The following is a 56,200-nucleotide window of genomic DNA, read 5'->3' as shown; positions in this document are numbered from 1 at the left end:
GCGTCGACGAAGCGCGCAACGATTCGCTCTACGAGCTGGAAGTCGCCTTCAAGCAGATTCCGCAGCCGGGGGGCCATGTGCCGCCGTGGCTGGTCGACCGCATCCTGCGCAACCTGCTGATCGACGTCACCGGCAACACGCACCGCGCCGAGTTCTGCATCGACAAGCTCTACTCGCCGGACGGCCCGACCGGTCGCCTCGGCCTGCTCGAACTGCGCGCCTTCGAGATGCCGCCGCACGCCCGCATGTCGCTGGCCCAGCAACTGCTGCTGCGCGCCCTGATCGCCCGCTTCTGGGAAGAACCCTACGAGCCGGCCCGCCTGGCGCGCTGGGGCACCGAACTGCACGACCGCTTCATGCTGCCCTTCTACGCCGAGCAGGATTTCCGCGACGTCATGGAAGAGATGGCGGCGGCCGGCTATCCGTTCAAGATCGAATGGTTCGCCCCGCACTTCGAATTCCGCTTCCCGAAATATGGCGATTTTGCCGTCAAGGGCATCGAGTTCGAGCTGCGCCATGCACTCGAGCCGTGGCATGTCATGGGCGAGGAAGGTGGCGCCGGCACGACGGTGCGCTACGTCGATTCCTCGGTCGAACGCGTCCAGGTCAAGGTGCGCGGCATGGCGCCGGACCGCTACGTCCTGACCTGCAACGGCGTTCCCGTGCCGCTGCAGAACACCGGCACCAACGGCGAGTTCGTCGCCGGCGTGCGCTACCGCGCCTGGCAGCCGGCCTCCTGCCTGCACCCGACCATCGGCGTCCATGCGCCGCTGGTCTTCGACCTCGTCGATACCTGGATGCAGCGCTCGCTGGGCGGTTGCCAGTACCACGTGGCGCACCCGGGCGGCCGCAACTTCGAGACTTTCCCGGTCAATGCCTTCGAGGCCGAGAGCCGCCGCCTGGCGCGCTTCTTCCGCTTCGGCCACACGCCGGGCAAGATGACAGTCGGGCTCCCCGAGCTCAGCGCCGAGCATCCGTTTACGCTAGACTTGCGGCGTTATTAACCGCTGATCATGCCGGCGCGGCCTCCGGGCCGCGCCACGCGCGGGCCGGCTGCGGCCCGTCCGTTTTCCCTTTCCAGGCTTTATGGCCCGTACCCTCCTCGCGATCTATCCACAAAGCGCCCGCCGTTATGACGAGATGTTGACGGATGAGGGCGCGGTGCGAGCGCACTGGCGCCAGTTCTTCATCCACCTCGATTCGGTGGCGCCCGAGGAAATGCACCAGCGGCTCGATTTCGTCGACCGGCGCATCCAGGAAAACGGCGTCACCTACAACGTCTATGCCGATCCCAACGGGTCGGACCGGCCGTGGGCGCTGGACCCGCTGCCGCTGATCATCTCGGCCGAGGAGTGGGCGCGGATTTCGGCGGCGGTCGCCCAGCGCGCCACGCTGTTCAACGCCATCCTGGCCGACCTCTACGGTGAGCAGAAGCTGCTCGCCGAGGGTCTGTTGCCGCCGGCGCTGGTCTATGGCCAGCATGGCTACCTGTGGCCCTGCCAGGGCATCAAGCCGCCGGGCGGCATCTGGCTGCATCAGTACGCGGTCGACCTGGCGCGCTCCCCGGACGGTCGCTGGTGGGTCATCGCCGACCGCACGCAGGCGCCGTCCGGCGCCGGCTACGCGCTGGAGAACCGGCTGATCGTCTCGCGCGTCTTCCCGGAAATGTTCCGCGACCTGCATGTGCAGCATCTCGCCGATTTCTTCCGCGACGAGCTGGACGGCCTGTCGGCGCTGGCGCCGGTCGACGGCGACGAGCAGCCGCACATCGTCCTGCTGACGCCGGGGCCGTACAACGAAACCTATTTCGAACACGCCTACCTGGCCCGCTACCTCGGCTTTCCGCTGGTCGAGGGGCAGGACCTGACGGTGCGCGGCGACACCCTTTACCTCAAGACCCTGCGCGGTCTCCAGCGCGTACACGTGGTGCTGCGCCGCCAGGACGACGACTATTGCGACCCGCTCGAGCTGCGCGGCGATTCGGCACTCGGCATTCCCGGCCTGCTCAACGTGGCACGCGCCGGCCGCGTGGTCATCGCCAACGCGCTGGGCAGCGGGTTGCTCGCCTCCGGCGCCCTGATGGGCTTCCTGCCCGCCATCTGCCGCAAGCTGCTCGGCGAGGAACTGGCGATGCCGTCGGTCGGTACCTGGTGGTGCGGCGAGAAGCCGGCGCTCGAATACGTGCGCGAGAACTTCGACGATCTCGTCATCAAGCCGGCCTACCCGACGCAGCGTATGGATCCGGTGTTCGGCAACGAACTGAAGGGCGACGCGCGGGAAGAAATGTTGCGGCGCATCGAGGCGCGGCCGCACGCCTACGTGGCGCAGGAAATGATCAACCTCTCGCAGGGGCCGACCTGGAGCCGTTCGCACGAGCGCCGCCTGCTGGCGCGGCCGGTCGGCCTGCGCGCCTACGCGGTGATTTCGCCGGAGGGCTATTCGGTGATGCCGGGCGGCCTGGCGCGCGTGGCTACCGGCGCCAATGCGCGCATCATCTCGATGCAGCGCGGCGGCTCGTCGAAGGATGCCTGGGTGCTGACCGACGGCCCGGTCAGCGAATTCACCATGCTCAAACCCTCGGTCGGCGTCCGCGACCTGGTGCGCGCCGGCGCCAACCTGACGTCGCGCGTCGTCGAGAACCTGTTCTGGCTCGGCCGTTATTCGGAGCGCTTCGACGACAGTGCGCGCATGCTGCGCGTCGCCCTGAGCCGCGTCGTCGAGGCCGGCGGGGCCAAGACGCCCGCCGTCGAGTCGGCGATGGAACTGGCGCTGCATCTCGGCATCCTGCCCAAGCCCGAGGAAGATTCGCCGGTGACCGAAGGCAGCGAGCACGTCCTTCTCGAAGCGATCTACGACCCCGAGCAGCCGGGCAGCCTGGCCGGCGCCATCCGCAGCCTGATGTGGTCGGCGACGCACGTGCGCGAGCGCCTGTCGCTCGATCACTGGCATTCGCTGAACCGCCTGCAGCGCGAACTGCAGGCGGCGCTGAAGACGCACCCGACGCTGACCGAGGCGATCGCCTTCCTCGACCGCGTGCTCGGCGTCTCGTCGTCGCTGACCGGCTTCGCGATGGACAACATGACGCGCGACGATGGCTGGCGCTTCCTGGTCATCGGCCGCCGCCTCGAACGCCTCTCCTTCCTCGCCAACGCCATCGCCAACTTCCTGCGCATGCCGTCGACGCGCGGGCCGGGCAGCCTCGAATGGCTGCTCGAACTGACCGATTCGATTATCACCTACCGTTCGCGTTACTCGCGCCTGCCCGAACTGCTGCCGGTGCTCGACCTGCTCGTCTTCGACGACAGCAACCCGCACGGCGTGATCTTCCAGGCCGGCGTGCTGGCCCGTTACCTCGATCGCATGGCGCGCGAACTCGACGAGTACAGCGAGAGCAGCCTGCCGGACGTCCTCGCCCGCCTGCGCGCCTTCGACCTCGAACCCTTCGAACACCTGCAGTTCAGCCAGTGCCGCGTCTGCTCGCCGTGCGACGAGCTGGCGAACCTCCTGCGCGAGCTCGACATCGCGGCGATGCAGCTGGCCGACTGGCTGGGAATGCGCTACTTCACCCACGTCGGCGACGTCAGCCGGCAAACCATGGCGCTGTGAACATGGACAACCGGCCGGTCCGCTACCAGGTGCTGCACGAAACGCTGTACGACTACGGCAGCCCGGTGTCGCTGTCGCAGCAGCAGCTGCACCTGTCGCCGCGCATCCTCGCCTGGCAGCAGATCGAGGAACAGCACATCGACATCGCGCCGCCGCCCAGCTGGCGCCGCGACGGCCAGGATTCGTTCGGCAACCCGGTGACCTGGATCGCCTTCCATACGCCGCACGACACGCTGCGCATCAGTTCGGCGATGACCGTCGCCGTCACCCCGCACCTGCCGACCTGCCTGGAAACCTCGCTGCCATGGGAGGTCGTGCGCGACCGCCTGGCCTACGACGCCTCGGCGCCGCGCCCCGAGGACCTCGATGCGGCGCGCTACCTGTTCGAGAGTGCGCACGTCCGCATCAAGCACGAACTGGCGCTCTACGCCGCCGACTGCTTCCCGCCCGGCACGCCGGTGCTGGTCGGCGCGCAGGCGCTGATGGCGAAGATTTTCCGGGAATTCAAATTCGACCCCGAGGCGACGACCGTCTCGACGCCGGTCATGGAAGTGCTGGAAAAGAAGCGCGGTGTCTGCCAGGACTTCGCCCACCTGATGATCGCCTGCCTGCGCGCCCTCGGCCTCGCCGCGCGCTACGTCAGCGGCTACCTGCTGACCCGGCCGCCGCCGGGCAAGCCGCGCCTGATCGGCGCCGACGCCTCGCATGCCTGGGTCTCGGTCTATGCGCCGGGCTTCGCCAACGACTGGGTGGATTTCGATCCGACCAACAACCTGCTGCCCAATACCGAGCACATCACCGTCGCAATCGGCCGCGATTTCGGCGACATCTCGCCGCTGCGCGGGATCATTCTCGGCGGCGGCGGTGCCGAGCCGGAGGTCGCGGTCACCGTGACGCCGCTCGACGAGGAAATGCCGCTGGTGGCGACGGTGCCCGGGCTGGTGGCGACGGCCCCGGAAAGCCTCGCATCCGCCAGCGACGAACCGGAAGCCATCGCGCCCGAACTCGCGCCCGAACTCGCGCCGGAAATTGCGCCGGAAATTGCGCCGGAAATTGCGCCGGAAATTGCGCCGCCGCAAGACGGCGAGCCGCCAGCCGTGCCGCCCGAGCTGTCCGGCGTGGCGCCGCAGGCGGGTTCCCTCGCCGCCTGATGGCCTTCGTCGCCATCGTCGGCGGCGGGCCGGCCGGCCTGATCGCGGCCGAACGGCTGGCTGCGGTCGACGGCCTGGAAGTGGCCGTTTTCGACGCCATGCCGTCGCTAGGCCGCAAGTTCCTGATGGCCGGCAAGGGCGGCATGAACATCACCCATAGCGAGCCAGCGGCCGAATTCGTCACCCGCTACGGCGCCCGCCAGTGTGAAATCGCGCCCCTGCTCGAACGCTTCGGCCCGCAGCAGTTGCGCGACTGGTGCCAGGGCCTCGGCATCGCCACCTTCGTCGGCACCTCGGGCCGCGTCTTTCCTTCCGAAATGAAGGCGGCGCCGCTGCTGCGCGCCTGGCTGCACCGCCTGCGCCAGCAGGGAGTGCATTTCCATGTCCGCCACCGCTGGTTCGGCTGGGCGGCTGACGGCGCGTTGCGTTTCGCCACGCCGGCCGGCGAGAAGCGGTTGCGGGCCGACGCGGTGGTCTTGGCGCTGGGCGGCGGCAGCTGGGCGAAACTCGGTTCGGACGGCGCCTGGGTGCCGCTGCTCGCCGCCCGCGGCATTCCTGTGGCGCCGCTGCGGCCGGCCAACTGCGGTTTCGACGTGGCGTGGAGCGCGCATTTCAGCGAGCGCTTCGCCGGGCAGCCGGTCAAGCCGGTGGTCGCATCGGTGGCCGGGCGCCGCCAGCAGGGCGAATTCAACATCACCGCCGGCGGCATCGAGGGCGGCCTGGTCTATGCGCTGTCGGCGCCCCTGCGCGACCTGCTGGAGACGACGGGCCGCGCCATGCTCCATCTCGATCTCGCGCCGGGCAAGGCGCTGGCGCGCCTGAGCGCCGATCTGGCGCGGCCGCGCGGGCGTGACTCGCTGGCCAACCACCTGCGGCGGCGGGCCGGCATCGAGGGCGTCAAGGCAGGGTTGCTGCGCGAATTGCTGCCTGCCGAGACGTTGACCGCACCCGACGCCCTGGCCGCGGCAATCAAGCACCTGCCCCTGCCGGTGATGGCCGCACGGCCCCTCGACGAGGCGATCAGCACGGCCGGCGGCGTCAGTTTCGCGGCGCTCGACGCCCACCTGATGCTGCGCGACCTGCCGGGCGTCTTCTGCGCCGGCGAAATGCTCGACTGGGAAGCGCCGACCGGCGGCTACCTGCTGACTGCCTGTTTTTCCAGCGGCCATGCCGCCGGCGACGGCGCCCGCGCCTGGCTGGCCGGTCGCGCCTGCTGACCCGCCGGACTCAGTCCGGGCGCACCGTGCCCATGATGCGGTGATAGATGGCGAAGCGCCTTTTGTCGATTTTTCCGGCGTCGACCGCAGCCAGCAGCGCGCAGTCCGGCTCGCGGTCGTGGCGGCAGTCGCGGAAGCGGCATTGCCCGAGGTAGGGGCGGAATTCGCGGAAGGCGTATTCGATTTCCTGGCGATCGAGATGGCCGAGGCCGAATTCCTGCAGGCCGGGCGAGTCGATCAGCTGGCTGTCGGCGTCGAGGTGGTAGAGCGTGGCGTGCGTCGTCGTGTGCTTGCCGGAATCGAGCGCCGACGAAATCTCGCGCGTCTTGGCCCGCGCTTCCGGCACCAGCGCATTGACCAGCGTCGACTTGCCCATGCCGGACTGGCCGACCAGCACGCTGGTATGGCCGTGCAGGTGGGGGCGCAGGTCTTCGGCGTGGTCGCGGGCGGAAAGTTCGACGATGCGGTAGCCGAGGCCGGAAAAGGCCGCCAGCTGCGCGCGGGCGGCCGCCACGCGGTCGGCGAGGTCGCACTTGTTGAGGACAATCAGCGATTCGATTTCCTCGCTCTCGGCGGCGAGCAGGGCACGCGTCACCAGTTCGTCGGAAAACCCCGGTTCGGTGGCGACGACGATGACGACCTGGTCGACGTTGGCGGCGATCAGCTTCTGGCGGATCTCGTTCGAGCGGTACAACAGGCTGGTGCGCGGCTGGATCGCCTCGATGACGCCCTGGTCGTCAGAGGTGCGCTGGAGGTCGACGCGGTCGCCGCAGGCTACCTCGCTTTTCTTGCCGCGCGGGAAGCAGGGCAGCAGGGTGCCGTCGGCGAGTTCGACCACGTACTGCCGGCCGTGGGCGGCGACGACGCGGCCCTGCATCAGCCTGCGGCCGCCTGCAGCCGGGCGATGCGCACGGCGGCCGGCGGGTGGGAATCGTAGAACAGCGAGTGCAGCGGGTCGGGGGTCAGGGTCGCGGCGTTGTCTTCATAGAGCTTGACGAGGGCGCGCACGAGGTCGTCGGCGGCGGCATTCTTGGTGGCGTAGGTATCGGCCTCGAACTCGTTGCGCCGCGACAGGTAGCTGCCCAGCGGCTTGAGCGGGAAGGTGAAGACCGGGACGACGAGGAAGAAGAGGATCAGCGCCAGCGCCGTGCCCTGCGCCGGCACGCCGAGGCCGGCGTAGAACCACGGCGCGTCGATCAGCTGGCCGAGCAGCCAGAGGAAGCCGAGGGCACCGGCGAACATCAGCGCGATGCGCTGGACGACGTGGTGATGGCGGAAGTGCCCGAGCTCGTGGGCCAGCACGGCCTCGATCTCGCCGGGGGCGAGGCGCGTGAGCAGGGTGTCGAAGAAGACGATGCGCTTGTTGTTGCCGAAGCCGGTGAAGTAGGCATTGCCATGGCTCGAACGCTTCGAGCCGTCCATCACGAAGAGGCCGCTGGAGCGGAAGCCGCAGCGCGCGAGCAGGGCCTCGATGCGGGCCTTCATCTCGCCCTCGGCGAGCGGCGAGAACTTGTTGAACAGGGGCGCGATCCAGGTCGGGTAGACGAACAGGGCGAGCAGGTTGAAGGCGCACCAGAACAGCCAGACGTAGAACCACCAGAACTCGCCCATGGCGCCCATCAGCCAGAGCACGGCGAGGATGACCGGGGCGCCGATGGCGACGCCGAGCAGCGTGTGCTTGACGAGGTCGGCGCAGAACAGGCCGAAGGTCATGCGGTTGAAGCCGTAGCGGGCCTCGACGACGAACTGGCGGTAGAGCGCGAAGGGCAGGTCGATGACGGCGGAAATGGCCATCACGCTGAAGATCAGCGCCAGCCCGTAGGGCAGACCGGCGAGGCGGGCGCTCCAGAAATCGTGCAGCCAGGCGAGCCCGCCGCCCAGGGTCAGGGCCAGTAGCAGGGCGGCGTCGACCAGCGTCGCGACGATGGTCAGCCGGTTGCGGTCGACGGTGTAATCGGCGGCTTTTTGATGGGCGGCGAGCGGAATGCGCTCGGCAAAGTCGGCCGGCACGGCGCCGCGGTGGGCGGCGACGTGGCGGATCTGGCGCAGCGTCAGCCACAGGCGGCCGGCGAGCGTCAGCGCCAGGGTGGCGAGAAAGACGAGGGTGAAGTCGGTAGTCACGAAATGCGTTGCGAAGCTATGAGAAAATGATGCTTTTCAAGGGGTTTGGACCATTATATGACAGGCAACGCAAACAACCTCGTCTGGCTGGACATGGAAATGACCGGTCTCGATCCGGATGGCGACCGGATCATCGAAATGGCGATGGTGGTGACCAATTCGGAGCTGGAACTGGTCGCCGAATCGCCGGCCTGGGTCGTCCATCAGAGCGATGCGACGCTGGCGGCGATGGACGAGTGGAACCAGAAAACGCACGGCCGCTCGGGCCTGATCGACAAGGTGAAGGCATCGGCGCTGGACGAGGCGGCGGTCGAACGGGCGGCCCTGGAATTTCTCGGGAAGTATTCGGCGAAGGGCCATTCGCCGATGTGCGGCAATTCGATCGGCCAGGATCGCCGCTTCATGGCGCGCTACATGCCGACGCTGGAAACCTTCTTCCATTACCGTAACCTCGACGTCAGCACCCTGAAGGAGTTGTGCCGGCGCTGGCAGCCGGAAATCTACAAGGGTTTCAAGAAGAAAGGGCGGCACACGGCGCTGGCCGACATCTACGAATCGATCGACGAACTCAAGTACTACCGCGAGCACTTCCTCAAGGGCTGAGGGCGGTTGCGGTCAACGCCGGTAGAGGCGGAATTTCTCCTTGCGCCCGCCCGGGCTGTTGCCTTCCCAGACGCGGGTCCACTTGCCGCCGGGGGCGGCCAGTTCGGAACGGCTGTCGCCGGTGACCAGCAGCCAGTCGCATTGCCGGCCGGCGCTCGAGTCGGCGGCAGCCGGCTCGATCCCGACGAAGTAGGCGAGCGAGGCGCGCTGGGTGTCGTTGAGGCCGCGTTCGGCCAGACAGCCGTGGTTTTCCGGTAGCGCCGCGGCGATCGCCTGGGCCAGCGGCCGGTAGCTCTTGCCGTAATCGAACCAGGGCAGGATCAGCGTCGTCGCCAGCAGCCACAGGGTGGTGAAGCCGAGCGTCCAGTGCGTCAGGCTGCGGTAGGGGGTGCGCGGCGTGGTGGCGATCAGCCAGATCCACCATGCGGTCGTCAGCAGGCCGATGATGAAGGCGACGATCTCGAAATGACCAACGAAGCCGGGACGCAGGACGACCGCCCGGGTCGCCAGCCGCTCCGGCCAGCCGAGCGCCATCGCCGACCACGCGACCCAGGTCAGGGCGACGAAGAAGCTGAAGGTCGTCATCGCGAACCAGTCGAAGGCGCTGGCGGCGCCGCGGCGCAAGGTCAGCGCCCCGGGCGTGGCGAGCAGGGCCAGCGGCGGCAGCATCAACAGGGCCGGTATCTCGCGTGGGCGATAGGCGAGCGCCAGCATGAGCAGGGTGAGCAGCAGGAAGACCAGCGGCAGCAGTTGTGGCATCGCGCGCAATGCCTGGCGCCGCGTCCATAAGGTCCAGCCGGCCAGCGGCAGGGCCGGGAAGGCGAACCACGGCAGCAGGGAGAGGAAGCGGCCGGCGCCGGTGAACGAGAACGGCGTGCGCAGCGGCACCAGTTCGGTATTCAGCCAGCCGTGGAAGCGCGCCGGCTCGTAGGCGAGCAGCAGCAGCGGCCAGGGCAGGATCGCCAGCGCGGCGACGCCGCCGCCGATCGCCAGGCCGAGCAGCGCCTGCCGGCGGTCAGCGGCCAGCCACCAGGCGAGCGGGACGATGGCCAGCAGCGGCAGGGTCGGGGCGATGCCGGTGCCGAGCAGGCAGGCGGCGACGGCGAGACCGTAGAAGCTGCCGGCCAGGTAGGGACGGCGGGCGAGCGCGGCGAGGGCGCCGAGCCCGCCGCCGTAGGCGGCGAGGGCGATCAGCATCGGCTGCGCGTCGTGGGCATGGAACAGCAGGCCGGCGCAGCCGGCGAGCAGCAGCGGGCTGGCGGCGGCGCTTTCCTGTCCGTAGAGTTCGCGGCCGGCGTAATAGAGACCCATCAGCGCCAGCGTCACCCAGACGCCGCTGGCCAGGCGCATCGCCTCGTGCAGCGGCAGCAGCCAGCCGAAGACCTTGCCGGTCAGCGCGGCAGTCCAGTAATAGAGAGGCGGTTCGTGGAACGGCCGGCCGGCGATGTCGGGCGACAGCCAGTCGCCGTAGTGCAGCATGTGCCAGGCGGCACCGATGTGGATGGCGTCTTCGCCCTTCCACGGGTCGCGGCCGAAAAGGCCGGCCAGCACGTAGAAGGCCAGCATGCCGGCGAGTGCCCAGCCGGCCGGGGGCAGGCGGATGCCGCGACGGAGCAGGGCGCTGAACTCAGACATGGGGCGAGGATAGCCTATAAACGAAAAAGGCAGCCCGCCGGCTGCCCTTTCTGTCGTGCGTCAAACGGATCAGGCAGCAGCCTTGCCGCGCATGGCGCCGAACTTCTGGTTGAACTTCTCGACGCGACCGGCGGTATCGACGATCTTCTGCTTGCCGGTGTAGAACGGGTGGCAGAGGGAGCAGACTTCAACGTGGAAGGCCTGCTTGCTCATGGTCGAACGGGTCGTGAAGGTATTGCCGCAGGAGCAGGTCACTGCGATTTCTTTGTAGTTCGGGTGGATTTCGGCTTTCATCTTTTGTCCTTTAAACGAGCGACCGGCGGATGTGGCCGATCTGGGAAGCGTGGAATTATCGTTGATTCACTGCGGGGATGCAATGGGGTGAAGGGGGTTTGTGGTTGATTTGGCGTTGGTTTTTTGGGAGGAGGGCTTCTGGGATGCTTGATTTTCGCGCCTGACGGGTGGGTCGCTTTTTCTGATGCGCTGTATTCCGCCGTTGACCGGCGTCTTACTTTCTTCTTGCGTCGCCAAGAAGAAAGTAAGCAAAGAAGAAGGCGACCCTGGGTCGGCGCCCGGCGTTGCCGGGTACCCTGCGCTACTCGGGTTGTTGGGCGGCTGGCTGAACTCGCCTGCGGCTCGGACAACGCCAGCCGTAGGCCCCCAACAACCCTGTGTTGCTTGGCGCCTCCCAAGGGGGCCGGAAAACCACCGGTACACAATTGGTGTGCCGCATTTTTGGCCCTTTGGGATGGTCGACCGCAGCAAACCGTTTTTTCGCCTTGCTGGCTGTGCCGCGATGCCTTTCCGGGTCCCCATGTGGCGCGCCGAGCAACGCAGACGGGCCGGGGCAGTCGGCGAGGACTGTCTGAGGGGCGCAGCCCCGAGTTCCGCAGCCGCCCGGCCCGTCGAGTAGCGCAGGGGAGTTGGCGTAGCCGACCGCGTAACCTGGGGTCGCCTTTTCTTTGGCTACTTTCTTTTGGCGAAGCAAAAGAAAGTACGCCCGCCGGCAGGCGGAAAGCAGCGCATCAAAAAAAAGCACGCCCGTCAGGCGCGGAACCCGACGCATCAAAAACCCGCCAGAATCAGGCAGCGCGGAAAACCAAAAAAAAGGGCCGGTTTCCCGACCCTTCCCTCTTCCGGCAGGAAGCCGGGCAATCACCCCCGACGCATGGCGTCGAAAAATTCCGCATTGCCCTTGGTCGACTTGACCTTGTCGAGCAGGAATTCCATCGCTGCAAGGTCGTCCATCGGGTAGCAGAGCTTGCGCAGCACCCACATCTTCTGCAGCACGTCAGGCTTGAGCAGCAGTTCCTCGCGCCGGGTGCCGGAGCGGTTGACGTTGATCGCCGGGTACATCCGCTTTTCGGCCATGCGGCGGTCGAGGTGGATTTCCGAGTTGCCGGTGCCCTTGAATTCTTCGTAGATGACTTCGTCCATGCGCGAGCCGGTGTCGATCAGCGCGGTGGCGAGGATGGTCAGCGAGCCGCCTTCCTCGATGTTGCGCGCGGCGCCGAAGAAGCGCTTCGGCTTCTGCAGGGCGTTGGCGTCGACGCCGCCGGTCAGCACCTTGCCGGAGGCCGGCTGGACGGTGTTGTAGGCGCGGGCGAGGCGGGTGATCGAGTCGAGCAGGATGACGACGTCCTTCTTGTGCTCGACCAGGCGCTTGGCCTTCTCGATGACCATCTCGGCGACTGCGACGTGGCGCGTGGCCGGTTCGTCGAAGGTCGAGGCGACGACCTCGCCCTTGACGGTGCGGGTCATCTCGGTGACTTCTTCCGGGCGCTCGTCGATGAGCAGGACGATGAGCACGACTTCCGGATGATTGGCGGTGATGGCATGCGCGATGTTCTGCAGCATCACCGTCTTGCCGGACTTCGGCGGGGCGACGAGCAGGCCGCGCTGGCCGGCGCCGATCGGGGCGATCATGTCGATGACGCGGCTGGTGATGTTTTCCTCGGACTTGATATCACGTTCGAGCTTGAGGTGACGCGTCGGGTGCAGCGGCGTCAGGTTCTCGAACATGATCTTGTTCTTGTTCGCCTCGGGCGGGAAGCCGTTGATCGACTCCAGCTTGGTCAGCGCGACGTAGCGCTCGCCGTCCTTAGGGGTGCGGATTTCGCCCTCGATGGTGTCGCCGGTGCGCAGGTTGAATCGGCGGACCTGCGATGGCGAGACGTAGATGTCGTCGGGGTTGGCGAGGTAGGAGGTGTCCGAGGAACGGAGGAAGCCGAAGCCGTCCGAGAGGACTTCGAGCGTGCCGTCGCCGTAGATGGTGTCGCCGTTCTTGGCCTTGGCCTTGAGGATGGCGTAGATCAGTTCCTGCTTGCGCATCCGGTTGGCGTTTTCGATGGCCAGTTCGGTGGCCATGTCGAGCAGTTTGCTGACGTGCAGGGTCTTGAGTTCGGAGAGTTGCATGTGTGCGAATGTGTGGCACCGGCACGGGCCGGACGAATGCCGGAGGCCGAGGAGGTGCGGAGTGCTTCTGGGGTGGGGGAGATCGACGCCGGCGGTTGCCGTTTATCGCGTCTGCCTGAAGGCGCAGAACGCACCTTCAGGCCGGGAGGGTACGGAGATTACAGGTTGCTGTCAATAAAGGCGGCAAGTTGCGACTTGGACAGCGCGCCGACCTTGGTCGCCTCGACGTTGCCGTTCTTGAAGATCATCAGGGTCGGGATGCCGCGGATGCCGAACTTGGCCGGGGTCGCCTGGTTGTCGTCGATATTGACCTTGGCCACCTTCAGCTTCCCGGTGTAGTCCTTGGCGATTTCGTCGAGGATCGGAGCGATCATCTTGCAGGGACCGCACCATTCGGCCCAGTAATCCACCAGAACCGGCTGCTGCGACTGCAGCACTTCGGCTTCGAAGGTGTCATCGGTGACGTAATGGATGTGCTCGCTCATGAATTGCCTCGTGGAATGGGAAAATGCCCGAAAAGAATTATGCGCCGGAAATGGCTTTCGCGGGATGCCGGGAAATGCTAGCGAAAAAGCGCAGGCAAGGGAAGGGTCAGCGCTGGGGTTTGAGCAAATTGGCCAGCTCGACAGCGGTTTTCACCTTCATTTTGTCGAACAGGTTGGCGCGATGCACCTCGACGGTGCGCATGCTGATGTTCAGTTCGTCGGCGAAGACCTTGTTGAACTTGCCCAGCAGGACCAGTTCCATGATCTGCCGTTCGCGGGTGGTCAGGGTCGCCAGCCGCGTGTTGACCGAGTCGACGGTGGCGCTGGCGGCGCGCTGGCTGGCATCGAGCGCCATCGCCTCCTGGACGCGGGTGACCAGGTCGTTGTCGTTGAAGGGCTTTTCAAAGAAATCGAAGGCGCCCTTTTTCAGCGTCGCCACGGCGAGCGGCACGTCGCCATGGCCGGTCAGAAAAATGACCGGCAGCGTCGAGTGGCGTTCGCGCAGCGCGTCGAAGCAGTCGAGCCCGCTCATGCCGGCCATGCGCATGTCGAGAATGAGGCAGCCGGCCAGTTTCGGCGTCCACGCGGCGAGGAAGGTTTCGGCGCTGTTGTAGGTCTGGCACGCCAGACCGCGCGACTTCAGCAGCCAGGCCAGCGCATCGCGAATGGCTTCGTCGTCGTCGACCAGGTGGGCTTGCGGAAGGCTCATGCGGATTCCAGCGGCAGGGTGAAGTGGAATATCGTACCGCTACCGGTCGGCGACTGCACGTTGTCTTCCGCCCACAGGCGGCCGCGGTGGAATTCGATGATCGAACGGCAGATCGACAGCCCGACGCCCATGCCTTCCGGCTTGGTCGTGAAGAAGGCGGTGAACAGCTTGTCGCGGATTTCCGGGGCGATGCCGCCGCCGTTGTCGGCGATGCCGACGATCACTTCGCCGGCCCCCGGTGTTGCGGAAACGCGCAGCACGCGCCGGTTCTCGGGGGTTCCGCTCATCGCTTCCATGCCATTGCGGATCAGATTGAGCAGCACCTGCTCGAGCATCAGGCGGTCGGCCAGCACCGGCGGCAGGGCAGGCAGCGACGTTTCGAGATGCACGTGGCGCTTGCGCGCCTCCGCCTCGACGAAGCCGATGCAATCCTCGATGATCTCGCCCAGGTTGCAGGGCGCGCGCTTGGGCTCGCTCTTCCTGACGAAATCATGCACGCGGCGGATGATGCGCCCGGCGCGTTGGGCCTGGACGCCGAGCTTTTCGAGGGCCTGGCGGATGTCGCCGGGATCGAAGTTCTCGTTCGCCAGCAGGTTGAGGCAGCCCGCGTTGTAGCTGGCGATCGCCGCCAGCGGCTGGTTCAACTCGTGCGCGAGGGTCGACGCCATTTCGCCCATGGTCACCAGGCGCGAGGTGAATTGCAGCTGTTCCTGCTGCTGGCGGGCCAGTTCCTCGGCGCGCCGCCGTTCCGTGACGTCGAGCACCGAAGCCATCCAGCCGGTGTGCCGGCCGTTGCCGTCGATCAGCGGCGCTTCGTAGATCAGGGCCTGGAAATGCTCGCCGTCCTTGCGCCGGAACGTGATCTCGAAGCCGTCCGGCGGCGCCTCGCCAGCCAGCACGGCGCGGTGCAGCGCCATCGTCTCGTCCAGTTGCTCGGGCACCCAGTAGGGCATCGGCGGGCTGCGGTCGACCAGTTCCGCGCTGCTGAAACCGGTCATTCGGCAGAACGCCGGGTTGACGTAGATGATCTTGCCGGTCAGGTCGCGGGCGCGCATGCCGACCGTCAGCGAATCCTCCATCGCGGAGCGCAGCGCGTGTTCGGCGCGCAGCGCCTCCTCCGCCTTGGCGCGCTTGCGCATCAGGTCGCGGACGATCCACATGCTCCAGAAAACGCCGGCCGCCAGTACCAGGATGGCGCCAGCCAGCAGGCGCTGCAGCGGGTTGCCGGGCGTCTGGTAGGAGGTGACGCGGAAATTCAGGCCGTAGCCGGGCGGCTCGAAGGGCAGCTCGTAGGAAAGGCTGGGAATGCCCTCGATGTTCGATTTGGCGGCGAACTGCACGTCGTTGTCGTCGACCACCACCACCCGGTATTTCTCGGCGAACCACCAGGGAACGAGGTTGCCGAGCAGCCCGTCGATCGAATAGGTGACGACCAGCATGCCGGCCAGCTGGCGTTCGGCGAAGACCGGCACGGCGAGCGCGAAATGGGCGGCGTTGCCGCTCAGGAAGAAGGGTTCGCTATAGACCCGCTTGTTCAGGCGGCCGGCCAGCTCGAAGGCCTTCTGCGTCGCCGGCGGCCCGAAGGCCTCCAACTCGCTGTCGACCGGCGAGGCGGCCGGCAGGGCGTCGAGCACGCGGCGTCGCGGGTCGTACCAGACGATCTGCACGATATCGGGATTGTTCTTCAGCATGTGGCCGGCGCGCACGCGGAACAGCTGCTTCCTGTCCTGCTGACTCCCGAGGTCCTGGGCCAGTTGCTGGAACTGCTCTTCATTGTTGGCGAGATGGAAGCGCAGGTTCTGCTCCAGCCACAGCACGTCCTTGATCAGGCTGGTGCGTTCTTCCTCGATCTCGTTCTGGTGCAGCAGCCAGAGCAGCGCGACGACGGCGGCCAGCAACAGCACCACGCCGAGCTTGGGCAGGGCGAGGAACCAGCGCAGGCGGCGGGTGCTGACGGGCGGAGGAAGCGATCGCATGGGTGGATGTTAAACCAGCGCCCGGCTGCCGGCCCGTCCATTGTGGAAAACCACAATACGGATGTCCACAATGGCGCGCGACGCCCCGGATCACGATACTGCGGCCAGAATTTTCCAAGAACTGGCATTTACGGAGGGATTTTCGTGGCCAAGAGAGCGCTGTTCAAGAGTCTGTACTTCCAGGTCATCGTCGCCATCGTCATCGGCGTGATACTTGGCCATTTCTACCCGGAAACCGGGGCGGCGATGAAGCCGCTGGGTGACGGCTTCATCAAGCTGATCAAGATGATCATCGCCCCGATCATCTTCTGCACCATCGTCGTCGGCATCGCCGGCATGGAGGACATGAAGAAGGTCGGCAAGACCGGCGGCCTGGCGGTTCTCTACTTCGAGATCGTCAGCACCATCGCCCTGATCATCGGCCTGATCGTCGTCAATGTCTGGCAGCCGGGCGCCGGCATGAATGTCGATCCGGCGACGCTCGATACCAAGTCCATTGCCAAATACGCGGCGCCGGGGCAGATGCAGTCGACCGTCGACTTCCTGCTGAACATCATCCCGACCAGCGTTGTCGACGCCTTCGCCAAGGGCGACATGCTGCAGGTGCTGTTCTTCTCGGTCCTCTTCGGCTATGCGATGAACGCCTTCGGCGAGCGCGGCAAGCCGGTATTCGAACTGATCGAAAAGCTGTCGCACGTGCTGTTCGGCATCGTCGGCGTCATCATGAAAGTCGCTCCGATCGGCGCTTTCGGCGCCATGGCCTACACCATCGGCAAGCACGGCGTCGGCAGCCTCGCCCAACTGGCCAACCTGATGGCCGCCTTCTACGTGACCTGCATCATCTTCATCTTCGGGGTACTGGGAACGATTGCCAGGCTGCACGGTTTCTCGATCGTCAAGCTGATCAAGTACATCAAGGAAGAGCTGTTCCTGGTGCTCGGCACTTCCTCTTCCGAGTCGGCGCTGCCGCGCCTGATGGCCAAAATGGAGAATGCCGGTGCCCAGAAATCGGTCGTCGGCCTGGTCGTGCCGACCGGTTATTCCTTCAATCTGGACGGCACCGCAATCTACCTGACCATGGCCGCCGTCTTCATCGCCCAGGCGACCAATACGCCGATGGATCTATCGCAGCAGATCACGCTGCTGGTCATCCTCCTGCTTACCTCCAAGGGCGCCGCCGGCGTCACCGGCAGCGGCTTCATCGTCCTCGCCGCAACGCTGTCGGCGGTCGGCTCCGTGCCGGTGGCCGGCCTCGCGCTGATTCTCGGCATCGACCGCTTCATGTCCGAGGCACGCGCGCTGACCAACTTCATCGGCAACAGCGTCGCCACGCTGGTCGTCGCCAAGTGGTGCAAGGCGCTTGATTCCGAGCGCCTGACCGCGGTGCTGAACGACGAGACGGACGACGAGGCCGATCGTCCGGAACTGGTCCTCGACGATGCCGCCGAGCCGCCGATTCCGCACAGCCCCCGTCCGGTTGTCGAGCATCACTGATTGAACGGAACCGCCACACACCGGCGGTTTCGCTGCCCTGAACTGTGGATGACCACAATACGCAACGCGTACCGCTTTCGTAATAATTTTGTTCACTAGCAGTTCGCAGTTCCACGACCACACTCTCTGGAGGAGAAAAATGAAAATCTCGAAACTTCTGGTCGGCCTGTTCGCCGGCGCCCTGTCGTTCGCGGTGTATGCCCAGCAGCCGATCGTCATCAAGTTCAGCCACGTCGTCGCCAAGGAAACGCCGAAGGGCCTGGCCGCCGAGTATTTCGCCAAGAAGGCGGAAGAGCTGACCAAGGGCAAGGTCAAGGTCGAGGTCTATGCCAACTCGACGCTGTACAAGGACAAGGAGGAGATGGAGGCGCTGCAGCTCGGCGCCGTCCAGATGCTCGCCCCGTCGCTGGCCAAGTTCGGCCCGCTCGGCGTCAAGGAATTCGAGGTCTTCGACCTGCCGTACATCTTCGACGACTACAACGACCTGCACAAGGTCACCCAGGGCCCGGTCGGCGAACAGCTGCTGGCCAAGCTGCAGCCCAAGGGTATCCGCGGCCTCGCCTTCTGGGACAACGGCTTCAAGTCCTTCTCGCTGAATTCGCCGATCAAGGCGCCGGCCGATCTCAAGGGCAAGAAGATGCGCATCCAGTCGTCCAAGGTGCTCGAGGAGCAGATGCGCACCCTCGGCGCGCTGCCGCAGGTGATGGCCTTCTCCGAGGTCTACCAGGCACTGCAGACGGGTGTGGTCGACGGCACCGAGAACCCGATTTCCAACTTCTACACCCAGAAGATGCATGAAGTGCAGAAGCACCTGACGCTGACCGACCACGGGTATCTGGGCTATGCCGTCATCGTCAACAAGAAGTTCTGGGACGGCCTGCCGGCCGACGTGCGCGGCCAGCTGGAAACGGCGATGAAGGAATCCACCGTCTATGCCAACAAGATCGCCAAGGAGCAGAACGACAAGGACCTCGATGCCGTGAAGAAGAGCGGCAAGACCGCCGTCGCAGTGCCGACCAAGGAAGAGCGCATGGCCTTCAAGAAGGCGCTGGTCCCGGTGCATCAGAAGATGGAGTCGCGCATCGGCAAGGAGATCATCCAGAGCGTCTACAAGGAAACCGGCTTCGATCCGAACTCCCTGTAATCGTCCAGACATAAAAATGCCCGGGGGCGATGTCCCCCGGGACCACACCGGGGGAAACCCATGATCAACAAAGCGCTCAATCACCTCGAAGAGCTGCTGGTGACCTTCCTGATGGGAGCGGCCACCCTCATCATCTTCGTTTCGGTCGCGCACCGCTACCTCGCCGGGGTCAACATTCCCGGCATGCAGGACTGGCTGCTGACGCTCAATTTCGGCTGGGCCCAGGAACTCTGCATCATCATGTTCGTGTGGATGGCCAAGTTCGGCGCCGCCTACGGCGTGCGCACCGGCATCCACGTCGGCGTCGACGTGCTGATCAACCGTCTCGACGACAACATGCGCGGCAAGTTCATCGTCTTCGGCCTGCTCGCCGGCGCCCTGTTCACCGGCGTCGTGGCGACGCTCGGCGCCCAGTTCGTCTGGGAGAACGGCGCCCACTACGCCATCTTCAACGCGCTGGGCATCGCCGGCGAGGATCTCTTCGAAGGGCCGATCACGCCTGACCTCGAATGGCCGACCTGGATCGTCTATAGCGCCATCCCGTTCGGCTCGTCGCTGATGTGCTTCCGCTTCCTGCAGGTGTGCGTGTCCTTCATCCGCACCGGCGAGCTGCCGCATCACGATCATGGCCATGTGGAGGGCCTGGAGGAGGAAACGATGCCGGTCGATGTCGATGTCTATGCGATGGACGACAACCTGCACATGAAGGACATGGCCCATCCGCTGCTCGGCGAGCGCCGCAGCGGCGAGGAACGCCGCCAGGCTGCCGGCCGGCCGGCGGGCGATGAACGCCGTCAGGGCGAACGCCGCGCTGCCGACAAGGAAGGAGACCAGCAATGAACGCCCTGGTGATTTTCGGCCTGCTGGCCGTCCTCATGCTGACCGGCATGCCGATCTCGATTTCGCTCGGCCTGACGGTGCTGACCTTCCTGTTCACGATGACGCAGGTGCCGCTCGAATCGGTGGCGCTCAAGCTGTTCACCGGCATCGAGAAGTTCGAGATCATGGCGATCCCGTTCTTCATCCTCGCCGGCAACTTCCTGACCCACGGCGGGGTGGCGAAACGGATGATCAACTTCGCGACCAGCATGGTCGGCCACTGGTACGGCGGCCTCGGCCTCGCCGGCGTGCTGGCCTGCGCGCTTTTCGCGGCGGTCTCCGGCTCCAGCCCGGCGACGGTGGTGGCGATCGGCTCGATCCTGCTGCCGGCTATGGTCAAGGCGGGCTTCCCGAACAAGTTCGGGGCCGGCGTCATTTCGACCTCGGGCGCGCTCGGCATCCTGATTCCACCGTCCATCGTCATGGTCATGTACTCGGTGGCGACCAACACCTCGGTCGGCGCCCTGTTCATGGCCGGCGTCATCCCCGGTCTGGCGCTGGCGGCGACGCTCGGCGGCGTCACCTGGTACCGCGCCCGCAAGTTCAACTACCCCCGCCAGCCCAAGGCGTCGTGGGGCGAGCGCTGGCAAAGCTTCCGCAAGTCGGTCTGGGGCCTGCTGCTGATCGTGGTGGTGATGGGCGGCATCTACACCGGCATCTTCACGCCGACCGAGGCGGCCGCGATGTCCGCGGTCTACGCCTTCTTCGTCGCCGTCTTCATCTACAAGGACATGGGTCTCAAGGACGTGCCGAAGGTGCTGCTCAACTCGGCCAACATGTCGGCGATGCTGCTCTACATCATCACCAACGCCGTGCTGTTCTCGTTCATCATGACCAACGAGAACATCCCGCAGGCGCTGGCCGACTGGATGCTGGGCCACGGTCTGGGCGTCATCACCTTCCTGCTGGCGGTGAACGTCATCCTGCTGCTCGCCGGCAACTTCATGGAACCGTCGTCGATCGTGCTGATCTTCGCGCCCATCCTGTTCCCGGTGGCGATGCAGCTCGGCATCCATCCGGTGCACTTCGGCATCCTGATGGTGGTGAACATGGAAGTCGGCATGTGCCACCCGCCGGTCGGCCTCAACCTCTACGTGGCGTCGGGCATCACCAAGATGGGCATCACCGAGCTGACCGTCGCGGTCTGGCCGTGGCTGCTGTCGATGCTGGTCTTCCTTGGCGTCGTCACCTACTGGCCGGGGCTGTCGCTCTGGCTGCCGCAACAGCTCGGCATGCTGTAAGCGACACGCCGCAGCGCTCATGGGCCGCGCACCGGGCAACCGGGCGCGGCCTTTTTGCGTCGGTTGCGGTCGACAGCCAAAAAAGGCCAATTTCGCCATGCCTTGAGCACGGTCAATGAACTGTCAGGAAGGAGGCGCAGAATTTCCCGCTTGAACGGGGGCAATCCAGAACCCCGAAAAGCAAGAAAGTTCAGGGAAATCATGCACTCGCGCCAAGCCTTGCCGGCCCTCACGGTGGCCGCGATCGGCGTCGTCTTCGGCGACATCGGCACCAGCCCGCTCTACGCGCTCAAGGAAATCTTCAACGGGCATCATCCGATCCCGGTCACCCCGGACAACATCCTCGGCGTCCTGTCGCTGGTCTTCTGGGCGATCATGGTGCTCGTCACCCTCAAATACGTGCTCATCATCATGCGTGCCGACAACCGCGGCGAGGGCGGCTCGCTGGCGCTGCTCTCGCTGGTCACCGAGAAGGCCCGGAGCCCGCGCCTGGCCTGGGTCATCTCGCTGCTCGGCATCTTCGCCGCCGCGCTGTTCTACGGCGACAGCATGATCACGCCGGCCATCTCGGTGCTTTCGGCGGTCGAGGGCCTGCAGATCGTTGCCCCCGAGCTCGGCTCCTACGTCATTCCGGCCACCCTGGTGATCCTCACCGGCCTGTTCTTCATTCAGCGCCGCGGCACCGGCGCGGTGGGCATGTTCTTCGGGCCGGTCATGGTCGGCTGGTTCGCCGTCCTCGCCGTCCTCGGCGTCGCCGAGATCATCCACAACCCGGCCGTGCTGGCGGCGCTCAACCCGCTCTACGCGGTCGCCTTCGTCACCGGCCACCCGGCGCTCGCCTTCCTCGCGCTCGGCTCGGTGGTGCTGGCGGTCACCGGCGGCGAGGCGCTGTACACCGACATGGGCCACTTCGGGCGTTTTCCGATCCGCCTCGCCTGGTTCGCCTTCGTCATGCCGGCGCTGGTCCTCAACTACTTCGGGCAGGGCGCGCTGCTGCTCGCCGAGCCGGCGGCCATCGAAAGCCCCTTCTACCACCTGGCGCCCGACTGGGCGCTGGTCCCGATGGTGATTTTGTCCACGCTGGCCACCGTCATCGCCTCGCAGGCGGTCATCTCGGGCGCCTTCTCGGTCGCCCGCCAGTCGGTGCAGATGGGCCTGCTGCCGCGCATGCAGATCATCCACACCTCGGGCCACGAGGAAGGCCAGATCTACGTGCCGTTCACCAACTGGACGCTCTACCTCGCCGTCGTCGGCCTTGTCGTCGGCTTCAAGAATTCCTCCAACCTGGCCGCCGCCTACGGTATCGCGGTGACCACCACGATGCTCATCGACACCATCCTGGTCGCCTTCGTCATGGTCCTGATCTGGCGCTGGAACAAGCTGCTCGCCTTCGCCGCCGTCGGCACGCTGCTGGCGGTCGACATCGCCTTCTTCGCTGCCAACATCATCAAGATTCCCGAAGGCGGCTGGTTCCCGCTCGCCATGGGCCTCGTCTCGTTCACCACGCTGACCACCTGGCGCCGCGGCCGCCAGCTCGTGCTCGAGGAAATGGCCAAGCAGAGCATTCCGATCGGCGACTTCATCCGCTCGCTCGGCGACGTGCATCGCATCCCCGGCACGGCGGTGTTCATGACCGGCTCGAAGGAGGGCGTGCCGCCGGCGCTGCTGCACAACCTCAAGCACAACCAGGTCCTGCACGACCGCGTCATCCTGCTCACCGTGCAGACGGCCAGCGCACCCCACGTCAACGATCTCGACCGCATCTACCTGCACCGCCTCGACGAGGGCTTCATGCGCATCATCGTCCGCTACGGCTTCATGGAAGACCCCGACATTCCCGGCGCGCTGGCGCTGTGCTGCGGTTTCGGCGAACGCTTCGACATGATGGAGACGACCTTCTACGTCTCGCGGGAAACCATCATCCCGACCCTGTCACGCAAGCGCCTCGCCTTCTGGCGCGCCCGTTTCTTCGCCATCATGTCGAAGAACGCCACCAGCGCCACCGACTTCTTCAAGATCCCGACCAACCGCGTGGTCGAGCTCGGGACACAGCTGGTCATCTGAACCGCGGCTGCTGCGGTCGACCCCGAAAAACCGGCAAAAACCGCGTCGACCGCAACCGGCGACATGCCGGCGTCCGCTGCCCGCGGCCACCGGGGCGGCGTCGGTGGCCGCGGGCTGGCGGGAATCCCCTGCCGGGCCGGTAACAGCGCTGAAACGAAGCTCTGCTCTAATGCGCGCCCTTTCCAGTTTTCCGGTGTCCGTTCATGAAGCATCGTCGTTCCGTTCGTGTCCTGTTCCTGTCCACCCTGCTCGTGTTCGCGCTGCCGCTTGCGGCGCAGGGAACCCCGGCCAGGGCCGGCGAGGCGCCCGCCGTCGCCCGCGATATTGCCGGCGCCGGCAACGTGCGCCTGCAGGCGCAGCGCGTCGCCAAGCTCTACCAGCAGGCCGGGCTGGGGTTGAATGCGCCGGCGGCGACGCGCCAGATCGGCGAGGCGGTGGCGCAGACCGACGCCGAGCTGAAGCGCCTCGAACGCTACGGCAGAAAACCGGCCATCCAGCGCACCTATGCGCGCAGCGAAACGGCCTGGCAGGAATTGCGCGCCACCGTCTACCAGCCCTACAGCCCGGCGACCGCCGAGCGGGCAAGCCAGCTGGCGGAAGAGCTGACCATCCACAGCGGCAAGCTGGCGCTGCAGATCGAGTCGGAAGCGGAAACGCCAGCCGGCCGCCTGATCGACGGTTCGGCGCGCCTCAACATGCTGGCCCAGCGCCTGGCCCGCCTCTACCTGCAGGCGCAGGCCGGCGACCGCTCGCACGGCCTGCTGGTCGATCTGGAGCAGACGCGCAAGGAATTCGCCACCGGCCTGCAGGAACTGGCGACGGCGCCGGAAAATTCGCCGGCCAGCCGCGACGCGCTGGGGCTGGCGAGAAACCAGTGGATCTTCTTCGACAGCGCCGTCCAGCAGTTGCGCGGCAAGGGCGCCGACGGCAAGGGGCCACAGAACGTGGCGACCACCAGCGAGCGGATCCAGGAAACGCTGGCCGCGGTCACCGTGCAGTACGTGCAGGATTTCCCGGGCGCCGCCGGCAAGGCCAGGTAGCGCCCGGTGCGCCCGCCAAGGGGCGGGGGCTGTGGCACAATCCGCCATTTCCCGGTTGCCGCACGCGCCATGAAACTCGCCCTGTCCCTGATCACCCTCATCCTGCTCGCGCTGATCGTGCCTTTCTTCATTCCCGGCGCCGGCAAACAGGCGGGCGTCGATCCCAACAGCAACCTGCCGTGGCAGATCGCCGTGGACGGGCAGGGCGGCAGCAGCGTTTTCGGCCTGCAGCCGGGCGTCAGCACGCTGGGCGACGTGCGCCGCAAGCTGGGCGACGAGATCGAGGTGGCGATCATCGCCACGCCGAACGAGATCGGCTCGCTGGAGGGCTACTATGCGCAGTTGCCGCTCGGTTTCGTGCTGGCCCGCCTGATCGTTACGGTCGACGCGCCGGACGAGGCGATTTCCGCGATGCGCGAACGCGCCGTCAAGGCCAAGCACATGGAGAGCACGACGCGTCGCATCACGCTGCACCCGGATGACCTGGCGGCTACCGACCGGCTGCCGATCCGCGCCATCGCCGTGATCCCGACGGTCAACCTGGACGAGGCGACGATCGTCCAGCGCTTCGGCGAGCCGGGCGAGCGCATCGCGGTTTCCGACAAGCGGACCCACCTGCTGTATCCGAAGCAGGGGCTGGACGTGGTGGTCGACAAGGACGGCAAGGAGCTGCTGCAGTACGTCGCGCCGCGCCAGTTCGCCAGCCTGCGCGAGCCGCTGCTCGCCGCGCCGGCGGAAGACGCGCCGCGTTGAGCGGGGCGCGTTCGCCGCTTATCTGCTAAAATTGCCCGTTTTTCAACTGACTAGCATCGCGGAGCAATCACATGGCTATCGAACGCACCCTTTCCATCATCAAGCCCGACGCCGTCGCCAAGAACGTCATCGGCCAGATCTATTCCCGCTTCGAAGGCGCCGGCCTCAAGGTCATCGCCGCCCGCATGACCTGGCTGTCCGCCCAGGAAGCCGGCCAGTTCTACGCCGTGCACAAGGAGCGCCCCTTCTTCAAGGATCTGGTCGAATTCATGACCTCCGGCCCGGTGATGATCCAGTGCCTGGAAGGCGAGAACGCCATCGCCAAGAACCGCGAACTGATGGGCGCCACCGACCCGAAGAAGGCTGATAAGGGCACCATCCGCGCCGATTTCGCCGAATCCATCGACGCCAATGCCGTGCATGGTTCGGACGCCCCGGAAACCGCCGCCGTGGAAATTGCCTTCTTCTTCCCGGGCATGAACACCTACGCTGGCCGCTAAGCAGCACCGCATGACCGTCAATCTGCTGGATTTCGATGCCGAAGGCCTGACCGCCTGGTTCGCGGAGCAGGGCGAAAAGCCCTTCCGTGCCAAGCAGGTGCTGCGCTGGATCCATCGTGCCGGCGTGGCGGACTTCGACGCCATGACCGACATCGCCAGGAGCTTGCGTGACAAGCTCAAGGCGCAGGCGGTCGTGGCGCCGCCGGCCGTCGTTTCCGACAAGCTGTCGGACGACGGCACGCGCAAGTTCCTGATCGACGTCGGCAACGGCAATGCCGTCGAAACGGTGTTCATACCGGAAGACGACCGCGGCACGCTGTGCATCTCGACGCAGGCCGGCTGCGCGCTCGACTGCGCCTTCTGTTCGACCGGCAAGCAGGGCTTCAACCGCAACCTGACGGTGGCCGAAATCATCGGCCAGCTGTGGCAGGCTAACAAGGCGCTGGGTGCGGTCCACGGCGACGAGCGGGTCATTTCCAACGTCGTGCTGATGGGCATGGGCGAGCCGCTCGCCAATTTCGAGAACTCGGTCACGGCGCTGCGCCTGATGCTCGACGACAACGCCTACGGCCTGTCGCGCCGCCGCGTCACGGTGTCGACGTCCGGGCTGGTGCCGGTCATCGACCGCCTGCGCGACGAATGCCCGGTGGCCCTCGCTGTTTCGCTGCACGCGCCGAACGACAAACTGCGCGACGAACTGGTGCCGATCAACCAGAAATACCCGCTCAAGGAACTGATGGCCGCCTGCCGGCGCTACCTGGACAAGGCGCCGCGCGACTTCATCACCTTCGAGTACATCATGCTCGACGGCATCAACGACAGCGATGCCCACGCCCGCGAACTGCTGGCGCTGGTCAGGAACGTCCACTGCAAGTTCAACCTGATCCCCTTTAACCCCTTCCCCGGCTCGCCGTTCCGACGTTCGCCGGCCGAACGGGTGCGGCGCTTCGCCGACATCCTGATGGGGGCGGGCATCGTTACCACGACGCGCAAGACGCGCGGCGACGATATAGACGCCGCCTGCGGCCAGCTGGCCGGACAGGTGCAGGACAAGACCCGGCGCACAGCCGGGCGCGTAATTCCCCTTCAGGAGCTTAGGCCATGAATGGCTCGATGATCAAAATCCGGATGGTGATGGCGTGCCTTGGCGCCAGCCTCGCCTTTTCCGCACAGGCGCAGCAGAGCCTGGAGTGGATGAAGGAAATGCCCGGCCAGAACCAGGGTGGCGGTCCGATCACGACCATCGTTCCGGAAAGCAACGCGCCGCAGGCCCGGCCGGCCGACCCCAAATATCGCGCGAAGATTCATACCGAGCTGGCTGCCGCCTATTTCGAGGCCGGCAACATGGCGGTCGCGCTCGACGAGATCCGCGTCGCCCTCGAGAACGATTCCAGCTACGTCCAAGCCTACAGCGTGCGCGGCCTGATCCACGCCCAGCTCAAGGAAAACGCCAAGGCCGAGGAGGATTTCCGCAAAGCGCTGAGCCTGGCGCCGAACAACCCCGAGGTCAATAACAACTACGGCTGGTACCTTTGCCAGTCCGGCCAGCCGCGCCAGTCGATCCAGTATTTCCTGAACGCGCTGAAGGACCCGCTGTACGACACGCCCGATGTCGCCTATTTCAACGCCGGCACCTGCGCGGTGAAAGCCGGCGATTTCGACGGGGCGCAGGGCTACCTGCTGAACTCGCTGCGCCTGGCGCGCGGTCCGGCGCCGGGAACGCGCTACCAGCTGGCCAACCTGTTCTACCAGCGCGGCAACCTCGACGAGGCGAAGATCTATCTGAACGAGGCCATCAAGGCGATGGATACGCCGTCGGCCGAAGCGCTCTGGCTCGGCGTCCGTCTCGAACGCAAACTCGGCAACAAGGCCGGGGAGGGCAGCTACGCGTCGCAATTGCGCAGCCGCTATCCGACATCGCTTGAATATCAGGCCTTCCTCAAGGGGAATTTCGAATGACCGAGTCGCAGAACCCGGATCTCGTTGCCGAGCAGTCCGCCGAGACGCCCTGCGACGGGGTGAGTGGCGTCGGCGCCCGCCTGCGCGTGGCGCGCGAATTGCGCCAGCTGAGCATCGACGAAGTGGCGATCGCCCTCAAGCTCGGCCCGCGCCAGGTCGCGTCGCTGGAGAACGGCGACTGGCAGGGCCTACCCGGCCAGACCTTCATCCGCGGCTTCGTGCGCAATTACGCCCGGCTGCTGCAGATCGACCCGGCGCCGCTGATGGATCACCTCGATGCGACGCTGGAAAAGCCGGTCGACACCCTGCACGTGCCGCAGAGCCGGCCGACGACGATGCCGAGCGGCCAGCCGCGCCGCGACCGGACGGTGGTCGTCGCCGGCCTCGTTCTCGTGGTGCTGGCGGGGCTGGCCTACGCCCTCTTGCCGAGTGACCTGTCGGCGCTGCGCGAGCGTGCCCAGGGGCTGATCGATTCCGTCTCGCGCAAGGATGCGGCGCCGGCAGCGACGCCCGCCACGCCGGTCGCCGCGCCCGCGCCGGCCGCGCCCGAACCGGTCTTTCCGCCGGGGGCGACGCCGCAGCAGGTGATGAATCCGCAGGTCCAGGCGCCGGTTGAAATGGCGCCGGCGCCGCTCGCCGCGCCGGCCGCCCAGGCGGCCCCCGCGGCGGCGGGCGCGCAGCTGCGCTTCGTATTCGCCGGGGAATCCTGGGTCGAAGTGCGCGACCGCGACAACAAGGTGGTTTTCTCGCAGCGCAGCCCGGCAGGCAGCGAGCAGGCGGTCAGCGGCCAGGGACCGCTGTCGCTGGTGATCGGCAACGCGGCCGGCGTCAGGCTGTTCTGGCGCGGCCAGGCCGTCGACCTGGCGCCGCACACCAAGGGCGAAGTCGCCCGCCTCGTTCTGGAGTAGTTTTTTGAGTGCTGTTGCCAAGCGCCTGACGCGCAGTTGCCTGATCGGCCACGTGAAAATCGGCGGCGATGCGCCGGTCGTCGTGCAGTCGATGACCAATACCGACACCGCCGATTTCCTGGCGACCGCCATCCAGTGCGCCGAACTGGCGCGCGCCGGCTCGGAACTGGTGCGCATCACGGTCAACTCGCCGGAAGCGGCGGCGGCCGTGCCGAAGATCCGCGAGCATCTCGACCGCATGAACTGCGCCGTGCCGCTGATCGGCGACTTCCACTACAACGGCCATCGCCTGCTGACCGAGCACCCGGCCTGCGCCGAGGCGCTCGCCAAGTACCGCATCAACCCCGGCAACGTCGGCTTCGGCCGCAAGAAGGACGAGCAGTTCGCGCAGATGGTCGAGCTGGCCTGCAAGTACGACAAGCCGGTACGCATCGGCGTCAACTGGGGCAGCCTCGACCAGGATCTGCTGGCGCGAATAATGGATGAAAATTCGCGTCGACCGCAGCCGCTCGACGCGACCGAGATCATGCGCCAGGCGATGGTCACCTCGGCGCTCGAGTCGGCGGCCAAGGCCGAGGAAGTAGGGCTGGCAGGCGACAAGATCATCCTCTCCTGCAAGGTGTCGAGCGTGCAGGACCTGATCGCCATCTACCGCGAATTGTCGAAGCGTGCCGACTACGCGCTGCACCTCGGCCTGACCGAGGCAGGCATGGGCTCCAAGGGCATCGTCGCGTCGACCGCGGCATTGTCGGTGCTGCTGCAGGAAGGCATCGGCGACACCATCCGTATTTCACTGACGCCGGAACCCGGCGGCTCGCGCAGCCAGGAAGTCATCGTCGGGCAGGAAATCCTGCAGACCATGGGCCTGCGCGCCTTCACGCCGATGGTCGCGGCCTGCCCGGGTTGCGGGCGGACGACGTCGACCTTCTTCCAGGAACTGGCTGGCGAGGTGCAGGATTTCGTCCGCGCGAAAATGCCGGAATGGAAGCTGCATTACGACGGCGCCGAGAACATGACGCTGGCCGTCATGGGCTGCATCGTCAATGGCCCCGGCGAATCGAAGCACGCCAACATCGGCATCTCGCTGCCGGGCACCGGCGAAGCGCCGTCGGCGCCGGTTTACGAGGACGGCCAGAAAACCGTCACGCTCAAGGGCGACCACATCGCCGCCGAATTCAAGGACATCATCGAGCGCTACGTCCAGCGCACCTACAAGAAGAAACTGCAAGCATGAGTCAGACGCTGCAAGCCGTGCGCGGGATGAACGATATCCTGCCCGACGAAGCCGAATTCTGGGAACTGTTCGAGGACACCATCCGTTCGTGGCTGAAGGCCTACGGCTACCGGCCGATCCGCCTGCCCATCGTCGAGCCGACGCCGCTCTTCAAGCGTGCCATCGGCGAAGTCACCGACATCGTCGAGAAGGAAATGTATTCCTTCATCGACAGCCTCAACGGCGAACCGCTGACTCTGCGCCCGGAAGGCACGGCCGGCTGCGTGCGCGCCGTGATCCAGCACAACCTGATCGCCCGCCAGCCGCAGCGCCTCTACTACATCGGCCAGATGTACCGCCATGAGCGGCCGCAGAAGGGGCGTTACCGGCAGTTCCACCAGGTCGGCGTCGAGGCCCTCGGCTATGCCGGTCCCGACATCGACGCCGAAATGATCCTGATGAGCGCCCGCCTGTGGGCCGACCTCGGGCTCGACGGCATCGAGCTCCAGCTCAACAGTCTCGGCCAGCCGGAAGAGCGCGCCCAGCATCGCGCGGCGCTGATTTCGTATTTCGAGGAACATGCCGAACTGCTCGACGAGGACGGCAAGCGCCGCCTGTACACCAACCCGCTGCGCATCCTCGACACCAAGAATCCGGCGCTGCAGGAACTGTGCGCCGCTGCGCCCAAGCTGATCGACTATCTCGGCGCCGAATCGCTCGCCCATTTCGAGGGTGTCCAGCGCGTGCTGCGCGACGCCGGCGTGCCCTTCACCATCAATCCGCGCCTGGTGCGCGGGCTGGATTACTACAACCTGACGGTCTTCGAGTGGGTCACCGATCGCCTCGGCGCGCAGGGCACGGTCTGTGCCGGCGGCCGCTACGACGGCCTGGTCGGCCAGCTCGGCGGCAAGCCGGCGCCGGCCTGCGGCTTCGCCATGGGCATCGAGCGCCTGATCGCGTTGATCAGCGATGCTGGCGGAGCGCCTGCCGCCCCGGCGCCTGATGTCTATGTCGTGCACCAGGGCGACGCCGCCTCGCGCCTCGCCTTCCGTGTCGCCGAAGGCTTGCGCGACCAGGGGATTTCCGTGCTGCTGCATTGCGGCGGAGGCAGCTTCAAGTCGCAGATGAAGAAGGCTGACGGCAGCGGCGCCACCTTCGCCGTGATCATCGGCGACGACGAGGCGGCCACCGGCGAAGCCCAGCTCAAGCCGCTGCGCGAGGAAGGCGCGGCGCAGCTGAAACTGAAAGTGGATGACCTGGCGGAAGCCATCATCGGACAATTGATCGATTCGGACGAAGAGGAATAAGCGCATGGCTCACTACGACCTCGAAGAACAGGAACAGATAGACACGCTGAAAACCTGGTGGAAGATGTACGGCAACCTCGTGACCGGGGTCGTCGTTGCCGCGTCGATCGGCGTCATCGGCTGGCAGGGCTGGAACTGGCACCAGCGCAGCCAGGCGGGCCAGGCCTCGGCCATCTACGGCGTGCTGGAGCAGGCCGCGGCGATGCGCGACGGCCAGAAGGTCAAGTCGGCGGCCGGCGAACTCGCCGAGAAGTTCGGCGGCACCACCTATGCCTGGCTGGGCGCGCTGGTCGCGGCGCGCCAGTCGTTCGACGCCGGCGACCTGAAGACCGCCAAGGCGCAGCTGACCTGGGCGGCCGACAATGCCAAGGACGAAGTCAAGGATCTGGCCCGCCTGCGCCTGGCCGCCGTGCTGCTCGACGAGAAGGCCTACGACGAGGCGCTGAAGCAGCTGGAGGCCGGCCATGCCGCCGCTTTCGATGCCCGCTTCCTGGAGCTCAAGGGCGACGTGCTGGCGGCCCAGGGCAAGGCGCCGGAAGCGCGGGCCGCCTACAAGGCGGCGCTGGACAAGGGCGAGGCGCGGACCGCCCGGGGTGGCGGTGCCGGGCGCGAACTGCTGCGCCAGAAGCTCGACAACCTGGGCGAGGCAGCATGATGGGGCAACGCATCCTGCCGCTGCTGGCCGCCGCCAGCCTGGTCGTCGCCGGCTGTTCGACGATGTCCGACGCCGTCGACAAGATCAACCCGTTCTCCTCGTCGGGGCCCAAGATGACCCCGCTGACGCCGATCACCACGAGCATCGACGTCCGCGACCAGTGGTCGGCCAGCATCGGCAAGGCCGGCGACTACACCTTCACGCCGGCCGTAGTCGGTTCGGCGGTCTATGTCGCCAGCCGCGACGGTGCGCTGAGCAAGCTGGTCGATGGTCGCGCGCAATGGTCGATCAAGGCGGAGCAGCCGCTGTCGGCCGGCGTCGGCGCCGATTCACGGCTGGTCGTCGTCGGTACCGCCAAGGGCGACGTGCTGGCCTTTTCCGCCGAGGATGGCAGGCCGCTGTGGCAGGGCAAGGTGACCAGCGAAGTGCTGGCGGCGCCGGCGGTCGGTTCCGACGGTGTCGTCGTCAAGAGTGGCGACAACCGCGTGGTGCTGCTCGATGCCGGCGACGGCACGCGCAAGTGGATCTATCAGCGGGCGACGCCGCCGCTCTCGCTACGCAGTTCGGCGCCGCCGGTCTTCGCCGACAAGTTCGTCTTCGTCGGTTTCCCGGGCGGCAAGCTGGTCGCCTTGGCGATGCAGAACGGCTCGCCGGTCTGGGAAGGGCCGATCGCCTCGCCCAAGGGCGCGACCGAACTGGATCGCGTGGCGGATGTCGTCACCGTGCCGGTGATCGACGGACGGATGATCTGCGCGGTCGCCTTCCAGGGCCGGATCGCCTGTTTCGACATGTCGCAGGGCGGTGCGCAGATGTGGGCGCGCGACATTTCGTCGGCCGCCGGCCTGGCGCTCGACAACCGCTACCTGTTCGTGACCGACGATCGCGGCGCCGTCCATGCGCTCGACCGCAATTCCGGCAGCAGCATGTGGAAGCAGGACAAGCTGCTCAATCGCCGCGTCTCCGGTCCGGCCGTCCAGCGCGGCGTGGTGGCGGTGGCCGATGGCGAAGGCATTGTCCATTTCCTGTCGCGCGAGGATGGCGGCTTCGTGGCGCGCCAGAAGATCGACGGCACGCCGGTGCGCACGCCGGTTCAGGCGCTCGGCGCGGGCTTCCTGGTGCAGACCAGCGGCGGCACCGTCAGCGCGATCGAGGCCCGATGAAACCTACCCTGGTCCTGGTCGGTCGCCCGAATGTCGGCAAATCGACGCTGTTCAACCGCCTGACGCGCTCGCGCGACGCCATCGTCGCCGACCTCCCCGGCCTGACGCGCGACCGCCACTACGGGCATGGCAAGCTGGGGCGCAAGCCTTACCTGGTGGTCGATACCGGCGGTTTCGAGCCGCTGGTCAAGGACGGCATCCTGCACGAAATGGCGCGCCAGACCGAGCAGGCGATCGCCGAGGCCGACGCGGTCATTTTCGTCGTCGACGCCCGGACCGGCATCACGCCGCACGACAAGGAAATCGCCAACAAGCTGCGGCGCCTGGCGCGGCCGGTGTTCGTTGCGGTCAACAAGGCGGAAGGCATGAATTCCGGCATGGTCGAGGCGGAGTTCCACGAACTCGGGCTCGGCGAGCCGAACGCCATCTCGTCGGCGCACGGCGAAGGCGTGCGCGGGCTGGTCGACCTGGCCCTCGCAGCGTTCCCGGAGCCGGAAGAGGAAGAAGAGAAATCCGACGCCGTGCGCGTCGCCATCGTCGGCCGCCCGAACGTCGGCAAATCGACGCTGATCAACACGCTGCTCGGCGAAGAGCGCGTCATCGCCTTCGACGCCCCGGGCACCACGCGCGATTCGATCGAGATCGACTTCGAGCGCGGGGGCAGGAAATACGTGCTGGTCGATACCGCCGGCATGCGCAAGCGCGGCAAGGTATTCGAGTCGATCGAGAAATTCTCGGTGGTCAAGACGCTGAAGGCGATCGAGGATGCCAACGTGGTCATCCTGATGGTGGACGCCCAGGCCGACGTTTCCGAGCAGGACGCCCACATCGCCGATTTCATCGTGCAGTCCGGCCGCGCGCTGGTGGTCGCGGTCAACAAGTGGGACGGGCTCGACGCCTACACGCGCGAACAGACCCGCCTCACCCTCCAGCGCAAGCTGAAATTCCTCGACTTCGCCAAGTTCCACTTCATTTCGGCGCGCGACAACATCGGCCTGCCGGCGCTGTTCCGCTCGGTCGACGCCGCTTACGCGGCAGCCATGACCAAGATGTCGACGCCGCGCCTGGCCCGCGTACTGGCCGACGCCGTGGCCCGCCAGGCGCCGCCCAAGCACGGGGTATTCCGGCCGAAGCCGCGCTACGCGCACCAAGGCGGTTCCAACCCGCCTATCATCGTCGTCCACGGCAATGCCGTCGACAAGATTACCGACAGCTACTGTCGCTATCTGGAACATACCTTCCGCGAAGCCTTCAAACTGCAGGGCACGCCGTTGCGTATCCAGTTCGTCACCAGCAAGAATCCGTTTGCTGACAAGGACAGGAAATAAAGCGCAAATATTTTGGCGCCCTGCAGCAATTTTCGGTACATTAGACAACTCATAACAACACACATGGAGCTCCACACCATGAGCAACAAAGGGCAACTCTTACAAGACCCCTTCCTCAACGCGCTCCGTCGCGAGCATGTTCCCGTCTCGATCTACCTGGTGAACGGGATCAAATTGCAGGGCCAGGTTGAATCCTTCGACCAGTACGTCGTACTGCTGAAGAACACGGTTACCCAGATGGTGTACAAACACGCCATCTCGACGGTGGTTCCGGCGCGCCCGGTCAACCTCCAGCAAGAACAGGCGGCGGAATAATAAGCGCTTGCTCTCCGGCCCGCTGGCCTGGCGGGCCAATGCTTCCCAAGCCAGGAAAAGCCCATGACTGAACGACCCGCCGCCGGCGAACGCGCGGTGATCGTTCAGCTCGACTTCGGTCAGCCCGATCTTGAGGATCAGTTGGAAGAGGTGCGCCTGCTGGCCGAATCGGCCGGCGGGGTGGTCGTCGCCGAAGTGTCGGGACGGCGCCACAGTCCCGATCCGAAGACCTTCGCCGGCAAGGGCAAGGTGCAGGAAATCGCCGCCATGCTGGCAGCCGGCGAAGCCGACCTGGTGATTTTCAACCACGAACTGTCGCCGGCCCAGGAACGCAACCTCGAACGCGAACTCAAATGTCGCGTGATTGACCGGACCAGCCTGATTCTCGACATCTTCGCCCTGCGCGCCGCCAGCGCCGAGGGCAAGCTGCAGGTCGAACTTGCCCAGCTCGAACATCTGTCCACGCGGCTGGTCCGCGGCTGGACACACCTCGAGCGGCAGCGTGGCGGCATCGGCATGCGCGGTCCCGGCGAAAAGCAGCTGGAAACCGACCGCCGGCTGCTCGGCAATCGCGTCAAGCTGCTCAAGGAGCGACTGGACAAGCTCTCCCGCCAGCGTGGCGTGCAGCGCAAGGCGCGGATGCGCGGCGACGTCCTCAACGTTTCGCTGGTCGGCTATACCAACGCCGGCAAGTCGACGCTGTTCAACGCGCTGACGCACGCCGGCGTCTATGCCGCCGACAAGCTATTCGCGACGCTTGACACCACCTCGCGCAAGCTGTGGATCGAAGGCGCCGGCAACATCGTCATTTCTGACACCGTCGGCTTCATCCGCGATCTGCCGCACTCGCTGGTCGACGCCTTTCATGCCACGCTGGAGGCGGCGATCGACGCCGACGTGCTGCTGCACGTGGTCGACAGCGCCAGCCACGCCCGCGACGAGCAGATGGCCGAGGTCGACAAGGTCCTCGCCGAGATCGGCGCCCACGACCTCCGCCAGGTGATCGTCTGGAACAAGATCGACCTGACCGAGGCGGCGCCGGGAGTCGAGCGGGACGAATATGGTAATATCGCGCGCGTTCGCGTCAGTGCGCGGTCAGGCGAGGGGCTCGATCTGCTGCGCGAAGCCCTTGCCGAATATGCCTGCAGCAAGGCCGAGAACCGCCGGGCGGCATTGGCGGCATCCGCGCGCGAAGCACAACCAGACTACATAAACTGATCCCCGACCTACATGATCCCGACCCTAGGAATTTTCATGTCACTCAACGACCCGCAGTGGGGTAACCGCGGCGAAGGCGACGGCGACAAGCCCGGTGGCCCGCGCCGGCCGAACCAGGGGCCGCCCGACCTCGAAGAGCTGTGGCGCGACTTCAACCGCAAGCTGAACGGCATGTTCGGCAAGAAGGGCGGCGGCGGTGGCAACAACGGGGGCGGCGGCGACGGTCCGCGCCTGCCGCAGATCGACCTCAATCCGAAATTCCTCGGCGGCGGCGTCGGCCTGCTTGTCGCGCTCGCCTTCATCGTCTGGCTCGCTTCCGGTTTCTATATCGTCGATGCCTCGCAGCGCGGCATCGTGCTGCAGTTCGGCAAGTACAAGGAAACGACCGAGCCCGGCCTGCGCTGGCGCCTGCCGTATCCGATCCAGTCGGTCGACCTGGTCAACCTGACCGGTGTACGCACCATCGAGATCGGCTATCGCGGCAGCGAGCGCAACAAGGTGCTGCGCGAGGCGCTGATGCTGACCGATGACGAGAACATCGTGAACATCCAGTTCGCGGTGCAGTATTTCCTCAACGATCCGAGCGACTACCTGTTCAACAACCGCCATCCCGACGATGCGGTGATGGGCGCCGCCGAAACCGCGGTGCGCGAGATCGTCGGCAAGAGCCGGATGGACTTCGTTCTCTACGAAGGCCGCGAGCAGATCGCCGCCCAGGCCGCCAAGCTGATGCAGGAGATCCTCGACCGCTACAACAGCGGCATCCTGATTTCCAAGGTCACGATGCAGAACGCCCAGCCGCCGGAACAAGTGCAGGCGGCCTTCGACGACGCGGTCAAGGCCGGCCAGGATCGCGAGCGCCAGAAGAACGAAGGCCAGGCCTACGCCAACGACGTGATTCCCAAGGCCAAGGGCACCGCGGCGCGCCTGATGGAAGAAGCCAGCGGCCACAAGCAGCGCGTGATCTCGACGGCCGAAGGCGATGCCTCGCGCTTCAAGCAGGTGCAGACCGAATATGCCAAGGCGCCGGAAGTGACCCGCCAGCGCATGTATCTGGAAACCATGCAGCAGATCTACGCGAACACCAGCAAGGTCATGGTCGATGCCAAGGGACAGGGCAATCTGCTCTATCTGCCGCTCGACAAGCTGATGCAGGGGGCCGGCGCGGTTGCCGCGGCGCCCGCCGCCGCGGATGCCGGCACGGCGCCGCAGGCGGCGGCCAGGACGGCGGCGCCGACCTCCAACGAATCGCCGCCGCAGCTCGACAGTTCGCTGAGCAACCAGAGCCGTCCGCGCGAGCCGTCGCTGCGTTCTCGTGATCGGGAGTCCCGTTGATGAATCAGAAATTCAATTTACTGGCGGCGGTCGTCGTGACCGTGCTGGTCCTGGTCGCCATGTCGATTTTCACCGTCGATCAGCGCCAGTACGCCCTGGTCTTCCAGCTGGGCGAAGTCAAGCGGGTGATCACCGAGCCGGGCCTGAACTTCAAGATCCCGATGATCCAGAACGTCCGCTATTTCGACCGGCGCATCCTGACGCTGGACAACAACGAGCCAGAGCGTTTCATCACCTCCGAGAAGAAGAACGTGCTGGTCGATTCCTACATCAAGTGGCGGATCGTCGATCCCAAGCTCTACTACATCTCGGTCGGCGGTGACGAGGCGCGTGCCAAGACCCGCCTGAACCAGACGGTGAATGCCGGGCTGCGCGAAGAGTTCGGCAAGCGCACCGTGCATGACGTGATTTCCGGCGAACGCGAGCGGATCATGGAGGACATGCGGGTCAAGGCCGATGCCGATGCGCGCAAGATCGGCGTGCAGATCGTCGACGTCCGCCTGAAGCGGGTCGAACTGCCGAGCGAGGTCAGCGAGGCCGTCTATCGCCGCATGGAGGCCGAGCGCAAGCGGGTGGCCAACGAACTGCGCTCGGAAGGCGCGGCCGAGGCGGAGAAGATTCGTGCCGACGCCGACCGCCAGCGCGAGGTGATCATCGCCAACGCCTACCGCGATGCCCAGAAGATCAAGGGCGAGGGCGATGCCCAGGCGACCGCCATCTACGGCCAGGCATTCGGCCAAAACCCCGAGTTCTACGCCTTCTATCGCAGCCTGGAAGCCTATCGCGGCAGTTTCAGGAACAAGAGCGACGTGCTCGTGGTGGAACCCAATTCCGATTTCTTCAAGTACATGAAGGGCACCGGGCGCGGGAACGACAAAGGCAAATGACCTCGACGTTGCTGCTGGCCTTCGCGCTGATGCTGGTGCTCGAAGGCCTCATGCCCTTCATCGCGCCGGCGGCGTGGCGTGAAACCTTCCGCCGACTCGTTCAACTCACGGACGGGCAGATTCGTTTCATCGGTTTGACTTCGATGATCGTCGGCCTCGTCCTGATCATGGTCTTTTCATGAACTGGCTGTTACCCGAATACATCGCCGACGCCCTCCCGGCCGAGGCCGAACGCATCGAGCGTCTGCGCCGTGCGCTGCTCGACCACTTCCGCAGCCACGGCTTCGAGTTCGTCATGCCGCCGATGCTCGAATATCTCGAGTCGCTGCTGACCGGCGCCGGGCAGGATCTCAAGCTGCGTACCTTCAAGCTGGTCGACCAGCTTTCCGGGCGCACGATGGGCGTCCGCGCCGACATCACGCCGCAGACCGCGCGCATCGACGCCCATCTGCTCAACCACCGCGGCGTCACCCGCCTGTGCTACTGCGACAGCGTGCTGCACACCCTGCCGGCGACGATTTCGGCTAGCCGCGAGCCGGTGCAGATCGGCGCCGAGCTATACGGCCACGCCGGCATCGCCGCCGACCTCGCGGTGATCCGCCTGATGGCGGGCGCCTTCGCCCGGATCAAGGTGCCGGTCAGCCGCATCGACCTCGGCCATGTCGGCATTTTCCGCGCCCTGGCCGAAGCGGCCGGGCTGCCGCAGGAATCGGAGGAAACGGTGCTCAGCCTGCTGCAGGCCAAGGACGTGCCGGGTCTCTGCGAAGCGTGCGCCGACGTGCCTACGCCGTACCGCGAGGCCCTGCAGCGCCTGCCGCAGCTCTACGGCGGCGTCGAGGTACTCGAGCGCGCCGCCGCCGAGCTGCCGGCCCTGCCGACGATCGCCGCGGCGCTGGAAGGCCTGCGTCATCTCGTGGCATCGGCGCCCGACCTGCCGTTTTCGGTCGATCTGTCCGATCTGCGCGGCTACCATTATCACAACGGCGTCGTCTTCGCCGCCTACTGCCCGGGCTATCCGGCGGCGATCGCGCTCGGCGGCCGCTACGACGGTGCCGGCAAGGCGTTCGGGCGCGATCGTCCGGCCACCGGCTTCTCGATGGACCTGCGCGAGGTGGCGCGCCTGGCGCCGGTCGGCAAGCCGGCGGGGGCGATCCTGGCGCCCTCGGCCGCCCACGATGCGAAGCTTGCAGCGCACATCGCGGCGCTGCGCGAACAGGGAGAGGTTGTCGTCGAACTGCTGCCGGGCGAAAACGCCTGCGAGGGGCCGGTCTGCGACAGAAAGCTCGCGCAGGTCGGCGAGCACTGGATTATCGAAGCAATACAAGAGGACTAGAAAATGGCCAAGAATGTCATCGTCGTGGGGACCCAGTGGGGCGACGAGGGGAAGGGAAAGATCGTCGACTGGCTGACCGACCACGCCCAGGGCGTCGTGCGTTTCCAGGGGGGACATAACGCCGGCCATACGCTGGTCGTCGGCGAGCAGGTCTACAAGCTGAACCTGGTGCCTTCGGGCATCGTGCGCGACGGCGTGAACTGCTATATCGGCAACGGCGTCGTGCTCGACATCCATCACCTGCTGGCCGAGATCGCCGAGCTCGAAAAGGGCGGCATCGACGTCCGCTCGCGCCTCAAGATCAGCCCGGGCTGCCCGCTGATCCTGCCCTACCATTCGGCCATCGACAAGGCGCGCGAAGCCGCCAAGGCCGGCGACAAGAAGATCGGCACGACCGGCAAGGGCATCGGGCCGACCTACGAGGACAAGGTTTCCCGGCGCGGCCTGCGCGTCTACGACCTGTTCCATCCCGAGCGCTTCGCCGAGAAGCTCAAGGAAATCCTCGACTACCACAACTTCGTGCTGACGCAATATTTCAAGGCTGATCCGGTCGATTTCCAGGCCGTCTACGACCAGGCGATGGCCGATGCCGAGCAGATCCGCCCGCTGGTCGCCGATGTTTCCGCCGCGCTCTACGAGGCCAACCAGGCCGGCCAGAACCTGCTGTTCGAAGGCGCCCAGGGCACCCTGCTCGACATCGACCACGGCACCTATCCCTTCGTCACCTCGTCCAACTGCGTCGCCGGCCAGGCGGCGGCCGGTGCCGGCATCGGCCCCGGCATGCTGCATTACGTGCTGGGCATTACCAAGGCCTACTGCACGCGCGTCGGCGGCGGCCCGTTCCCGAGCGAGCTGGACATCGAGACGCCGGGCGTTCCCGGCTACCAGATGTCGCAGGTCGGCAAGGAATTCGGCACCGTCACCGGGCGCAAGCGCCGCTGCGGCTGGTTCGACGCTGCCGCGCTGCGCCGCTCCGGCCGCATCAACGGCCTCACCGGCCTGTGCATCACCAAGCTGGACGTCCTCGACGGCCTCGAAGAGCTGAAGATCTGCAACGGCTACAAACTGGACGGCAAGGTCGTCGACCTGCTGCCGATCGGCGCCGACGAGGTCGCCAGCTGCGAGCCGATCTACGAGACGATGCCCGGCTGGAAGGACAGCACCTTCGGCGTAAAGCGCTGGGAAGACCTGCCGCCCAATGCCCAGGCCTACCTCAACCGCCTGGAGCAGCTGTGCCAGGTGCCGATCGCCATCGTCTCCACCGGCCCCGAGCGCGACGAGACCATTCTCCGCCAGCATCCGTTCAAGTGAGCGATGGACAGGTGCCGGGATGGCACCTGCTGCGGTCAACGGGCCTGAACGGCCCGTTTTTCGTTGACGATCGGCTGCGGCGCACCGGGCGTCGAATAGTCGGCGGTCGCCAGCTGCCGGAAGCGCGGTTCGAAGACGTAGGGTGGATTGCCGACGTAGAAGCGCACCGGCAGCGAGCGCATGGCGAAGCCGGCGGCGGTCGGCACCGGCTTCTGCACGACGAAATGCAGGTGGGGCCCGGACGTGTAGCCGGTGGCACCGGAATGGCCGATCAGCGTGCCGGCCGCCACGCGCTGTCCGGGCGTCACGCTGACGCCGCCGGGCGCCAGGTGGGCATAGGTGGCGATGGTTTCGTCGGCGTGCAGGATGCGCACGTAGTTGGCCATCGCCAGCAGCACGCGGTCGCGGCCGCCGTAGCGGTTGGCGGATTCGGTCTCGATCACGGTACCGGCGCGCGCGGCGACGACGGGCGTGTTTTCCGGCATGTTGAAATCGACGGCGTACTCGCTGTCGGCGGCGGTGTGCGTGGTCAGCGGCCCGTCGGCGGCCTGGCTGATGACGAAGCTGCCGCCGTCGGCGAAGGGCAGCCGGTAGAGCGCCTGCGGATCGTGCTGCGCATGGAAGTTGCCGGGATGGTAGGCGGACTGGCTGGAGAAGCGCAGGCTGCGCCCCGGATCGGCCGGACGCACCTGCAGCAGGACCAGGTCGCTGTAGGGGCGGACCACGGCGAGGACCGGCAGCGGCTGCGAGACGACGACGTTCTGCGCGACGCTCAGGGTCAGCCTGACCGAGACCGGCGCCGGCCCGCGGTTGCTGGCGATCACGTTCTGGCCGGCGCCGCTGCGTTCGGCGGTCACGGTGAACGGATAGGGCGCCCCGGCGCCGATGGCCGGCAGCCAGGCCAGCAGCAGACAGAACAGCAACAGGGCACGCATCGGATCGGGCAGGCGGGAGGAGAGTGGCAGCGCTTCACTCTACGGCTTTGGCCGCATTTGGTCTACGCGACGGTCAGCGATTGTTACAGGGCACTGCGGCACCCTGTGAGACAATCGCCGGCGAAACAGTCGCTGCCTGTCGCGGTCGACCATGTTCCGAAGGCGGAAATGAAAAAAGGCCTTGTCAAGACAAGGCCTTCGATCAAAATCGCTGGTGCCCAGGAAGGGACTCGAACCCCCACGGAGTTACCCGCTAGTACCTGAAACTAGTGCGTCTACCAATTCCGCCACCTGGGCACAGGTGCGAAGAGCCGCGAATTATAAAGAAAGAAAAAGACATGTCAAGAAAAAAACTATCGAAAGTCCGCCGCGCCGACCCGTTCTTCGAGCGCGAGTCGGCCCGTTACGACTTCCCACTGCCGTCGCGCGAATACATCTCGCAGAAGCTCGCCGACGAAGGGCGGCCGCTCGCCTTCGCCGAACTGGCGGAACTGCTGGACATCGCCGGCAGCGAGCGCGAGATGTTCCAGCGCCGGCTCGGCGCCATGGAGCGCGAAGGCCAGCTGCTGCGCAACCGCAAGGGCGCCTACATCCTGCCCGAGCGCGCCAGCCTGACGCCGGGGAAGATCCAGGGCCACCCGGACGGCTACGGATTCCTGATTCCCGATGACGGCGGCGCCGACATCTTTCTCGACCAGCACCAGATGGGCAAGGTCCTGCACGGCGACCGCGCGCTGGTGCGGGTCACCGGCATCGACCGCAAGGGGCGGCCCGAGGGCAGCATCGTCGAGGTCACCGAGCGCGCCAACAACCGCGTCGTCGGCCGCGTCTTCGTCGAGCACGGCGTCGTCTTCGTGGTGCCGGAAAACCGCCGTATCGCCCAGGACATCCTGGTGCCGCCGGAGAAGAAGGCGAAGATCAAGCCGCAGTCCGGCCAGGTGGTGATGGTCGACATCATCGAGCAGCCGACCAAGTTCTCGCAGCCGATCGGCCGCATCACCGAGGTGCTCGGGACCTACGCCGACCCCGGCATGGAGATCGAGATCGCGCTCCGGAAGCACGACCTGCCGTTCGAGTTCTCGAAAGCGGCGCTGGCCGAGAACAAGGCGCTGCCGGACAAGGTCCGCAAGGCCGACCTGGCCGGCCGTGAGGATCTGCGCGACCTGCCGCTGGTGACCATCGATGGCGAGACGGCGCGCGACTTCGACGATGCCGTCTATTGCGAGAAGAAGGGGCGCGGCTGGCGGCTGGTGGTGGCGATCGCCGACGTCTCGCATTACGTCAAGCCGGGCATGGCGCTCGATCAGGAGGCGATGGCGCGCGGCAATTCGGTCTATTTCCCGCGCCGGGTGATCCCGATGCTGCCGGAAAAGCTGTCGAACGGCATCTGCTCGCTGAACCCCGAGGTCGAGCGCATGGCCATGGTCTGCGACATGGACATCAGCGCCGCCGGCAAGATCGGCAAGTACCGTTTCTGCAGGGCGGTGTTCCGCTCCCGGGCGCGGCTGACCTACAACCAGGTGTGGTCGTGGCTGTCCGGTGCGGCCCGGCCGGAAAGCGACATCCACATTGCGCTGCAGCCGCACCTGCAGAATCTCTACAAGCTCTTTCACGCGCTGCACAAGGCGCGCGGCGTACGCGGGGCGATCGATTTCGAGACCATCGAAACGCAGATGCTGTTCAACGAGCAGGGCAAGATCGAGAACATCGTGCCGGTGGTGCGCAATGACGCGCACCGCATCATCGAGGAATGCATGCTGGCGGCCAACGTCTGCGCCTCCGATTTCCTGGCGGCGCACAAGCAGACCTGCCTGTTCCGCATTCACGAAGCGCCGGGAGAGGAAAAACTGAAGAACCTGCGCAGTTTCCTCGGCGAGTTCGGCCTGCCGCTGGGCGGTGGCGACGATCCGAAGGCCAAGGACTACGCCAAGCTGCTCGAGCAGATCAAGCCGCGCCCCGACTTCCAGCTGCTGCAGACGGTGATGCTGCGTTCGCTGCGCCAGGCGATGTACAGCCCCGACAACGTCGGCCACTTCGGGCTGGCCTACGAGCATTACACGCACTTCACTTCGCCGATCCGCCGCTACCCGGACCTGCTGGTGCATCGCGCGATCAAGGCCGTACTCGCCGGCGAGAAATACACGCCAGCTGGCGACTGGGAGGAAATTGGCCTCCACTGCTCAGCCACCGAGCGTCGTGCCGACGAGGCGACGCGCGACGTCGAGAACTGGCTCAAGTGCTTCTTCATGAAGGAGCGCATCGGCGAGGAATTCGACGGCACCATCTCGGCCGTCACGGCCTTCGGCATCTTCGTCGCCCTCGACACGATCTACATCGAGGGCCTGGTGCATGTGTCGGAACTGGGCGCCGACTACTTCCAGTTCGACAACATCAAGCACCAGATGCTCGGCGAGCGCACCGGCCAGCGCTTCCGTCTCGGCGACCGGGTCCGGGTCAGGCTGGTGCGCGCCGATCTGGAGAGCAACAAGATCGACTTCGTGCTGGCCGGCCCGCAGCAGGTGCCGCCAAAAAAGGCCAAAAAACGGGGTTGACCGCAACCGGCGCCGGCCGCGACGGTTTCATTCGTCGGCGCCGGCAATGATCCTGATTTCGCCGCTGCCGATGTCGTATACCCAGCCGTGGAGGCGCAGCTTGCCGGCTTTCAGGGCGCTGGCGACGAAGGGGTATTCCTGCAGGTGCTCGATCTGCAGGCGGACGTTTTCATCGACGATCAGGCGATGCCGGGTTTCCGGATCGACTTCGGCGAGGCCCGCCTCCAGCCGGCGCTCGACGCGGTTGACCGCCTTCTGGGCGTTGATCAGCCAGATCGGAATGTAGCGGTCGTCGCCCTGATCCTCGTCGAGGGCACGGATGCCGCCGCAGCCGTAATGGCCGCAGACGATGATGTCGGGAATGTGCAGGTGGTTGATCGAGAATTCGAGGACCGCCGACAGGTTCCAGTCGTTGGTGGCGACGATGTTGCCGACGTTGCGATGCACGAACACCTCGCCGGCTTTCGTCTGAGTGATGGTGTTGACCGGCACCCGCGAATCGGAGCAGCCGATCCACAGCACAGTGGGGTTCTGCGCCTTGCGCAGGTCGGCGAAGTACTCCTTGTCCTTGCCGAAAACCTCGGTCACGAAGCGGCGGTTGCCGTCGAGCAGCATCCTGATCATTGTCTTCCCCCCGTATTCTCTTTTTATGGCGCGCATTGTGGCACGGTAAAATTGCATTTCCAATTTGTCGAAAGCAGCCATGTCTTCCCGCCTGATTTACGGCTTCCACGCCATCACCGCCAAGCTGCGCCACGATCCCGATTCGCTCAAGGAAATCATGGTCGACGCCACGCGCCAGGATGCGCGCGCCCGCGACCTGCTGGCGCATGCCGAGTTGCAGGGTGTCAGGATCATCGCCACCGATGGCAAGCGGCTCGACGGCATGGTGCCCGGCGCCCGCCACCAGGGTGTGATCGCCCGCGTCGAAGGCGGGCGCAAGGCGGCGCATCTGGATGACGTGCTCGATACGCTGGAGGAGCCGGCCTTCCTGCTCGTGCTCGACGGCATCACCGACCCGCGCAACCTCGGCGCCTGCCTGCGCGTCGCCGATGCGGCCGGCGTCCATGCCGTGATCGCGCCTAAAGATCGCGCTGTCGGCCTCACCGACGTGGCGGCGAAGACCGCCAGCGGCGCCGCCGAAACGGTGCCCTACGTGATGGTCACCAACCTGGCGCGCACCCTGCGCGAACTCAAGGAACGCGACATCCAGGTGATCGGCACCGCCGGCGAGGCGGCAAGCGATCTCTACGCCGCCGAGTGGCCGGCGGCCACGGCCTGGGTGCTCGGCGCCGAGGGTGAGGGCATGCGCCGTCTGACGCGCGAGACCTGCGACCAGCTGGTGCGCATCCCGATGCACGGCAGCGTCGACAGCCTCAACGTCTCGGTGGCGGCCGGCGTCTGCCTGTTCGAGGCGCGCCGCCGGCGGGGCTGAGCCGCGCATGACGCATCGCCGCGCCGTGGCGCTGATGGTGCTGGTCACGCTGCTGTGGAGCATCGCCGGGGTGGTGACCCGTCACCTCGACGCGGCGCGCAGCTTCGAGGTGACCTTCTGGCGCAGCCTGTTCAATGCGCTGACCCTGGCCGTCGTGCTGACCGCCCTGCGCGGCCCGGCGCTGTGGCCCGGGCTGCTGCGCGCCGACCGCGTGCTGTGGGCTTCCGGTCTGTGCTGGGCGGTGATGTACACCGCCTTCATGGTGGCGCTGACGCTGACCACGGTGGCCAATGTGCTGGTGACGATGGCAGCCGGGCCGATGCTGACCGCGCTGTTCGCGCGCCTCTTCCTCGGCCAGCGCCTGGCGCCGCGCACCTGGCTGGCGATCGTCGTCGCCGGCGCCGGCATCGCCTGGATGTTCGGCGCCGAGGCCGGCCGCGGCGGTTCGCTGCTCGGTTCCCTGGTCGCCGGCGCCGTGCCGCTGGCCGGCGCGGTCAACTGGATCCTGCTGCAACGGGCCGGCGCGGTCGCCACGAAAGCCCCCGACATGCTGCCAGCGGTGCTGCTCGGCGCCCTGATCTCGGCCGCCGTCACGCTGCCGCTGGCCTGGCCGCTGCAGGCGTCGGCGCACGACCTGCAACTGCTGGCGCTGCTCGGCAGCGTCCAGCTGGCCTTGCCCTGTCTGCTGGTCGTGCGTCTGAGCCGCGTCCTGCCGGCACCGGAAATCGCGCTGCTGGCCTTGCTCGAAGTGCTGTTCGGCGTCGCCTGGGCCTGGCTCGGCGCCGGCGAGCGGCCGCCGGCCAGCGTCCTGCTCGGTGGCGCGCTGGTGCTCGGGGCGCTGGTCGCCAACGAGGCCTGCGGCCTGCGCCGGCCGTCATCCGGCGCCCGCGGCCAGCCGCTGTGTGGCGGCGAAAGGACGGCCGGCGAGACGTTACAATGAGCGCTCCCGCTTCCTCGTCTCATTGCCGTGCGCCCCAGCTTCGACATTCCGCCCGAAGAAATCCAGATCACCGCGACCCGCGCCCAGGGCGCCGGCGGGCAGAACGTCAACAAGGTCGCCAATGCGGTGCACCTGCGCTTCGACATCGCCGCCTCGTCGCTGCCGGATGCGATCCGCGAGCGGTTGCTGAAGCTCGGCGATCAGCGCATCAGCAAGGAGGGGGTGGTCGTCATCAAGGCCCAGGAATTCCGCAGTCTGGAGAAGAACCGGGGCGAGGCCTTGCGCCGGCTGGAACAGCTGATCGCCAGCGTCGCCGTGCTACCGAAGAAGCGTCGGGCGACGCGGCCGACCCGCAGTTCCGTCGCCAAGCGCCTCGAAAGCAAGGCGCGGCACGGCGCGCTGAAGGCGGCCCGGCGGGCTGCCGGCGACTAGATCGCGCCATCCCTGCCATGAATGTTCGCCCCCATGTCCTTTGACCGCCTTGGCCTGAGCGAACCCGTGCTGGCCGCGCTCGCCACGCTCGGCTACAAGACGCCGACACCGGTGCAGGTGCAGGCGATTCCTGCCATCCTGGCCGGCCGCGACCTGATGGCGGCGGCGCAGACCGGCACCGGCAAGACCGCCGCTTTCGCACTGCCGCTGCTGCAGCTGCTGGCGGCTGAAGGGCCGCCGGTCGCCAGCAATGGCGTGCGTGCGCTGGTGCTGGTGCCGACGCGCGAACTGGCCGAACAGGTTGGTGCCAGCCTGCGCGCCTACGGCCAGAACCTGCCGCTGCGCACCTGCGCGGTGTATGGCGGGGTCAGCATCAATCCGCAGATGATGAAGCTGCGCAAGGGCATGGATGTCGTGGTCGCGACGCCCGGCCGCCTGCTCGATCTGCATCGCCAGAACGCGATCAGGTTCGGCCAGTTGCGGACGCTCGTCCTCGACGAGGCCGACCGCATGCTCGATCTCGGCTTCGCGCGCGAGCTGGACGCCGTCTTCGCCGCGCTGCCGCGGCGCCGGCAGACGCTGCTCTTCTCGGCGACCTTCTCCGACGTCATCCGCGACATGGCCGCCGCCATCCTCGACGATCCGTTGAGCATCGACACCGGCCCGCGCAACACGGCCGCGCGCAGCGTCCGGCAGTCGGTGATTCCGGTCGACAAGAAACGCAAGCCGGAACTGTTCGGCCACCTGCTCAAGCGCCGGCGGTGGGGCCAGGTGCTGGTCTTCGCCAGAACCCGCAAGGGCGTCGAGCAACTGGTGGCGACACTGCAGGCGAGGGGCGTTGCCGCCGACGCGATCCACGGCGACAAGCCGCAACCGGCGCGCCTGCGCGCGCTGGAGCGCTTCAAGGCGGGCGAAGTGCAGGTGCTCGTGGCGACCGACGTCGCGGCGCGCGGGCTGGATATCGACGCCCTGCCGCTGGTCGTCAATTTCGACCTGCCGATCGTCGCCGAGGATTACATTCACCGCATCGGCCGCACCGGCCGCGCCGGCGCCAGCGGCGAGGCGCTTTCGCTGGTCTGCGCCGACGAGGTAGGCCAGCTGGCGGCCATCGAAACGCTGACCCGGCGGACCCTGCCGCGCGTCGAGGAGCCGGGTTTCGAGCCCGATCATCGGGTGCCGGCGACCGGCGCCGCCGGCCAGATACTCAGGAAGCCGAAAAAACCCAAGGTGGCGAAGGTGCCCGGTACCGGCTTCGGCCCGGGCCTGGCGCACAAGAAGACCGGCTCGGCGCCGCAACGGGCGCGCAGCGGGCGCGATGGCGGGCGCAGCGACACGCGCGCCGGCAGTGCGAAGCCGGCGCCAAGGAAGCCGGCGCGCCGGTCGTCGTGAGCCTGCCCGCCATGCAATCCAGCGTCCGCCGCCGCGTGCCGAACCGGGTGCCGACCTTGCCCTGCGCCAGCCGGGATCGCCGTAGCGGCGGCTGGGGCTTGCTCATCGGCCTGCTGCTCGGGCTGGCGGCCGGCGGGGCGGCGGCGCGCTCGCCACTGGAGCCGGTGACGCCGGAGATGCCGGCAATCCGCACCGCCGATTTCGCGGTTACCCCGCCCAGCGGGGAGCACTGGGTCTACTTCCAGCGCGCCGTGCCGGGGTACGTCACCTTCCGCAAGCAGGACCCGCTCAAGCGGCAGCTGCCGGGGGGCGAGCACCTGGCCTTCGTGCTCGAGATCCGGGCCGGGAGTTTCCCGACGCACGACCTGACGACGCAGGCGGGGCTGGAAGAAGCATTGAAGGCGGCGCTGCATGAAAGCCCCGGTGCCGACGACAGCCGCGGCATGCTGCGCACCGCGAGCTTCGTCTGGCAGGACACCGACTGCCTGAGCTACGTCACCGCGCGCGAGGAGCCGGCGACGCTCGACGGCGCGCAGATCGTCCTCGCCTGGGCGGCCGAGGGTTTCTTCTGCCGCCATCCGGCCAACCCGAGCGTGGCTGTCATCGGGCAGTTCCAGGAGCGGCACCTGGCCGGGACGCCGTCGCGGCTCGACGGCGTGCTGCGCGACGATGCGCAGCAGACCCTGCAGAGCGTCCGCTTCCTGCCGGCACGTTAGGATGGCCGCCGCTTACCAATGGCGGCGCCCGTACCCGTAGCCGCCGCCGTAGTAGCCGCGATAGGGCGGCGGGCCGTAGTAAGGCGCGGGGCCGTAATACGGCGCCGGGCGCACCACCGCCACTCCGACCGACGGGCCGGAATAGTAGCCGACCTGCGCCGGCACCACCGTACACGCGCTCAGGCCGGCCAGCATGGCCAGCGCCGCGACAATTTTCACAATCCTCGACATGGTGTCATCTCGTCGTTGTTCATGATGCAAATAACGCGGGACGGGAGGCGCGGACCGACGCGGATTTGTATGCAAGTGTTTCGGAATGTAATGGGCGGCGGCCGGCCGCCATTTTTGCCCCTTTTGGGGCGTCGACCGCAACCGGCCGGCTCAGGCCAGCGTTTTCAGCACCAGGCCGAGCACGGCGCAGGCGGCAATGACGTGGATCACGTTCTGCTTGAAGCGGAAGAGCGCCAGCGCGGCGCCGAGGGCGATGAGCGCCGACAGCCAGTCGAAGCGGCCGGTCAGCCCCTGCGGCCATAGCACGTGGTAGCCGAAGAACAGCGCCAGGTTGAGGATGACGCCGACCACGGCGGCGGTGATGGCGGTCAGCGGCGCGGTGAATTTCAGGTCGTCGTGCGTCGTTTCGACCAGCGGCCCGCCGAGCAGGATGAAGACGAAGGAGGGCAGGAAGGTGAACCAGGTGACCAGCAGCGCCGCCGCGGCGCCGGCCAGGAACAGGCTGTCCGGTCCGAAGACCGCCTTGCCGTAGCCGCCGACGAAGGCGACGAAGGTCACCACCATGATCAGCGGCCCCGGCGTCGTTTCGCCGAGGGCGAGGCCGTCGATCATCTGGGTCGCCGTCAGCCAGCCGAAATGCCCGACGGCGCCTTGGTAGACGTAGGGCAGCACCGCGTAGGCGCCGCCGAAGGTGAGCAGGGCGGCCTTGGTAAAGAACCAGCCCATCTGCGTCAGGGTGTGCTCGCTGCCGCAGAGGGCGGCGAGCAGGCCCATCGGCACCAGCCAGAGCAGGGCGCCGACGACCAGCACGCGCGCCAGGCGCGGCCAGGTGAAGCGGGCGTGCTCGGGCGTCGGCGTGTCGTCGTCGATCAGCGCCCGGCTACCGGACGTGGCGGCCTGCCCGTGACCGCCGCCGGCGGCGAACTTGCCCGGCGCGACGCGGCCGCCGACGTAGCCGATCGCCGCGGCGCCGGCGACGATGGCCGGGAACGGCAGGTCGAGGGCGAAGATGGCGACGAAGGCGGCCGCCGCGATCGCCCACAGGACGCCGTTCTTGAGGGCGCGCGCGCCGATGCGATGGGCCGCCTGGACGACGATGGCGGTCACCGCCGGCTTGATGCCGTAGAACAGGCCGGAGACCAGCGGCGTCTCGCCGAAGGCGACATAGATCCACGAAAGGCCGATCAGGATCAGCAGCGACGGCAGTACGAACAGCGTGCCGGCGGCGATGGCGCCGCGCGTGCGGTGCAGCAGCCAGCCGATGTAGGTCGCCAGCTGCTGTGCCTCGGGGCCGGGCAGGACCATGCAGTAGTTGAGTGCATGAAGGAAGCGGCGCTCGGAAATCCAGCGCCGGGATTCCACCAGTTCCTGGTGCATGATCGAAATCTGCCCGGCCGGGCCGCCGAAGCTGATGAAGCCGAGCTTGAGCCAGAAGCGGAAGGCTTCCCAGAAGCCGACGGCGGGCGGCGGGGCACTGGCGTCGGTGGAGGTGTCGGGGCGGTTCATGGCCGGGAGATCGTGCGAAAGGGTCTGCGGACTGTCCGCGAACTTACCACGCCCCGGGCCTCGCGGTCATTGCGGCCGCGTCGGCCGGGGAATTTGGCCGTTTCGGGCGGTCGACCGCAGCCGGCCCGAAGCGTCGCCCTAGAACACCCCAAGCGCCACGCCGGCCGCCAGCGCCGCGCCCAACTCGGCGCAGCGCGCGAGGTCGGCCGCGGCGATCGTCTTCGGGCGCAGGATCGCCTCCGGCGTCTGCGCGTGGGTGCACACGATCAGCGGTTCGGCGACGGCGCGCAGGCGCCAGCCGGTGGCGATGCGCTCGATCTGGCGCGCCGCGTTGGCGCCGTCGCTGCCGGCGCAGATCAGGCTGGCATAGGGGCGTCCGTTGATGCGCTCGAGCGCCGCGTAATAGGTGCGATCGAAGAAATCCTTGAGCAGCCCGGAGACGGCGCCGAGGTTTTCCGGCGTCGCGAAGATGTAGCCGTCGGCGGCGAGGACATCGGCCGGCGTGGCGTCGGGGGCATGGCGCAGAAGCGTCGCGACCGCCGCCTCGCCGGCGGCGCCGTCGGCGGCAGCCTGCGCCATCTGCAGGGTGCCGCCGGTCAGGGTGTGGTAGACGATGAGCAGGGTTTTCATGGGCCTCGTCGCGGCATGGTCGCACATGTGACCGCAAGATCGCTGAATTATTCCGCGCGCCCGATGCCCAAACGGCTGGCGGATCGTGCCGGCGCGCCGGTTTCGCGGTCTGCGGCCACGAACCATCTTGCGGAGGTTTGCCATGAACCGGATCGAACGCATCGCGGCGCGCCCCGCCGACCTCGGCAACGGCATGCGGGTGCATCGCGCCCTGCCGACCCGCGCGCGGCGCATGGTCGGCGCCTGGTGCTTCCTCGACCACGCCGGCCCGGTGTCGTTCGCGCCCGGCCAGGGAATGAACGTCGGCGCCCATCCGCATACCTGCCTGCAGACCTTCACCTGGCTGATCGAGGGCGAGGTGCTGCATCGCGACAGCCTGGGCAACGAACAGGTCATCCGGCCGGGGCAGGTGAACCTGATGACCGCCGGCCACGGCGTCGTCCATACCGAGGAATCGCTGCCCGACGCCCGCCGGCTGCACGCGGCGCAACTGTGGATCGCCCTGCCGTCCGGCGTCGCCCGCGGCCCGGCCGCCTTCGAGCATTACCCCGAACTGCCGCACTGGGCGGAAAGCGGCTGCGCCTTCACCCTGCTGGCCGGGAGCTACCGCGAATTTTCAGCGCCCACGCGCATCCACTCGCCGCTGCTCGGCATCGACATTCACAGCCCCGGCGGCGGGGCCGTCGAATTGCCGCTCGCCCCCGGTTTCGAGTATGGCGCGCTGGTGCTGGAAGGCGAGATCGTGCTCGGCGGCGAGCGTTTCGGCACCGACGAATTTGCCGGCATCGCCGACTCCGGCGCGCCGCTCGCCCTGGAAATGACCGCCGGCAGCCGCATCCTGTGGCTGGGCGGCGCACCGTTCGGCGAGCCGATCGTGATGTGGTGGAATTTCGTCGCCTTCAGCCGCCAGGAAATCGTCGCGGCGCAACGCGCCTGGGAGGCGAACGACCCGCGCTTCGGGTCGGTGGCCGGCTATCGCGGCGAGCGGCTGGTCGCCCCGCGGCCGCCGTGGGGCGAGTCCGGGGCTTAGCCAGCGGCGTCGGTTTCCGCGGCCGCTTCGCGCTTCATCTGGCCGACCCGCAGTTCGATGTAGCGGGCGCGGGCGACGCCTTCGTCGCCGTGGGCGATCTGCATGGCGGTCTTCCAGAGGGCGGGGTCGATGCGTTCCAGGTGGAGCTCCCGGTTGGCGATCATGTAGCGCTGCAGGTCCTGCTCGTCGGTCGCCTGCGCCGCCGTCGAGCGGACGTAGATGAAATAGCAGACACCGGCCAGCGCGGCCAGGGCGAGGAAGGCGATGTAGGTGGCCATGGCGGGTCGCTCAGTCAATTGGGAGGCCCCGAGGATACCACCCGGGGGCGGTTGCGGATACCTAGCCGCCGCTCAGTGCCTGGACGATCATCAGTTCGTCGTCGGCCGGCAGCGGCAGCCCGAGGTCGACCACCATCTCGCGCCGGTGGAACAGGCGGATGTGGCGGCGGATGCGTCCCTGTTCGTCGATCATGCGGAAGCGGATGCCGGGAAACTGCCGGTCGAGGTCGTCGAGGACGGCGGCGACCGTCGTCCCCTGCGCCTCGACCCAGGGGCGGCCGGTGTAGGAATGCAGGGCGCTGGGAATCAGCACGCGCATCGCACCGGTCCGTTCATCGTGGATACGCCGTTTCGAGCGCGTAGATTTCCGGCAGGTGGCGGGCCACGCATTCCCAGTGCCCGCCTTCGTCGCGGCTCTGCCACAGCTCGCCGCTGGTGGTGCCGAAATAGAGGCCGACGGGGTCGTGGCGGTCGGCCGTCATCGCCTGCCGCTTGACGGTCCACCATGCCTGGTCCGCCGGCAGGCCGGCGTCCTGGCGCTGCCAGGTCTCGCCGCCGTCGCGCGTCGCGTAGACCGCCGGCCGCCCGCCCGGGCTGGTGCGCGGCCAGACGTCGGAGCCGTCCATCGGGAAGACCCAGAGCGTCCGGTCGTCGCGCGGGTGCAGCACCAGCGGAAAGCCGATGTCGCCGATCGCCGGCGGCAGGTTGCGGCCGATCCGCTGCCAGCGTCTGCCCGGCCGGTCGAGTCGGTAGATGCCGCAGTGGTTCTGCTGGTAGAGCCGGTCCGGGTTGCCGGGGCAGGCGCGAACGCAGTGCGGGTCGTGGAAGGCGATCTCGGCGGGGTCGAAGCCCGCCACCACCTCCATGCCGTCGACCAGCGGCGCGAAGCTGCGGCCGCCGTCGGTCGATTCGTGCACGCCGCCGCCCGACATCGCGAAGTACAGGTGCCGCGGGTCGCGCGGGTCGACGATGATCGAATGCAGTTTCGGCCCGTCCGGCGTGCCGTCCTGCACGGTGCCGAACCAGTGGCGGTATTGCGGGTCGTCGTTGATGCACGAGAAGGGCGCCCAGTGCCGGCCGCCGTCTTCCGAGCGGAACAGCCCCTGCGGCGAGGTGCCGGCGTACCAGACGTCCGGCTCGCCGGCGGGGCCGGGGGCCAGCCAGAAGGTGTGGTCGACGGCGCGCGCGTCGAGGCTGTTGGCGGCCGGCCCGAAGGCTGGCGGCTTGGCGGCTTCCTGCCAGGTCTGCCCGAGGTCGGTCGAGCGGAAGAGGGTCGGCCCGAGGTGGCCGGTCTTGGCGGCCGCCAGCAGGGTGCGCCCGTCGCGTGGGTCGAGCACCAGGTGATTGACGATGTGGCCGAGGAAGTGCGGACCGTCGACCCGCCACGTGCGCCGCGCCGCGTCGGCGTGGTAGAGCCAGGCGCCCTTGCGGGTCGCCACCAGCAGCACCGGGTTGCCCGGCGGGGTTTCGTGCGTGGTCATGGTTCGCTCCTCGATGTCGGTTGCGGGTGGCGGCGCATCATCGGCCGGGATGGTGAGGGCTTCTGGCGCGTTCATGTCTTTTTCTCCCGGGCATTTTGGCCGCTGGCGGGCGTCGACCGCAACCGCCCGGCGGGCGGATCAGCGGACCATCCCCAGGCGGCCGTTGTGGCTGCCCATGTACCAGTAGGCGCCCTCGGCGTCGATGATCGCCTTGCGGATGCCGAGCCCTTTCGAGGGCAGCGGGATGACGCGGAAGCGCTCGCTCTGCGGGTCGAAGACGGCGACCGTGTCGGTGGCGATCTCGTTCGCCCAGACGCGGCCGGCGGCATCCACCGTCACCGCGTAGGGGCCGCCGCTGTCGCCGGCCGGCATGCGGTAGGACTTGACCAGCTTCTGTGCGGCCGGGTCGATCTTGAGCAGCTGGCCGTTGCCGTAGGCCGTGACCCAGAGCATGCCGTCCGGCGCGAGCGCCATGCGCCGCGGCTTGCTGCCGGCGCCGGTGGGCAGTTCGGCGATCTGCCCGCTGGCCGGGTCGAGGCGCCCGAGGCTGTCGGCCGCGATGCGGCAGAACCAGACGAAGCCTTGGCCGTCGACGGCGATGCCGTAGGGATTGCCCGAAGTGCGGTACTCGGTGATGCGGCCGCTCTGCCGCTCCAGGCGCCCGATGCGCTGGCCGCCCTGGACGGTGAACCAGATCGTGCCGCGGTTCTGCGCGCTGTCGTCGAGCACCAGCGTATGCGGGTCGCCGCCGGATGGCAGGCGGTATTCGGTGACCTTGCCGGTCTGTGGGTCGAGCCGCCCGATCGTGCCGTTGCCGTTGCCGGTGTACCAGACGATGCCCTCGCGATCGACCAGCAGGCCGTGCGGCCGGGCGTTGCGCGGCAGTTCCCATTCCGTGAAGCGCTGCTGCCCGGGGTCGAAGCGGGCGATCCGGTTGCCGTTCATCACCGCGATGTAGATGCTGCCGTCGGGCGCCGGCGCCGGGTCGCGCGCGAATTCCGGGGTCGGCACCGGCCATTCGCTGGCCTTGCCGGCGATCTCGGCCAGCGCCCCGGGCGCCACGCCGTAGCCGGAACCGCCGGCCGCGGCGGGGAGCGGGAGGAGGAGCAGGGCGGCAAGCAGCGAAATCCCGGTCATGGCGTTCTCCTGCGGCAATGGCCGATTGACAGCGGGACGCCGCCGTCGGTTCGCGGAAACTGCCTAGCGCGAACGCGCGAGGTCGACGTCGGCGCGGTTCTTCTCGTCGACGTAGATGCCGGCCGGCGCCGGTCGGCTGCTGGCGAAGCAGGTGACTTCGACGTTGGCCAGCGTTTTGGCCTTGTGCAGGACGTCGACCGCGCAGCGCCCGAAAACGCTGTCGATGGTGGCCAGCAGGTTGCGCGCGTAGGGGGTTTCCAGCTTGCCGTCGAGGATCAGGTTGGCGAGCAGGACGCCGTCCGGCTTCAGCACGCGGCGCGTGCCGGCCCAGAATTCGCGGGTGACCAGGTGACTGGGAATCGAGGTGTGCGAACTGTAGACGTCGACGACGACGGCGTCGAAGCGGCGTTCGGTGGTGGCGACGAAGCGCCGCGCGTCGTCGGCGATGAACTCGCCGCGCGCCGGCTCGCGCAGGAAGTGCTGCTCGGCGATTGCGCGGATCGCCGGGTCGATGTCGACATAGGTGTAGCGGTTCAGTGGCTCGCGGTGCGACAGCGTGAAGCCGCCGGCGCCGAGGACCAGGATGTCGCGGTCGCGGAATCCCAGCTCGTCGAGCAGGATCTGGCGCAGGTGCCGGATGTAGCGCGTGTAGTTGGGCGGCTCGGAATCGTCGATCAGCGAGGCCGTCGATTTGTTGACCCAGAAGGCGCGCGGCTTTTCCTGATCGGGCAGGTCGGCCGGGCCGACGATGTATTCGGCGTAGGCGGTGTCTGCGGTGACCTCGTGGTGCAGGTTGAAGCCGAAGGCGATCGCTGCGGTCGACAGGCCGAAGAGGGCCATTTTCATGTCGCGCCGGCCGAGCAGCAGGGTGCCGAGCACCAGCAGTAGCGCGCAGGCGAGCACCGCCGCCGAGACACCCAGCCATTGCATGACGAGCAGCGACAGGCTGAGCGAACCGAGGAAGGAGCCGAGCGTCGACCAGTAGAGCGCCATGCCGCTCGCCTCGCCGGTGCGCGCGTCCTTCATCAGGTTGGTCAGGATCGGCACCGTCTGCCCGAGCAGCCAGGCGAGCGGGCAGAGGATGCCGCCGATGAAGATGAAGTACGCCATCAGCGGCGGCTGCAGGTGGACGAACAGCCAGTCGACGGTGACCCCGGCCAGCCCGAAGCCGGCGAGCAGCGCGGCGATCAGGAAATTGCGCGCGACGACGGCGGTGTAGTCGGCGGCGACGCGGGCGCCGGCGGCGTAGCCGAGGGCCAGCGCGAGCAGGAAGAAGGCGATGGTCGGCGCGGTGACGACGATGGAACTGCCGACGTGCGGCACCAGCCGGCGCAGGGCGATGACCTCGCCGCCGAGCGAGGAGAAGCCTTCGATGAAGACGATGGTGTAGACGAGCAGGCGGGACATCTGGAATCTAGTTAGCCGGATTGTTCCAAGTCTTTCACTAGTTGAAACGAAAGGTGGAAATCGCGAGAGCCTGATGCGGTATATATGCGGATTACAAGCGGAAAAGCTTGGCTTTGTGCATTCCGACTCACTGGCAGTG

The 56,200-nt window shown here is 67.0% G+C and carries 55 protein-coding genes and 1 tRNA gene (2 of these 56 running past the window's edge); 35 read left to right on the top strand and 21 right to left on the bottom strand.

The features are described 5' to 3' along the window. The 4 genes from GH660_RS01065 to GH660_RS01050 form a co-directional block, all read left to right on the top strand. Positions 1-1,004, top strand: partial view of a DUF2126 domain-containing protein gene (locus tag GH660_RS01065; RefSeq protein ID WP_153144724.1) — the end only. The gene continues 2,371 nt to the left of window position 1, outside the view; 1,004 of the gene's 3,375 nt are visible here — the last part of the coding sequence; the start codon falls outside the window, past its left edge; the stop codon is at positions 1,002-1,004. Positions 1,005-1,086: 82 nt separating this feature from the next. Further along, complete coding sequence (locus GH660_RS01060; RefSeq protein WP_153144723.1) at positions 1,087-3,606, top strand: circularly permuted type 2 ATP-grasp protein; 2,520 nt, start codon at positions 1,087-1,089, stop codon at positions 3,604-3,606. Between the two features lie 2 nt (positions 3,607-3,608). Then, on the top strand, positions 3,609-4,757 hold the full coding sequence (locus GH660_RS01055) for a transglutaminase domain-containing protein (protein WP_368666102.1): 1,149 nt from the start codon (positions 3,609-3,611) through the stop codon (positions 4,755-4,757). Continuing rightward, positions 4,757-5,974 (top strand): TIGR03862 family flavoprotein, encoded by a 1,218-nt coding sequence (locus tag GH660_RS01050; RefSeq protein ID WP_153144722.1) that lies wholly within the window; start codon positions 4,757-4,759, stop codon positions 5,972-5,974. The genes GH660_RS01055 and GH660_RS01050 overlap by 1 nt, the downstream gene beginning before the upstream one ends. Before the next feature lie 10 nt (positions 5,975-5,984). On the opposite strand, the gene rsgA is transcribed toward GH660_RS01050, so the two are convergent. Together rsgA and GH660_RS01040 are read right to left on the bottom strand one after the other, a co-directional pair. Then, positions 5,985-6,851 carry a ribosome small subunit-dependent GTPase A gene (gene rsgA, locus GH660_RS01045; protein ID WP_153144721.1) on the bottom strand — a complete coding sequence of 289 codons (867 nt, stop codon included), beginning with the start codon at positions 6,849-6,851 and terminating at the stop codon, positions 5,985-5,987. Beyond that, entirely contained in the window at positions 6,851-8,095 is a 1,245-nt protein-coding gene (locus tag GH660_RS01040; RefSeq protein WP_153144720.1) for a M48 family metallopeptidase, read from the bottom strand. The genes rsgA and GH660_RS01040 overlap by 1 nt, the downstream gene beginning before the upstream one ends. A gap of 57 nt (positions 8,096-8,152) precedes the next feature. On the opposite strand from GH660_RS01040, the gene orn reads away from it, so the two are divergent. Further along, on the top strand, positions 8,153-8,698 hold the full coding sequence (gene orn, locus GH660_RS01035) for an oligoribonuclease (RefSeq protein ID WP_153144719.1): 546 nt from the start codon (positions 8,153-8,155) through the stop codon (positions 8,696-8,698). A 12-nt stretch (positions 8,699-8,710) separates the two neighbouring features. On the opposite strand, the gene GH660_RS01030 is transcribed toward orn, so the two are convergent. The 6 genes from GH660_RS01030 to GH660_RS01005 all read right to left on the bottom strand — a co-directional run bounded on the left by GH660_RS01030 (position 8,711) and on the right by GH660_RS01005 (position 15,918). Then, complete coding sequence (locus tag GH660_RS01030) at positions 8,711-10,333, bottom strand: glycosyltransferase family 39 protein (RefSeq protein WP_153144718.1); 1,623 nt, start codon at positions 10,331-10,333, stop codon at positions 8,711-8,713. Between the two features lie 69 nt (positions 10,334-10,402). Continuing rightward, positions 10,403-10,627 (bottom strand): 50S ribosomal protein L31, encoded by a 225-nt coding sequence (gene rpmE / locus GH660_RS01025; RefSeq protein ID WP_153144717.1) that lies wholly within the window; start codon positions 10,625-10,627, stop codon positions 10,403-10,405. A gap of 861 nt (positions 10,628-11,488) precedes the next feature. Beyond that, a complete protein-coding gene (gene rho, locus GH660_RS01020) occupies positions 11,489-12,748 on the bottom strand; it encodes a transcription termination factor Rho (RefSeq protein ID WP_153144716.1) in 1,260 nt (419 codons plus the stop codon). A 158-nt stretch (positions 12,749-12,906) separates the two neighbouring features. Continuing rightward, positions 12,907-13,233 (bottom strand): thioredoxin TrxA, encoded by a 327-nt coding sequence (trxA, locus tag GH660_RS01015; protein ID WP_153144715.1) that lies wholly within the window; start codon positions 13,231-13,233, stop codon positions 12,907-12,909. 106 nt (positions 13,234-13,339) lie between these two features. Further along, complete coding sequence (locus tag GH660_RS01010; protein ID WP_153144714.1) at positions 13,340-13,942, bottom strand: response regulator transcription factor; 603 nt, start codon at positions 13,940-13,942, stop codon at positions 13,340-13,342. Continuing rightward, the gene (locus GH660_RS01005) at positions 13,939-15,918 is read right to left on the bottom strand and encodes a sensor histidine kinase (RefSeq protein WP_153144713.1); all 1,980 of its coding nucleotides are present in this window, start codon (positions 15,916-15,918) and stop codon (positions 13,939-13,941) included. The genes GH660_RS01010 and GH660_RS01005 overlap by 4 nt, the downstream gene beginning before the upstream one ends. A 144-nt stretch (positions 15,919-16,062) precedes the next feature. On the opposite strand from GH660_RS01005, the gene GH660_RS01000 reads away from it, so the two are divergent. The 4 genes from GH660_RS01000 (at position 16,063) to GH660_RS00985 (ending at position 20,676) form a co-directional block, all read left to right on the top strand. Then, positions 16,063-17,412: a dicarboxylate/amino acid:cation symporter gene (locus GH660_RS01000; RefSeq protein ID WP_194266188.1), complete on the top strand. Its 1,350-nt coding sequence runs from the start codon at positions 16,063-16,065 to the stop codon at positions 17,410-17,412. 139 nt (positions 17,413-17,551) lie between these two features. After that, positions 17,552-18,556 (top strand): TRAP transporter substrate-binding protein, encoded by a 1,005-nt coding sequence (locus GH660_RS00995; protein ID WP_153144711.1) that lies wholly within the window; start codon positions 17,552-17,554, stop codon positions 18,554-18,556. Positions 18,557-18,619: 63 nt separating this feature from the next. Beyond that, positions 18,620-19,396: a TRAP transporter small permease gene (locus tag GH660_RS00990; protein ID WP_228276358.1), complete on the top strand. Its 777-nt coding sequence runs from the start codon at positions 18,620-18,622 to the stop codon at positions 19,394-19,396. After that, entirely contained in the window at positions 19,393-20,676 is a 1,284-nt protein-coding gene (locus GH660_RS00985; protein WP_153144709.1) for a TRAP transporter large permease, read from the top strand. Before GH660_RS00990 ends, GH660_RS00985 begins: the two co-directional genes overlap by 4 nt. A 17-nt stretch (positions 20,677-20,693) precedes the next feature. Here GH660_RS00985 and GH660_RS00980 read toward each other — a convergent pair whose 3' ends face one another. Beyond that, the gene (locus tag GH660_RS00980; protein ID WP_153144708.1) at positions 20,694-20,879 is read right to left on the bottom strand and encodes a hypothetical protein; all 186 of its coding nucleotides are present in this window, start codon (positions 20,877-20,879) and stop codon (positions 20,694-20,696) included. Here GH660_RS00980 and GH660_RS00975 point away from each other — a divergent pair. The 19 genes from GH660_RS00975 to GH660_RS00885 all read left to right on the top strand — a co-directional run bounded on the left by GH660_RS00975 (position 20,878) and on the right by GH660_RS00885 (position 39,962). After that, entirely contained in the window at positions 20,878-22,740 is a 1,863-nt protein-coding gene (locus GH660_RS00975; protein WP_153144707.1) for a potassium transporter Kup, read from the top strand. The genes GH660_RS00980 and GH660_RS00975 overlap by 2 nt on opposite strands. Positions 22,741-22,943: 203 nt before the next feature. Further along, positions 22,944-23,780, top strand: a complete 837-nt coding sequence (locus GH660_RS00970) for a type IV pili methyl-accepting chemotaxis transducer N-terminal domain-containing protein (protein WP_153144706.1) — start codon at positions 22,944-22,946, stop codon at positions 23,778-23,780. A gap of 69 nt (positions 23,781-23,849) precedes the next feature. Beyond that, positions 23,850-24,533, top strand: a complete 684-nt coding sequence (locus tag GH660_RS00965; RefSeq protein WP_153144705.1) for a hypothetical protein — start codon at positions 23,850-23,852, stop codon at positions 24,531-24,533. A gap of 71 nt (positions 24,534-24,604) precedes the next feature. After that, positions 24,605-25,033, top strand: coding sequence for a nucleoside-diphosphate kinase (gene ndk / locus GH660_RS00960; RefSeq protein WP_153144704.1), 429 nt, complete (start codon positions 24,605-24,607; stop codon positions 25,031-25,033). 10 nt (positions 25,034-25,043) lie between these two features. Further along, complete coding sequence (rlmN, locus tag GH660_RS00955; RefSeq protein ID WP_153144703.1) at positions 25,044-26,138, top strand: 23S rRNA (adenine(2503)-C(2))-methyltransferase RlmN; 1,095 nt, start codon at positions 25,044-25,046, stop codon at positions 26,136-26,138. Further along, complete coding sequence (gene pilW / locus GH660_RS00950) at positions 26,135-26,992, top strand: type IV pilus biogenesis/stability protein PilW (protein ID WP_228276309.1); 858 nt, start codon at positions 26,135-26,137, stop codon at positions 26,990-26,992. The genes rlmN and pilW overlap by 4 nt, the downstream gene beginning before the upstream one ends. Continuing rightward, entirely contained in the window at positions 26,989-27,900 is a 912-nt protein-coding gene (locus GH660_RS00945; RefSeq protein WP_153144702.1) for a RodZ domain-containing protein, read from the top strand. The genes pilW and GH660_RS00945 overlap by 4 nt, the downstream gene beginning before the upstream one ends. Positions 27,901-27,904: 4 nt before the next feature. Then, the gene (gene ispG, locus GH660_RS00940) at positions 27,905-29,134 is read left to right on the top strand and encodes a flavodoxin-dependent (E)-4-hydroxy-3-methylbut-2-enyl-diphosphate synthase (RefSeq protein ID WP_153144701.1); all 1,230 of its coding nucleotides are present in this window, start codon (positions 27,905-27,907) and stop codon (positions 29,132-29,134) included. Next, positions 29,131-30,420 carry a histidine--tRNA ligase gene (gene hisS, locus GH660_RS00935; protein WP_153144700.1) on the top strand — a complete coding sequence of 430 codons (1,290 nt, stop codon included), beginning with the start codon at positions 29,131-29,133 and terminating at the stop codon, positions 30,418-30,420. The genes ispG and hisS overlap by 4 nt, the downstream gene beginning before the upstream one ends. Before the next feature lie 4 nt (positions 30,421-30,424). Continuing rightward, positions 30,425-31,075 (top strand): tetratricopeptide repeat protein, encoded by a 651-nt coding sequence (locus GH660_RS00930; protein ID WP_153144699.1) that lies wholly within the window; start codon positions 30,425-30,427, stop codon positions 31,073-31,075. After that, a complete protein-coding gene (gene bamB / locus GH660_RS00925) occupies positions 31,072-32,235 on the top strand; it encodes an outer membrane protein assembly factor BamB (RefSeq protein WP_228276308.1) in 1,164 nt (387 codons plus the stop codon). The genes GH660_RS00930 and bamB overlap by 4 nt, the downstream gene beginning before the upstream one ends. Beyond that, the gene (der, locus tag GH660_RS00920) at positions 32,232-33,563 is read left to right on the top strand and encodes a ribosome biogenesis GTPase Der (RefSeq protein ID WP_153144698.1); all 1,332 of its coding nucleotides are present in this window, start codon (positions 32,232-32,234) and stop codon (positions 33,561-33,563) included. Before bamB ends, der begins: the two co-directional genes overlap by 4 nt. 78 nt (positions 33,564-33,641) lie before the next feature. Further along, positions 33,642-33,878: an RNA chaperone Hfq gene (gene hfq, locus GH660_RS00915; RefSeq protein WP_011288708.1), complete on the top strand. Its 237-nt coding sequence runs from the start codon at positions 33,642-33,644 to the stop codon at positions 33,876-33,878. A 63-nt stretch (positions 33,879-33,941) separates the two neighbouring features. Next, positions 33,942-35,096 (top strand): GTPase HflX, encoded by a 1,155-nt coding sequence (gene hflX, locus GH660_RS00910; protein WP_153144697.1) that lies wholly within the window; start codon positions 33,942-33,944, stop codon positions 35,094-35,096. Positions 35,097-35,132: 36 nt separating this feature from the next. Then, the gene (gene hflK / locus GH660_RS00905) at positions 35,133-36,431 is read left to right on the top strand and encodes an FtsH protease activity modulator HflK (protein WP_153144696.1); all 1,299 of its coding nucleotides are present in this window, start codon (positions 35,133-35,135) and stop codon (positions 36,429-36,431) included. Next, the gene (hflC, locus tag GH660_RS00900) at positions 36,431-37,318 is read left to right on the top strand and encodes a protease modulator HflC (RefSeq protein ID WP_153144695.1); all 888 of its coding nucleotides are present in this window, start codon (positions 36,431-36,433) and stop codon (positions 37,316-37,318) included. The genes hflK and hflC overlap by 1 nt, the downstream gene beginning before the upstream one ends. After that, positions 37,315-37,500 carry a DUF2065 domain-containing protein gene (locus tag GH660_RS00895; RefSeq protein WP_153144694.1) on the top strand — a complete coding sequence of 62 codons (186 nt, stop codon included), beginning with the start codon at positions 37,315-37,317 and terminating at the stop codon, positions 37,498-37,500. The genes hflC and GH660_RS00895 overlap by 4 nt, the downstream gene beginning before the upstream one ends. Then, positions 37,497-38,651, top strand: a complete 1,155-nt coding sequence (locus tag GH660_RS00890) for an ATP phosphoribosyltransferase regulatory subunit (RefSeq protein WP_153144693.1) — start codon at positions 37,497-37,499, stop codon at positions 38,649-38,651. The genes GH660_RS00895 and GH660_RS00890 overlap by 4 nt, the downstream gene beginning before the upstream one ends. Before the next feature lie 3 nt (positions 38,652-38,654). Then, positions 38,655-39,962 carry an adenylosuccinate synthase gene (locus tag GH660_RS00885; RefSeq protein WP_153144692.1) on the top strand — a complete coding sequence of 436 codons (1,308 nt, stop codon included), beginning with the start codon at positions 38,655-38,657 and terminating at the stop codon, positions 39,960-39,962. A 35-nt stretch (positions 39,963-39,997) separates the two neighbouring features. On the opposite strand, the gene GH660_RS00880 is transcribed toward GH660_RS00885, so the two are convergent. Continuing rightward, positions 39,998-40,897: a M23 family metallopeptidase gene (locus GH660_RS00880; protein WP_153144691.1), complete on the bottom strand. Its 900-nt coding sequence runs from the start codon at positions 40,895-40,897 to the stop codon at positions 39,998-40,000. Positions 40,898-41,109: 212 nt separating this feature from the next. Beyond that, positions 41,110-41,194: transfer RNA gene (locus GH660_RS00875), tRNA-Leu, on the bottom strand. A gap of 41 nt (positions 41,195-41,235) precedes the next feature. Between GH660_RS00875 and rnr the strand changes: the two genes are divergently transcribed. Further along, entirely contained in the window at positions 41,236-43,449 is a 2,214-nt protein-coding gene (gene rnr / locus GH660_RS00870) for a ribonuclease R (protein WP_153144690.1), read from the top strand. A gap of 27 nt (positions 43,450-43,476) precedes the next feature. Here the strand turns inward: rnr and GH660_RS00865 are convergent, their stop codons facing one another. Further along, on the bottom strand, positions 43,477-44,073 hold the full coding sequence (locus tag GH660_RS00865) for a carbonic anhydrase (protein ID WP_153144689.1): 597 nt from the start codon (positions 44,071-44,073) through the stop codon (positions 43,477-43,479). A 79-nt stretch (positions 44,074-44,152) separates the two neighbouring features. On the opposite strand from GH660_RS00865, the gene rlmB reads away from it, so the two are divergent. From rlmB to GH660_RS00840, 5 genes are read left to right on the top strand one after another with little or no spacing between them, the layout of a single operon-like run. Continuing rightward, a complete protein-coding gene (gene rlmB / locus GH660_RS00860; RefSeq protein WP_194266187.1) occupies positions 44,153-44,884 on the top strand; it encodes a 23S rRNA (guanosine(2251)-2'-O)-methyltransferase RlmB in 732 nt (243 codons plus the stop codon). A 7-nt stretch (positions 44,885-44,891) separates the two neighbouring features. Then, positions 44,892-45,824, top strand: a complete 933-nt coding sequence (locus GH660_RS00855) for a DMT family transporter (protein ID WP_153144687.1) — start codon at positions 44,892-44,894, stop codon at positions 45,822-45,824. 27 nt (positions 45,825-45,851) lie between these two features. Beyond that, a complete protein-coding gene (gene arfB, locus GH660_RS00850; protein WP_153144686.1) occupies positions 45,852-46,256 on the top strand; it encodes an alternative ribosome rescue aminoacyl-tRNA hydrolase ArfB in 405 nt (134 codons plus the stop codon). A 33-nt stretch (positions 46,257-46,289) separates the two neighbouring features. After that, entirely contained in the window at positions 46,290-47,645 is a 1,356-nt protein-coding gene (locus GH660_RS00845; protein ID WP_153144685.1) for a DEAD/DEAH box helicase, read from the top strand. Then, entirely contained in the window at positions 47,642-48,361 is a 720-nt protein-coding gene (locus GH660_RS00840) for a hypothetical protein (protein WP_153144684.1), read from the top strand. The genes GH660_RS00845 and GH660_RS00840 overlap by 4 nt, the downstream gene beginning before the upstream one ends. Before the next feature lie 12 nt (positions 48,362-48,373). On the opposite strand, the gene GH660_RS00835 is transcribed toward GH660_RS00840, so the two are convergent. The 3 genes from GH660_RS00835 to GH660_RS00825 all read right to left on the bottom strand — a co-directional run bounded on the left by GH660_RS00835 (position 48,374) and on the right by GH660_RS00825 (position 50,728). Next, positions 48,374-48,592, bottom strand: coding sequence for a hypothetical protein (locus GH660_RS00835; protein WP_153144683.1), 219 nt, complete (start codon positions 48,590-48,592; stop codon positions 48,374-48,376). A gap of 150 nt (positions 48,593-48,742) precedes the next feature. Continuing rightward, a complete protein-coding gene (gene chrA, locus GH660_RS00830; RefSeq protein ID WP_153144682.1) occupies positions 48,743-50,098 on the bottom strand; it encodes a chromate efflux transporter in 1,356 nt (451 codons plus the stop codon). A 138-nt stretch (positions 50,099-50,236) separates the two neighbouring features. Further along, entirely contained in the window at positions 50,237-50,728 is a 492-nt protein-coding gene (locus tag GH660_RS00825) for a flavodoxin family protein (protein ID WP_153144681.1), read from the bottom strand. Positions 50,729-50,870: 142 nt separating this feature from the next. Between GH660_RS00825 and GH660_RS00820 the strand changes: the two genes are divergently transcribed. Then, positions 50,871-51,758: a pirin family protein gene (locus GH660_RS00820; protein WP_153144680.1), complete on the top strand. Its 888-nt coding sequence runs from the start codon at positions 50,871-50,873 to the stop codon at positions 51,756-51,758. Here the strand turns inward: GH660_RS00820 and GH660_RS00815 are convergent. The 6 genes from GH660_RS00815 to GH660_RS00790 form a co-directional block, all read right to left on the bottom strand. Continuing rightward, complete coding sequence (locus GH660_RS00815) at positions 51,755-52,036, bottom strand: hypothetical protein (RefSeq protein ID WP_153144679.1); 282 nt, start codon at positions 52,034-52,036, stop codon at positions 51,755-51,757. The two genes, GH660_RS00820 and GH660_RS00815, sit on opposite strands and share 4 nt — an antisense overlap. A 61-nt stretch (positions 52,037-52,097) precedes the next feature. Then, entirely contained in the window at positions 52,098-52,355 is a 258-nt protein-coding gene (locus GH660_RS00810) for a MoaD/ThiS family protein (protein ID WP_153144678.1), read from the bottom strand. Positions 52,356-52,368: 13 nt separating this feature from the next. Further along, positions 52,369-53,592: a glycosyl hydrolase gene (locus tag GH660_RS00805; RefSeq protein ID WP_228276307.1), complete on the bottom strand. Its 1,224-nt coding sequence runs from the start codon at positions 53,590-53,592 to the stop codon at positions 52,369-52,371. A gap of 63 nt (positions 53,593-53,655) precedes the next feature. Continuing rightward, complete coding sequence (locus GH660_RS00800; protein ID WP_153144677.1) at positions 53,656-54,654, bottom strand: hypothetical protein; 999 nt, start codon at positions 54,652-54,654, stop codon at positions 53,656-53,658. A gap of 63 nt (positions 54,655-54,717) precedes the next feature. After that, positions 54,718-56,061 (bottom strand): fused MFS/spermidine synthase, encoded by a 1,344-nt coding sequence (locus tag GH660_RS00795; RefSeq protein ID WP_153144676.1) that lies wholly within the window; start codon positions 56,059-56,061, stop codon positions 54,718-54,720. A gap of 11 nt (positions 56,062-56,072) precedes the next feature. After that, positions 56,073-56,200, bottom strand: the end of a protein-coding gene (locus GH660_RS00790) for a hypothetical protein (RefSeq protein ID WP_153144675.1). It continues 739 nt past the right edge of the window; only the last 128 of its 867 coding nucleotides appear in the window; its start codon lies off the right edge, out of view — the gene reads right to left on this strand; it ends in the stop codon at positions 56,073-56,075.

This window comes from Dechloromonas sp. H13 (assembly GCF_009469615.1).
GTDB lineage: Bacteria > Pseudomonadota > Gammaproteobacteria > Burkholderiales > Rhodocyclaceae > Azonexus.
The sequence above is the reverse complement of the archived record's forward strand: the minus strand, read 5'-3'. Positions and strand labels throughout refer to the sequence as shown.

Coding starts and splice junctions, on each gene's coding strand:
- GH660_RS01060 (WP_153144723.1), top strand. CDS start 1,087: ATGGCCCGTACCCTCCTCGCGATCTATCCACAAAGCGCCCGCCGTTAT.
- GH660_RS01055 (WP_368666102.1), top strand. CDS start 3,609: ATGGACAACCGGCCGGTCCGCTACCAGGTGCTGCACGAAACGCTGTAC.
- GH660_RS01050 (WP_153144722.1), top strand. CDS start 4,757: ATGGCCTTCGTCGCCATCGTCGGCGGCGGGCCGGCCGGCCTGATCGCG.
- rsgA (WP_153144721.1), bottom strand. CDS start 6,851: ATGCAGGGCCGCGTCGTCGCCGCCCACGGCCGGCAGTACGTGGTCGAA.
- orn (WP_153144719.1), top strand. CDS start 8,153: ATGACAGGCAACGCAAACAACCTCGTCTGGCTGGACATGGAAATGACC.
- GH660_RS01030 (WP_153144718.1), bottom strand. CDS start 10,333: ATGTCTGAGTTCAGCGCCCTGCTCCGTCGCGGCATCCGCCTGCCCCCG.
- rpmE (WP_153144717.1), bottom strand. CDS start 10,627: ATGAAAGCCGAAATCCACCCGAACTACAAAGAAATCGCAGTGACCTGC.
- rho (WP_153144716.1), bottom strand. CDS start 12,748: ATGCAACTCTCCGAACTCAAGACCCTGCACGTCAGCAAACTGCTCGAC.
- trxA (WP_153144715.1), bottom strand. CDS start 13,233: ATGAGCGAGCACATCCATTACGTCACCGATGACACCTTCGAAGCCGAA.
- GH660_RS01010 (WP_153144714.1), bottom strand. CDS start 13,942: ATGAGCCTTCCGCAAGCCCACCTGGTCGACGACGACGAAGCCATTCGC.
- GH660_RS01005 (WP_153144713.1), bottom strand. CDS start 15,918: ATGCGATCGCTTCCTCCGCCCGTCAGCACCCGCCGCCTGCGCTGGTTC.
- GH660_RS00995 (WP_153144711.1), top strand. CDS start 17,552: ATGAAAATCTCGAAACTTCTGGTCGGCCTGTTCGCCGGCGCCCTGTCG.
- GH660_RS00985 (WP_153144709.1), top strand. CDS start 19,393: ATGAACGCCCTGGTGATTTTCGGCCTGCTGGCCGTCCTCATGCTGACC.
- GH660_RS00975 (WP_153144707.1), top strand. CDS start 20,878: ATGCACTCGCGCCAAGCCTTGCCGGCCCTCACGGTGGCCGCGATCGGC.
- GH660_RS00980 (WP_153144708.1), bottom strand. CDS start 20,879: ATGATTTCCCTGAACTTTCTTGCTTTTCGGGGTTCTGGATTGCCCCCG.
- GH660_RS00970 (WP_153144706.1), top strand. CDS start 22,944: ATGAAGCATCGTCGTTCCGTTCGTGTCCTGTTCCTGTCCACCCTGCTC.
- GH660_RS00965 (WP_153144705.1), top strand. CDS start 23,850: ATGAAACTCGCCCTGTCCCTGATCACCCTCATCCTGCTCGCGCTGATC.
- ndk (WP_153144704.1), top strand. CDS start 24,605: ATGGCTATCGAACGCACCCTTTCCATCATCAAGCCCGACGCCGTCGCC.
- rlmN (WP_153144703.1), top strand. CDS start 25,044: ATGACCGTCAATCTGCTGGATTTCGATGCCGAAGGCCTGACCGCCTGG.
- pilW (WP_228276309.1), top strand. CDS start 26,135: ATGAATGGCTCGATGATCAAAATCCGGATGGTGATGGCGTGCCTTGGC.
- GH660_RS00945 (WP_153144702.1), top strand. CDS start 26,989: ATGACCGAGTCGCAGAACCCGGATCTCGTTGCCGAGCAGTCCGCCGAG.
- hisS (WP_153144700.1), top strand. CDS start 29,131: ATGAGTCAGACGCTGCAAGCCGTGCGCGGGATGAACGATATCCTGCCC.
- GH660_RS00930 (WP_153144699.1), top strand. CDS start 30,425: ATGGCTCACTACGACCTCGAAGAACAGGAACAGATAGACACGCTGAAA.
- bamB (WP_228276308.1), top strand. CDS start 31,072: ATGATGGGGCAACGCATCCTGCCGCTGCTGGCCGCCGCCAGCCTGGTC.
- der (WP_153144698.1), top strand. CDS start 32,232: ATGAAACCTACCCTGGTCCTGGTCGGTCGCCCGAATGTCGGCAAATCG.
- hfq (WP_011288708.1), top strand. CDS start 33,642: ATGAGCAACAAAGGGCAACTCTTACAAGACCCCTTCCTCAACGCGCTC.
- hflX (WP_153144697.1), top strand. CDS start 33,942: ATGACTGAACGACCCGCCGCCGGCGAACGCGCGGTGATCGTTCAGCTC.
- hflK (WP_153144696.1), top strand. CDS start 35,133: ATGTCACTCAACGACCCGCAGTGGGGTAACCGCGGCGAAGGCGACGGC.
- hflC (WP_153144695.1), top strand. CDS start 36,431: ATGAATCAGAAATTCAATTTACTGGCGGCGGTCGTCGTGACCGTGCTG.
- GH660_RS00895 (WP_153144694.1), top strand. CDS start 37,315: ATGACCTCGACGTTGCTGCTGGCCTTCGCGCTGATGCTGGTGCTCGAA.
- GH660_RS00890 (WP_153144693.1), top strand. CDS start 37,497: ATGAACTGGCTGTTACCCGAATACATCGCCGACGCCCTCCCGGCCGAG.
- GH660_RS00885 (WP_153144692.1), top strand. CDS start 38,655: ATGGCCAAGAATGTCATCGTCGTGGGGACCCAGTGGGGCGACGAGGGG.
- GH660_RS00880 (WP_153144691.1), bottom strand. CDS start 40,897: ATGCGTGCCCTGTTGCTGTTCTGTCTGCTGCTGGCCTGGCTGCCGGCC.
- rnr (WP_153144690.1), top strand. CDS start 41,236: ATGTCAAGAAAAAAACTATCGAAAGTCCGCCGCGCCGACCCGTTCTTC.
- GH660_RS00865 (WP_153144689.1), bottom strand. CDS start 44,073: ATGATCAGGATGCTGCTCGACGGCAACCGCCGCTTCGTGACCGAGGTT.
- rlmB (WP_194266187.1), top strand. CDS start 44,153: ATGTCTTCCCGCCTGATTTACGGCTTCCACGCCATCACCGCCAAGCTG.
- GH660_RS00855 (WP_153144687.1), top strand. CDS start 44,892: ATGACGCATCGCCGCGCCGTGGCGCTGATGGTGCTGGTCACGCTGCTG.
- GH660_RS00845 (WP_153144685.1), top strand. CDS start 46,290: ATGTCCTTTGACCGCCTTGGCCTGAGCGAACCCGTGCTGGCCGCGCTC.
- GH660_RS00835 (WP_153144683.1), bottom strand. CDS start 48,592: ATGTCGAGGATTGTGAAAATTGTCGCGGCGCTGGCCATGCTGGCCGGC.
- chrA (WP_153144682.1), bottom strand. CDS start 50,098: ATGAACCGCCCCGACACCTCCACCGACGCCAGTGCCCCGCCGCCCGCC.
- GH660_RS00825 (WP_153144681.1), bottom strand. CDS start 50,728: ATGAAAACCCTGCTCATCGTCTACCACACCCTGACCGGCGGCACCCTG.
- GH660_RS00820 (WP_153144680.1), top strand. CDS start 50,871: ATGAACCGGATCGAACGCATCGCGGCGCGCCCCGCCGACCTCGGCAAC.
- GH660_RS00815 (WP_153144679.1), bottom strand. CDS start 52,036: ATGGCCACCTACATCGCCTTCCTCGCCCTGGCCGCGCTGGCCGGTGTC.
- GH660_RS00810 (WP_153144678.1), bottom strand. CDS start 52,355: ATGCGCGTGCTGATTCCCAGCGCCCTGCATTCCTACACCGGCCGCCCC.
- GH660_RS00805 (WP_228276307.1), bottom strand. CDS start 53,592: ATGAACGCGCCAGAAGCCCTCACCATCCCGGCCGATGATGCGCCGCCA.
- GH660_RS00800 (WP_153144677.1), bottom strand. CDS start 54,654: ATGACCGGGATTTCGCTGCTTGCCGCCCTGCTCCTCCTCCCGCTCCCC.
- GH660_RS00795 (WP_153144676.1), bottom strand. CDS start 56,061: ATGTCCCGCCTGCTCGTCTACACCATCGTCTTCATCGAAGGCTTCTCC.